The organism is Actinophytocola gossypii (assembly GCF_025165815.1).
Classification (GTDB): Bacteria; Actinomycetota; Actinomycetes; order Mycobacteriales; family Pseudonocardiaceae; genus Actinophytocola; species Actinophytocola gossypii.
This window is the reverse complement of the sequence record NZ_JAFFZE010000012.1, coordinates 455,986-513,656: the sequence shown is the minus strand read 5'-3', so window position 1 is coordinate 513,656 and position 57,671 is coordinate 455,986. Positions and strand designations below refer to the sequence as shown.

Here is a 57,671-nt window from a genome sequence, read left to right as displayed (position 1 = left end):
CGAAAAGGTGGTGTCACCAGGCTCCGGAGGCATCGGCAGACCGCTGATTAGGGGCATGACCGCCGACGCGTCGTGGGTTGGCAGGCTCTTCGTAACGTGGATGCCGGCACGCTGATGCCGCAGGTGAGGCCGGGAAGGCTGCGTTCCAGGAGATGATGCGTGACCGATACCGGTGGAATCGGCGTCTTCCTCGGTCTGGACGTCGGCAAAGGTGAGCACCACGCCACCGCTGTCACTCCGGCTGGGAAGAAGGCATTCGATAAGCGAATGCCCAACACCGAACCGAAGCTGCGGGAGGTGTTCACCAAGCTTCAGGCCAGGCACGGCACCGTGTTGGTCGTGGTCGATCAGCCGGCCTCCATCGGCGCCTTGCCCATTGCCGTCGCTCGCGACACCGGCTGTCGCGTCGCTTATCTGCCCGGCCTGACAATGCGACGCATCGCCGACCTCTATCCCGGGGAGGCCAAGACCGACGCCCGCGACGCGTTCATCATCGCCGACGCGGCCCGCACCATGCCGCACACGCTGCGCGATCTCGCTCCTGATGACGAGACCGTCGCCGAATTGCAGATGCTCGTCGGGTTCGACGACGACCTCGCTCAAGAATCCACCCGGATCACCAACCGGCTGCGTGGCCTGCTCACCCAGATCCACCCGTCGCTGGAACGAGTCTTGGGACCCCGCCTGGACCACCCGGCCGGCCGCGCGGCGCTGGAACGCTTCGGCTCCCCTGCACAGATCAGCAAGGCGGGACGTCGCCAGCTGCTACTCCTGCTGCAGCCCAAGGCACCACGTATGGCCCTACGCCTGGTCGACGACATCTTCGCCGCCCTCGACGAACAGACGGTGACAGTGCCCGGCACCGACGCCGCCACACTGATCATCCCCAGCCTCGCCAGCTCTCTGAGCGCGGTTCATGACCAGCGAAGACTTCTCGCCACACGCATCGAGGAACTGCTGGAGGCCCACCCTCTTGCCAAGGTCCTGACCTCACTGCCCGGCATCGGGGTCAGGACCGCAGCCCGCATCCTCATCGATGTCGGTGACGCCAGCGGATTCCCCACCGCAGGACACCTCGCCGCCTACTCCGGGCTCGCGCCCGCCACCCGCTCATCGGGCTCCTCCATCCGCGGTGAACATCCCTCCCAACGCGGCAACAAGCAGCTCAAACGCGCCTTCTACCTTTCCGCGTTCGCGTCACTACGAGAACCCGCCTCTCGGACCTACTACAAGCGCAAACGCGCCGAAGGCAAACACCACGTCGCCGCCATCACCTGCCTGGCCAGACGCCGGATCGACGTGCTCTACGCCATGCTCCGCGACCGCACCCTCTACCAGGCCCAACCCCTTCCACCGGCTTGACGAATCACATAGGGGCACCTTTTCGCCCGCACGTGCGAGGCACCCACGCAGGCCCGGGACCAGTCGATCCGACCGGCGGCGTTCAGCTCGGCCAGCAACGCCTGGTGGAGCTGGTCGAACACCCCGGCCTCGGTCCAGTCCCGTAGCCGCCGCCAGCAGGTCATCCCGGAACCGAACCCGAGCTCCTGAGGTAGGTCCTCCCACCCGATCCCGGTGTAGAGCACGAACAGGATCCCTTGCAGCACCTGCCGATCCGGCAACGGCTTCGGTCCCGTCCGGCTCGCCGGCCGAGCCGGCAGCAGCGGCTCGATCCGAGACCACAACTCGTCCGACACGACCCAGGGCGCAGCCACCACAAGATCATCTCAAACCAAGATCATCAATGTGTTAGGGGCTCTTAGACCAACCGCGCCAGAGTATCCGGAGCGCGTGGTCAATAGCGGGGTGTTGGACGACGATCCGGAAACACGTAGAACCCGTCTAAAGCCTTACCTGATCGATGCTGCTGGCACGAACAGAAAAGACGATGACTACGGTCAGATTCGTGCCGCCTTCTGCCACGAGTTCCCCGACGACCCGCTCTGTATCCCTTATGAACCCCCGTCGGGAAGTGGTGTGGAACATTTCCTGCTCGATCTATGTGGAATCGTTCTAGACTATTGCGATGCAGCCAACGCTGGTCTGTATCTGAACGAGGGAGACTACGTTAACGCGGCCATATCTGGTGCCGCCACGCCGCCGGTGCTGGGAGTGTTCGCCACTATAGGAAAATGGATCGGCAAAGCTGGCAAAGCGTGCAGCTTCACGGGCGACACACACGTTCTAATGGCTGATGGCAGCACCAAGCCGATCAAAGACGTCGAGGTTGGCGACCAAGTCCAGGCCACCGACCCCGAAACCGGTAAGAGTGGAGCCCGCACCGTCACCGCTGTGTGGCACCACCTCGACACCGTCCTCGACTTGGTCACCGAAGACGGTGCTACCGTCACCACCACCGAAGACCACCCCTACTGGAACGCCACCGACCACCAATGGCAACAAGCCCAACACCTCGACCCCGGCGACCACCTCCTCACCGCCGATGGCACTACCGTCCGAGTGGGAGGTCTACGGCTCGCCACCACCCGCAGCGAAGCCACTTACAATCTTACTGTCAGTGACATCCACACCTACTATGTAGTTGCGGATGAAGAACTTTTGCTTGTTCATAACTCATGTCCGCCAATTTTAGACAGCACTTTTCAGTTCCCGGGCGCGGGTAGGGGTGGTAAGAATGTTAAGAACTTTGTTGGCCCCCCCGAATTCGATCGTGCGGGGTGCGAGCGCCAATGAGAAGCGAATATTTGTAACAAACGAAAAAGGTCAAGTGGTACTTGATATCACCCCGGGAAGAGTTAAGACGGTCATACCGGGACGCGGGTTCAAAAAGCAGAGCAAGGTAACGCCGAATGCTGATCAGCTCGGCTGGATAAAGCATCTTTGGGGCGATAGCTGATGGAAGACGAGGACGATGTCTATACTGCCAGTATCGACGAGCTAATTAGCAATTTTCGATCGGCACTGATTGCTCTTGTGCCAGTCGCTGAGCGCGCCAGAATGGTCTGGGCGGATGCAATGGAGCAGCATTACGAATGGGAGAAATTGCAGCAGGCCGTATTTAATGCTTTTGTTGCGCAACCCATTGCGATGGATCGGGGGCGGGATGACGCACAGCTACCGTTATCGACCTATGATATTGATGTTGCGGACTACTCACCTATGAGTTGGATATCGTGCCAGTCATCTTTGGAAGAAGATTTAGCACTTGTGCGTCTCGTTACACATGAGCACCCCTTCGATATAGTTCAGGCAGCAAAGGTGGACTCAGAAAATTTTCAGCGTAGCTCGGTGGTCGAGATTCCTTACGAACGTTCGAGTTTCTGTTACATACGTCGTATGCGAGATGGAAAAGCAGTTCGCATATCCAACATCGAGGCCGTGGAGTAAGGGCCCCTTACGTAGGTCATCTTGATTTGCGCCGATCTAATTGATAAGGCGCGAAGCGCCATGGCGAGCATGAACGCCAGCGAGTGGGGAATGCACAAGAATCGCGCATCAGAGATGCATTTTTTGATGAAGGCATTAGAGCGTGCGTGATGAGCGACTTAGGTCGACCACTAACGAGATCGAGGCGGCTCTTGGCAAGAACTACATTGATGATGTGCGGCCCAAGAGTTGGATGCGGCGCGATTACGGACTGATCGAGTTTTATTTCAATTTTTCGGAGGAAGATTGGATCTGTTTCGGATTCTCGGTCCAACTTCACCGTCTCTCGCATGATACCGCGCTGGTACCTCCGCTGCTTGTCGATCGCTATGGACAATTTCGACCAATAGTGAATCTAAGGCAATTGGGTCATCTGAACGCCCATTATGCTTCGCTGAAAGCTAGTACTGGGAAATCTTTTCTCCGATTTTGGTTCTTTTAATGTAGAAAGTAAATGCGTATCCGTCACAGCAGTCAGGGAGCAAGATATTTCTGAGCCGAGTTTGTTTCGTGGGTTTGGAAACGTCTGGTCAATCGATGTAAAGTCCTCATGTTCCAGACGAGGTGGAGCACATTGAGTATTGGCTATTGATTGAATCCGCCTGCAGCACTTTCTGCGCTGTCGGGACTCGCGGCGATCCGCAGGTGCCAGGACACCCCGCCGGGCCGAAGGTCCGGCGAGATGGACACTGTGAGTGATTCCCACTGATGTTGTCAAGCTGCGGTGCGGCGGGGTGGGGTCGATATCGCGTGCTATCGCGCAGCATGGCCTAGAGGACGTTGAGTCGTCGGCGCGCGAGCGCCATGACGGCCTGGGGGTGTCGTTTCCCCTCGTCTCGCTTGCGGTCGTAGTAGGCATTTTGCCGAAGTTTACGGAGCGTACCGGCTGTGCCGCGTCGTGCCACGCACTGTTCGACGGCCTGCTCCGCAAACGCCAGGTGCAGGCACCCGCGGTGGGCGGCGGCCGCCTGCTGACCGACATCCGCTACGACTCCCACGGCTGCGTCCACAAGGAAACCCAGCCGTACTACAACAACGCGCCGATAGACACTGATCTCTGGGTCGCCTCCGACATTGAAATCCCCGGGCTGACCCGCACCGAGTACGACGGCGCCGACCGTGTCGTAGCCCAGGTCTTCCAGGACGGCGCGGTCGACAAGTGGCGCACCACCACCATCACCAACGCCCGCGGCCACACCACCGAACTACGCCAATACCAAGCAGACACCCCCACTGGGGACTACGACGCACCCGCTACACCCATACAACCTCACCATTCGTGACATACACACGTACTATGTGCTGGCGGGCGAGACGCCGGTTCTCGTTCACAACTCCGGTGTGGGATGCAAGGAAGTTGTCCTGCATAGCTTCGGCAGCTGCGAACAAGCCCGGAACAAGGCGCTCGATCTGCTAGGTGAGATCGATTCAGCTACTCGGCAGCCGTACGTCGGACGCCGCGAATCGTCGCCGACGACCTACGGCAAGGTAGTCGGATTCACCACTCGGGTAAACGGTGAATTCAAGAGGTTTAGGATGGGCTATGATCAGGTGAAGGGCCCTCATATCAACGTGGACACTTCGAATAGTGGGCTGAATAGAAATGAAAAGCGCTTTCTTGGCAGCAAACGACGATGAGATTTTTGCCAAGGTTCGACAATTTCTGATTGATGAGGGAGGTGAAGCGTCCCTAGATCTCACAGGACCTAACGCCGTTGTTCAGATATTGGACGACGACGGTCGTATGTTCACAGTGTTCGCGAACGAAGATGGCGTCTTAGATATTGATGATGACGAGCTGGCTGTCGCGAGTGAGAAGGCCTCCCTGCCGCAAGGCCTGGCCGATATGGCCACGTGCTACGTCGAGTGCCGATGGGCGGATCTATTCGCGCGTACGGTGCGAAGGCTGGAGGAGGCACTCGCCGAACCGATCTGGGTGATCGATAGTGACGGCGTGGTTTGGCCGGCCGCCAGCGTAGATCCAACCAGAGTAATGCTGTAGGAGGGGCAATTGAATGGCAGACGTCCTGCAGCACTCTCCTCGGTCAGTTCGTCCCCGGCTTCCGCAAATACGTCTGGGTCAGTCCTTCTGTACTGGGTGCTACATCCAGTGGAGCCTAGGTTCGCCAAATGCACTTTGGTGACGCCCCCTACTGGAAGGTGTCGAACGGCCCTCGGAACGGTAAGGTTCCCCCAATGACCCAAGTCTCAGGTGCCTACCTAGCGCGGTTCATGAGGTCAACGGCTCTTCTGGCCCTTCCATCGGAAACCCAGGCGACCTGTGCTCGCCATGCTAAAACTTCCGAACCGACCAAACTCTCCAGTTCCGAGACGCATACTGCGCCGAATATACTGACGATGACATATGCTCAGACCTTCCCGTCTCAGTACGCGGCGCAACCCTCGGCGAACTTGCCGCCATTGGAAGTCTATTCTTCCCCTGGGCGCGTGTGGCTCGTGGTATCGGGACGCTTAGAGCTCCTAACGCATTGTGTTGGGGAGTCTGCGCCAGCAGATGATGCTGGTGGCGAGGGTGAGGAAGCCGTGGTGGATGTCGGTGCGGCGTTCCCAGCGTTCGGCGAGGCGGCGGAACTGGGGAGCAGGGCGAGGGTCTGTTCGACGACTCTCATCGGACGGGTTGGTTGTTGTCTCTGGTGCCGCGCCGGCTGATCAGTGGTCGGATTCCGCGCTGGCGTAACAGGGTGCGGTATTTGTCGTGGTCGTAGCCGCGCGGTCGGCCACGATCACGTCGGGCTTGCGACGCGGTCGGCCTCGGCGGCCGCGGACCGGCGGTAGGGCGTCCAGGAGTGGAACCAGTTGGGTGATGTCGTTGCGGTTGCCGCCGGTCAGCGTCACCGCGAGCGGGATCCCGCCGCCATTTGCAGATCAGGTGGTGTTTGGAGCCGGTCTTGCCTCGGTCGACCGGGCTCGGGCCGGTCGCGGCACCCCCTTGTTCGCCCGCACGTGGGAGGCGTCCACGCACGCGCGTGACCAGTCGATCCGGCCCGCTGCGTTCAGCTCCGCGAGCAGCGCCTGGTGGAGCTGGTCGAACACCCCAGCGGTCTGCCAGTCCCGCAGCCGGCGCCAGCAGGTCATTCCGGAGCCGAACCCGAGTTCCTGAGGGAGATCCTCCCAGCCGATGCCGGTGTAGAGCACGAACAGGATCCCTTGCAGCACCTGCCGATCCGGCAACGGCTTCGGCCCGGTCCGACTCACCGGCCGAACCGGCAGTAACGGCTCGATCCGAGACCACAACTCGTCCGACACAATCCAGGGCGCAGCCACCACAAGATCATCCCAAACCAAGATTCCCAATGTGTTAGGGGCTCTACGTGAGGGTGTGACGGCGACCACACTCTTGGGGTGAGGCGGGCAACTATTCCAGGACTGCCCGGCCGCCGTTGGTGCCATTGGAAATGTTTTCGACGTGGGTGAGGTCGGGCAGGGGGAGTGGTGTGGCCGTGGAGAAGCCGACGTTCGTGCCGGGGAGTTCGCGGTGCGTGTTGGAGCCCCAGCCGTGGACCTGTCCGGTGGAGTCCAGTGCGATGACGGCGTCGCCGAGGCCGGCGAGGTCGACGATGTCGCTGAGGCCGGGTACCTGCCTGGGCGTCGTGGCCGCGCAGTCCGGTAGCACCTGGCAGGCGTTCTCGATGCCGAGTACTCCCCAGCCACCCTGACCCCAGGCCCACACCGTGCCGTCGGACTTCGCGGCGAAGCCGTTCCCAAGGTCGCCGGAGATGGCGACGACGTCGGTGAGGCCGGAGACCTGGACCGGGCTGGGCACCATCGTGCCGGTGCTGCCGTTGCCCATCTCGCCGTTGAGGTTGTAGCCCCACGCGAGCACGGTGCCGTTTCCGCGCAGGGCGTAGGTCTGGTCTCCGCTTGTGGCGACCGCGGTGATGTCCGTGACGTCGGGTACGGGTGCCGGCTGGGGCTGGGGCAGGTTGTTGACCACGCCGCGTCCGAGTTGGCCGTGGGAGTTGGCTCCCCAGGCCCACACCGATCCGTCGGCGCGGACGGCGTAGGCGGTGCCATTCGCGGCCGCGATCGCGGTGACGTCGTTCAGCCCGGGCACCCGGACCGGTACGGCCGAGGCGGTCGAGCCGGTGCGGCCGAGGAGGCCGTTGTCGTTGGTGCCCCAGGCCCACACCGTGCCGTCGGAGCGCAGCGCGAGGTTCGCCCGTTCGGCGCTTGCCACCGCGACGCCGTCGGCCAGGCCGGTGACGCGCAACGGAATCGTGGAGTCGCCGCCGCGCCAGCCGGTGCCGAGCTGGCCGTCGGAGTTGCCGCCCCACGTCCATACCGTGCCGTCGTCGCGGACCGCCGCATGGTCGGCGATGGCGATGACGCCGTCGAGCCCGGTCGGGGACGCGGGTCGGGTCACGTGGTCGGTGGTGGTGCCGGTGCCGGTGGTGCCGCGGTTGTGACCCCAGACCACGGCGCAGTCGGTCGTACAGTCCGTCGGCGGCACCCAGAAGTAGCCGGTGAGATCGGCGATCGTGTGCGTCGCTCCATTGTGGTTGTAGACGAACGTGCGTGTCCACGGTGGGTTCGACTCGACTCGTGCCACGGTCAGGTTAGACGTGATCTGTCCACGTGCGACCTCGACGCTCGAGGTGCTCGGGAGGCTGCCGATGCGCGACTGGTACACGGTGAGGTAGGTGTCGGCCGTGGGTGCGACACCGGTGAGGTTGAGTACGGCCGACACGGCGGTGCCGGGCAGCGGGTTGCCGGGCAGCATGTGTGTGTACGAGCGGGCAGGAATCGCCTGGGGTGTGGACAGTCCCGTGCCGAGGGCGTTGCGGGTGTCGAACACCCGGGTCGGGGTGACCGGGGCGAAGACCGCGCCGAACTCCGGGGTGTAGAAGCCGACCAGGTCGGCGAAGGTGTCGATGGTGCCGGCGTTGTTGTAGAGGCTCACGCCGCGGTCCGCGCCAAGGGGCACTGTCACCAGGTTTGCGCTCGTCCGGCCGGCGGCCAGGTTGAGTGCCGAGACACCGGGGCGTGGCGCGTCGGTGGGCCACGCGGTGACGTAGGTGTTCGCGGTCGCGCGGGTGCCGGTCACGTTGAGCACCACCGCGACCGCCGATGACGGCACGAACGGCGCCAGGTCCAGGTCGCCTGTCCCACGGGCCGGCAGGCGGATGGCGGCGACCCGTTCGGCGTCCCGGCCGGTGTACCGGGCGCCCGCGCCGGTGGAGTAGTAGCCGCTGAGGTCGGCGAGTAGATGGGTGCTGCCGGCGTTGTTGTAGAGGGAGACCGTACGGCTGGTGCCGAGCGCCACGGTCACCATGTTGGGGCGGGTCTCGCCGGGGGCCAGGTTGAGGTTCGAGACATCGGGGCGGGGCGTGCCGGCGGGCCAGGCGGTGATGTAGGTCGAGGCCGTGGGCGCCACCGCGGTCACGTTGAGGACCACGGCCGTCGCGGTCGCGGGGAGCCGTTCGGAGAGGTCGACGGTCAACGACCCGCGGGGTCCGACCGGCGTCGTGGTGGGGCTCCCGACGGCGTGCCGAGTATCGAGCACGCGCACCGGTGTCGTCGCGGTGTACGTCGCGGCCATGGGCTCCTCGGGCTGCGCGACAGCCGGAGAGCTAGCGGACACCGTGAGGCCACCTGCGGCGAGCGTGGTGACCAGGACAGCAGACAGCAGAGACCGCACGCGTACCCCAGATACGTCAGGCCCCGACACCGATGATCACAGCGAGACTATCGCAAACGCTCACCGGCGTCGACGAACTCAACGCGAACCGGCTGGACCGATCGACCACGTTCTCACCGACGACGGCCTGCCGGCGGCCGAGCCACGCCGGCGCGGCCCTGAACGTAATCCTTGGGATTGATGAGCGTCGGGCATCCGCTGCCAGCACCCGCATCGAGCGAACGAACGGCTACGACCTGCTGGGAGCCGACCGGCGCCGGCGCTGCCACGAGACTGTCAGAGCATGCCCAGCCGAGCCGGGTACACGCCGGCCTGGAAGCGGCTGTGCGCCGACATGTCGCTCATCGTCGTCGCGACGTCCTTGCGGACCGTGCGGACGCTGACGCCGAGCTTCCGTGCCACGGCCTCGTCGGTCAGGCTCTCGGCCAGCAGCCGCAGGATCGTCTCGCTGCGTGGTGTCGGCAGGCTCGCGACCGCCGAGGGCACCGGTGTCGCTCGCTCCCAGAGCAGGTCGGTGAACTCGTTCAGCGAACGCACCGCCGAGCGTGGTGGTTCAGCGAGCCCTGTGGGCGGAGGCGAACGGGTGTCGAGGTGGTCGCGGTCGATGAGACTCGGTCGGCGATGATGAGTACCGTGTCGTCGTCATCGATCCAGGACGTTCCGGTCGCAGAGTTGCCGATCCGACTTGGCCAGTTCCTCAAGCTGGGTGGCCTCGCCGAGGACGGGGCGCATGCTCGTGAGCTCATCGAGACTGGCCAGGTGCGGGTGAACGGGCAGGTGGAGTTCCGTAGGGGAGCGCAGCTGCACTCTGGCGACGTGGTCGCGGTCGTCGGACGGCGAGCTCGTCCGGTGACGTGAGTTGGGTCAGATCCCCTCCTGCGGGCCCTCGTGGATGCAGCGAAGGATCGGGCGGCCGCTCGTGGGCGGCGTCGGGCCGGACGGGCGGCATGCGGTCGGCCTGGGACAAGGCTTTCGACTGGAGGATAAGGAGAATATCGGGAGAGTTCGGTGTCCTGATAATGGTGAAAACTGGTTTCTTCGTTTTCCGCAGGTCTAGAAATTGCGATAGCTCCGCTGGGGCTCCGCGCGCTTTGGCTGTTTCCCTGATCATGCCTGAACGCCATGTCGATCGCGTCCGGGCTGCTGACGGGCAGATACCCGCTGTTGAGTAGTGCTTGGGAGCGGACTGTGGGAGCAGGTTGGGAGCCGGATAGCGCATCGACCGGCCGTGTACTGCGCTCTGCTGCTCCGAACGGACGTACGCCGACCTGCGGGAGTCGTGTCTCTGCAGGTCAGCGTACTTGTTGATCTACGTTGACACGGTAGGGGTCACTGGTTCAATCCCAGTATCGCCCACCCTGAATATGCGCAGGTCAGACGGCCCGCTGGTGATCATCACCGGTGGGCTGTTTGGCGTCTGTGGGAGCATTTTGGGAGCAGTTGATCTTGACCACACTTGTTGTTTGGTAGTGGTCACCCCGATTCGTGCTCCCATGTTGCTCCCACCGCGTCTGGAGTGCGGTGAGCATGTGGTGGATCATCGTGGGGGTGACGTGGGAGTAGACGCCGCGGATGCCGTCGAGTCGGTGGCCGAGTCGTTGGTGTTGGAGGACTTCGGGCACACGGTCTTCGATGAGCCAGGTTTTGTGGGTGTGGCGGAGGTCGTGGAAGTGCAGTCCGGGTGCGAGGGGTGTCCGGCCGCGCGCCTGGTTGCCGTTGACGGCGGGTAGCCAGACTCGTCTGCGGAAGTTGGAGCGTCGGGCAGGTGCGAGTCGTAACTTGGCCCATGTCCCCGCACCCACGCCCCGACGATGACTGGCGTCCGCGATCGGTGCCCGGATTCGCGAACTGCCGGGGCGACCCCGATGTACTTGACCGGCAGGTTCACGTTGTTCTCCACCCCGTACAGCTCGGTGGTCGTGATGCCGCCGCAGTCCTTTGTGGTGCACACCCTCGACGCCGTAGTTCACGAGCTCGTACTCGGTTGTGCCGAACGGTGCACTGAGGTAGTCGCCGATGCGCAGCATCCTGAGCCGGTCCTGGTCAGTCTTCCGGAAGGTGACGTAGCCGAACTTGCCGTAGCTGCTCCACGGAGTCGGGTCGGGCCCGTACGGCAGGCCGAGGTCGAGTTCGAACTGTCCGCGAGGTGTTCGCGAGGGCGGGCGACCTCACCTGATCACGGCCACCGCATCCTGGTCCACCGTCGGCGCTGGCACGGCATGCCGGCCGGGGAGGAACGCCGCGATCGCCAGCGCGGCCAGTGCTGCGGTGCTGCCGATGGCCATGATCAGGCGGAAACCGTCCTGCGACGGCACCTCGACCGGTCCCAGCGATACCGTCAGGTTCGCGAGGAGCACGCCGGCCACCGCGCTCGACATCGACGTGCCGATCGCACGCATCAGTGTGTTGAGGCTGTTCGCCGCCGCGGTCTCGGACACCGGCACCGCGCTCATGATCAACGCGGGCATCGATCCGTACGCTAGGCCGATTCCGCCGCCGATCAACGCGGACACCAGCACCAGCTGCCACACCGCCGACATCAGCACGACGCCGAGCCCGTACCCGGCGGCGACCACGACCGCACCGCACATCAGCGTCACCTTCGGCCCACGCAGGCGGGAGATCCTGGCGGAGACCGGTGCGGTCGCCATCATCACCAGCCCGGACGGCACCAGCACGAGACCTGTCACCAGCATGCTCTGCCCGAGGCCGTATCCGGTGGCGGTCGGCAGCTGCAGCAGCTGTGGCAGCACCAGTGACTGCGCGAACATGGCGAACGCGAACACGACCGACGCGAGGTTGGTGAGCAGCACCGGCCGGCGGGCGGTGGTGCGAAGGTCCACGAGCGGCTCACGCGTGCGCAGCTCGAACCAGCTCCACACCAGCAGCACGACCACGGCCACCGCGAACAGCCCCAGTGTGAGCCCGTCATTCCAGCCCCAGTCCGCGCCCTTCGAGATCGCCAGCAGCAGGCACACGAGCGCGACCGACAGGCCGGCGGCGCCGACCAGGTCGAACCGGCCGCCGGTCCGCACATTCGACTCCGGCACGAACGCCAGCACCAGCGCGGTGACGACGACGCCGAGGGCCGCGGAGGTCCAGAACAGCACGTGCCAGTCCAGGTTCTCCGCCAGCACGGCGGCCGACGGCAGGCCAAGCGCACCGCCGACCCCCAGCGACGTGCTCATCAGCGCGGTCGCGGAACCGAGCCGCTCGGCGGGCAGCTCGTCGCGCATGATGCTGATGCCGAGCGGGATCACGCCCGCCGCCAACCCCTGCAGTGCACGGCCGGCGACCATCGGCACGACGGTGTTCGACAGCGCGGCCACGACCGAGCCGGTGACCAGCAGCACCAGGCTGATCAGCAGCATCCGCCGCTTGCCGTACATGTCGCCGAGGCGCCCGACGACCGGCGTCGCGACCGCGCTGGCCAGCAGCGTCGCCGTGACCACCCACGCGGTGTCAGCCGGGTCGGCGTCCAGCAGGCCGGGTAGCTCGGGGATCAGCGGGATCACGAGGGTCTGCATCAGCGAGACCACGATGCCGCCCGCCGCCAACACCACCACGACGAGATTCGGCCGCGGCGGCGCGGCGGAGAGTTCACTCATGCCCACACCGTAAGTCAATCAGTTGACTTATTTCAAAGTTGTGGGCAGGCTGTGAGCGACGGACACACGCCGCGTCGAAGGAGCAGCCGGTGACCCAGGAACTGTTGCGGTACCCGATCCCGAGCGAGGCCGCGCTGGAGCCGCCCGCCGAGTGGGCGCGGTTGCGCGAGCAGTGCCCGGTCGCCCGGGTCGTGCTGCCGAGCGGTGACGAGGCCGCGCTGGTCACCCGGTACGCCGACGTGCGCGCCGTGCTGTCCGACCAGCGGTTCACGCGGCCGGTCGGGCAGGGCGCGCGGGTCGCCGACGTCGAGTCGGGCGGGGTGTTCAACAGCGACATGGCGACGGTGCTGCCGCAGTCGGGCGAAGGGCACCTGCGGTGGCGGCGGATGATCGGCAAGTGGTTCACCGCCAAGCGGATGACCGCGCTGCGGCCCGCCATCGAGGCGATGGCCGAGGAGCTGGTCGACGAGATGGTGAAGCACGGCGCGCCCGCGGACCTCAAGGCAGGCCTGGGTTTCCCGCTGCCGGTGTGGGTCATCTGCGACCTGCTCGGCGTCCCGGACACCGACCGCGACCGGTTCGCCCGCTGGTCGGACATGCTGCTGTCGATGACCCGGTTCTCCCAGGACGACATGACCGCGGCCCAGGCCGAGTTCGGCGCGTACATGGCCGACCACATCGCGGCCAAGCGCGCGGCACCCGGCGACGACCTGCTCAGCGCGCTCATCGGGGAGACGGACGCGGACGGCAACCCGCTGTCCGACCGGATCCTGGTCGCCACCGGCATCGGCCTGCTCGTCGCGGGGCACGAGACGACGGCCAACATGATCGCCAAGATGGTCGCGATGCTGCTCGCCGACCGCGGCCGCTGGGAGGCGCTGCTCGCGGACGGGTCGCTGGTGCGCACCGCGGTCGAGGAAGCGCTGCGGATGGACGCGAACGCCGGGTTCGGCATGCTGCGGTACTTCACCGAGGACGTCGAGATCGCCGGGACGGTCCTGCCCGCGGGCACTACCGCCGTGTGCAGCATGGCCGCGGCCAACCGCGATGAGGGCACGTTCGAGCACGCGTCCGAGATGGACCTGCGGCGCAGTCCCAACCCGCACCTCGCGTTCGGCGCCGGCGCGCACGCCTGCATCGGTCAGCCGCTCGCCCGCACCGAGCTGCAGGCGGTGCTCGACGTGCTGCTCCGCAAGCTGCCCTCGCTGGCACTGGCGGTACCCGTGGATGATCTACGGCGAGTCGAGGGGCTCGTCGTCGGCGGGCTCCGGGAATTACCAGTGCGGTGGTGATGGCGTTGATGAACAAGGCGGCGGGCAAGGCGGCGCGGGCGCACGCGACGCGAGAGGCGATCCTGACGGTGGCGGAGCGGATGTTCGCCGAGCACGGTGTGTTCGCGGTGTCCAACCGGCAGGTCAGCGAGGCGGCCGGGCAGGGTAACAACACGGCCGTCGGCTACCACTTCGGCACGAAGGCCGACCTGGTGCGGGCGATCGCGCGACGGCACTCGGCGCCGATCGAGGAGCTCCGGCAGCGCAGGGTTGCCAAGATCGCCGACAGCACCGACGTGCGGGACTGGCTGTCCTGCCTGGTGCGGCCGGTCGCCGACCACCTCGACGCGGTGGGCAGCCCCACCTGGTTCGCCCGCTTCGGCGCGCAGGTCATGACCGACCCCGCGCTGCGGCCGATCATGGTCGAGGAGTCGCAGTCGTCGCCGTCGCTGGTGCGGATCGTCGACGGGTTGCGCCGCTGCCTGCCGGATCTGCCCGCCGAGATCCGCGCCGAGCGGAACGACATGGCGCGGCAGTTGCTGGTGCACGTCATGGCCGAGCGTGAACGGGCGCTGGCCGAGGGGACGCCGACGCCGAGGGCCTCGTGGCGCGAGGCGGCGGACGGGTTGATCGACGCGCTCGTCGGGCTGTGGCTGGCGCCGATCACGAATCGACAGGGAGAAGGAGAACGGGAACCGTGAACGTGAGCGTGGACCAGGACAAGTGCTGTGGTGCGGGCACGTGCGTGCTGCTCGCACCGGACGTGTTCGACCAGCGCGACGAGGACGGCATCGTGGTGCTGCTCGACGAGCGGCCACCCGGGGACCTGCACGAGACGGTGCGCGAGGCCGCGAGCGTCTGCCCGGGCGTCGCGATCACGGTCGGCTCGTGACCGCACCCGGCCACGTGCTGGTCGTGGGTGCCTCGGCCGCCGGGCTCGCCACCGCGGAAACGTTGCGCCGCAAGGGCCACACCGGCAGGCTGACCGTGCTGGGTGCCGAGCCGCACCTGCCCTACGACCGGCCACCACTGTCCAAACAGGTCCTCTCGGGAGCGTGGGAGCCCGCCAGGGCCCGGCTCCGCCCACCCGCTCATCTGTCCACTCTGGAAGTCGAGTTCGTGCTCGGCGACCCGGCCGTCGGGCTCGACGTCACCGCCCGTGCGGTGGCGACCGCGTCCGGCCGCGTGGTTGCCGCCGACGCCGTGGTGCTCGCCACCGGCTTGCGACCCCGCACCCTGCCGGGCCAGGAAACCCTTGCCGGGGTGCACGTCCTACGCACCCTCGACGACTCGCTCGCGCTGCGGGCCGACCTGCTCGCCCGTCCCCGCGTGGTCGTGGTGGGCGACGGGGTGCTCGGCGCCGAGATCGCCGCCACCGCGCGGACCATGGGCTGCGCGGTCACCATGGCAGGCCCGCAACCCGCGCCGCTCGCCCTGCAGCTGGGACCCTTCGCTGCGGACCTGCTCGCCGGGCTCCACACGGCGAACGGCGTCGAGCTGCGGCTCGGTGCCGCGGTGACCGGGCTGGCGGGGGAGCGCGGCACGGTCACCGGAGTCCGGATCGAGACCGGCGACGTGCTGCCCGCCGACGTCGTCGTGGTCGCTTTCGGTGCTGTCCCGGCCACGGAGTGGCTGGCGGACAGCGGGCTGACGTGCGACAACGGCGTCGTGTGCGACAGCAGGTGCCGCGCGGCGGACGGCGTGTACGCCGCGGGTGACGTGGCCCGCTGGCACCACGAGGGGCTGGACACGTCGCTGCGCCTGGAGAACCGGACCAACGCGACCGAACAGGCCGTGCGCGTCGCCGACAACGTCCTCGGTGCCGACCGGCCGTACACCCCCGTGCCGTACTTCTGGACCGACCAGTTCGACGTGAAGCTCCACGTGCACGGGACCACGGCACCGGACGCGGACGTGGTGGACGGCGATCCCTCGGCGGGCCGGTTCGTCCTGACCTACCGCCGGGACGGCGTGGTGACCGGTGTCCTCGGCTGGAACATGCCCAAACAGGCCCGGCTGCGCAGGCAGGAGTTTCTCGGTACCGCTCTCGTGGGAGGGAAGCCATGACCATCGAAACAGCGGAGTACCCGGCGCCGCGCGCCGACAGGTGCCCGTTCGACCCGCCGCCCGCCATGCAGGAGCTGCGCGAGCGGACACCGCTGGCGCGGGTGCGGCTGTGGGACGGCAGCACGCCGTGGCTCGTGACCCGCTTCGCCGACCAGAAGGCGCTGCTGAGCGACCCCAGGGTCAGCGCGGACGTCACCCGGCCCGGCTACCCGTCCCCGGCGCCGGTGCGGGGTGGGTCCATCAGCTTCATCCTCATGGACGACCCCGAGCACGCGCGACTGCGCCGGATGGTCACCGCGCCGTTTGCCATCAAGAAGGTGGCGGCCATGCAGCCCGGCGTGCAGAAGATCGTCGATGACCTCATCGACGAGATGCTCGCCGGCCCGAACCCGGTCGACTTGGTCGAAGCGTTCGCGCTGCCGGTGCCGTCCCTGGTGATCTGTCAGCTGCTGGGGGTGCCGTACGCGGATCACGACTTCTTCCAGAAGAACAGCAAGGTCATCATCAACCGGAACGCGACACCCGAGGACCGTGAACAGGCGCTCGGCAGGTTGTTCGCCTACCTGGACGGGTTGATCGGCGAGAAGATCGCTTCTCCCGGCGACGACCTGTTGTCCGGTCTGACGTCGCGGATCGCCGCCGGCGAGCTGACTCGCGCGGACGCGGCCCAGATGGGGGTGCTGATGCTGATCGCGGGGCACGAGACGACCGCGAACATGATCGCGCTCGGCACGGCCACGTTGCTGGAGCACCCGGACCAGCTGGCACTGCTGCGGGACGCCGACGAGACGCTCGTCGCGTCGGCGGTCGAGGAGTTGTTGCGGTACCTGCACATCACGCACAACGGGCGCCGGCGCGTCGCGCTCGAGGACATCGAGATCGCCGACGAGGTGATCCGCGCGGGGGAGGGCATCATCCTCGCCAACGACATCGCCAACCGTGACCCGGCCGCGTTCACCGACCCCGACCGGCTCGATCTGCGTCGTTCCGCCCGGCACCACGTGGCGTTCGGGTTCGGGGTGCACCAGTGCCTGGGGCAGCCGTTGGCGCGGATGGAGCTGCAGGTCGTGTACGGCACTTTGTACCGGCGGATCCCGACGTTGCGCCTCGCGACCACGATCGACGAGATTCCGTTCAAGCATGACGGGTCCGTGTATGGGGTTTACGAGCTACCGGTTACCTGGTGATGGCTGTCCGTGAGGTTCCCCCCGAGGGGCCTCGCCGGACGGCAGGTCTCTGGGATGGCAGGAGTCCCCTTGTTCGGGGCTGTCAGTGATCAAATGGAGATCAAATGGAGATCGCCCTGGTGGCGGGCTCCAGTGATCGTTGATCCAGGGTGGCCCGCAGGTGTGGGGTACCAGGACATCAGTTCGGCCCGTTCGGCCGCGGTGATGGCGCCCGCCGCGCCCAACTAGGCCAGAAGATGAAAGGCATCGCCCGCGTCTACGACCACGTGACCCCGCTCATGCGCCAGCAGATCCTCGACGCACTCGAAACCCGCTGGCTCGGATCCCTGGCCATCTAAATCAACTCGTGGGGACTGCTCAGCGCGCACTTCGAGCAGGTCGGCGTCAAGGACAGCGGCTACGGCCCCCTATGCGTTCCAGTTCCTCAAGGTGTAGCCGAGGTAGAAACAGGCGCGTCCCGAGCCGTTGCTGCTGATCGGCGCGAGCATGGGCGGCACGGCCAACCGACCACGCCGGTCGCCTGACCAGTACGGTTCGACGGTGGCTACTGAGGGAAGCACGAAGGCCGTTGTCACCGCGATGTTCGCCAACCTGGGGATCGCGGTGACCAAGTTCGTCGCGTTCCTGCTGACCGCGTCCTCGTCGATGCTCGCGGAGTCGGTGCACTCGGTCGCCGACACCAGCAACCAGGCGCTGCTGCTGCTGGGGAGTAAACGCGCGAAGCGGGCGGCGACCCCGGAGCACCCGTTCGGTTACGGGCGCGAACGATATGTCTACGCGTTCATCGTGTCGATCGTGTTGTTCAGTGTCGGTGGCCTGTTCGCACTGTACGAGGCGTGGCACAAGTGGAGCGACCCGCACCCGATCGACTCGTGGGCGTGGGTGCCGATCGTGGTCCTGCTGGTGGCCATGGCGATGGAGGGCTACGCCCTGCGCACCGCCGTCATCGAATCGAACAGGATTCGTGGGCGCCGGTCCTGGGCGCGGTTCGTCCGTACCGCCAAGGCACCGGAACTGCCGGTGATCCTGCTCGAGGACTTGGGCGCGCTGCTCGGCCTGACCTTCGCCCTGTTCGGCGTGTCGATGACCCTGCTCACCGGCCAGGGCCGGTGGGACGCCGCCGGCACCGCGATGATCGGCCTGCTGCTCGTCGTCATCGCCGCGATCCTCGCCGTGGAGATGAAGTCGCTGCTCGTGGGTGAGAGCGCCAGCCGCGAGCACCAAACCGCGATCGCCGCGGCGCTGCCCGGCGACGGAGTGGACTCGATCATCCACATGCGTACGCTGCACCTGGGCCCCGACGAGCTGCTGGTCGCCGTGAAGATCGCCGTGCCGGCGACCTTCACGGCCGGAGAGATCGCGCAGGCCATCGACGCCGCCGAACACCGGGTTCGCGCCGCCGTGCCGATCGCCCGCCTCATCTACCTCGAACCCGACCTGCGCCGCCCCGACACGCACCGAGCCGACACCGCCACGACCGAGAACGTCGAGACGCCACCCGAACCCGGCTGACCGGCACATCCCGCCGTCAGCTCGTCAGGGACTGGGGCATAGGTACTGGCGCACCACTGCCAGTATCCGCGCCGACTTGTCCGGATCGAACCCCTCGGGATGATCGGGCGAGATGAACCGCCGCTGCACCAAGCCGACCAGCTTGGCCTGATCATCGGGCCACTCTGCCACGCTGGAGCACTGATCTCGGCCTCGGCTCACGGCCTTGTCCGGCTTGCCGTGCACGATGTCCGGGTCGATCGCCTCGAGATCGGCCACATACGCCACAGCCGTCGCCTCGTCGGGCTTCGCCGGCACTCCCAGCACCCCAGGCTGGGCGCTGGATGGTGTGGTCGGCGCGCTGTCCGACGTGGTGCCCTGCTCGCCAGTGCTGCCGCAGCCGGCAAGCAGCACGAGCACGCCGAACACGACAGCTGCGATGTGTCTGGTCACGCCAGCAGCATCGTCGCGGGGCCGCCGAGCGCTACTTCCCGCGGGAACCGTCCGTGCTGCGCACTTACCGCGGTCGCGAAACACTGGACATCCATGAACCAGACTGAGTGCGGCGACTCGCGTACCGTCCGGCGCGACGGTGGCTGGCCTGCATGAGTTCGATACTGACTGGGCCGTGGCCGGTGGGCTGGTCTGTCGTGGTCTTCGCCGTGGCCGGTGTGCTCACGGTGGTGTGCAGTGTTCGGCTGGTCGGTCTTGGGGACACGCTGGCGGATCGGACCGGCTGGGGCGAGGCGTTCTTCGGCGCGGTGTTCTTCGGCCTGGCCACGTCACTGTCCGGCATCGTGATGACCGGGGTCAGCGCGGCGGCCGGGCAACCCGAGTTGGCCTACAGCAACGCCGTGGGCGGGATCGCGGTGCAGACGCTGGCGATCGTGGCCGCCGACGCCGCCTACCGGCGCGTCAACCTCGAACACGCCGCCGCCTCGGAGCAGAACCTCCTGTTCGGGTGCCTGCTGATCGTGCTGCTCGCCACCGCGTTGCTCGGCTCGTTCAGCCCGCCGGTCACCGTCGTCGGTGTCCATCCGGTCTCCCTGGTCATGGTGGGGCTCTACGTCGGTGGGCTCAGACTCATCCGCGACCAGCCCCAGCCGATGTGGCGGGCGGTCACCACCCGCGAGTCCCGACCGGACCAGCCCGCCCAGCACGACCCGTTCGACACTCGCACGAACACCTCGCTGTGGGCCGAGTTCGCGGGCATCGCCGCGGTGGTCGTCGTGGGCGGCTGGGCGGTCGCCCGCGCCGCCGAAAGCCTCGTCGCGGCCACCGGCCTGAGCGCCGGTTTCGTCGGTGGGGTGTTCATGGGCCTGATCAACGCCCTGCCGGAGACCGTCACCGCGATCGCCGCGGTCCGCCGAGGAGCCCTCACCCTCGCCATCGCCGCCGTGATCGGCGGGAACAGCCTCGACGCACTCAACCTCGTCGTCGGCGACGCGGCCTTCCGCGGTGGGTCACTGTTCCACGCCGCGGGAGGCGACCAGCTGTTCCTCACGACCGCCGCACTGCTGATGACCGCCGTCCTGCTCGGTGGGCTGCTGGTCCGGCAACGCCGCGGCTGGTGGCGCCTCGGCTTCGATGGGGTCCTGCTGACCGCCATCTACGCCGGTACCGTCGCCACGCTCGCTCTCTGACCCGCGGCATCTCTGCGGCACCGTGATCTCGCACCTGCTCGCCTACAGGCTCTCGCGATGTTGTTGAACCAACCGGGCGAGGGCTCCGCGGCCCGGGGGCGGCCAGTGGCCCGGTGACCGCGAGGATGAGGACGTAGGTGGCGGCGAGCGGCCCTGCCCGGCGACGGCGTGGACTCGATCGTCCACCTGCGCCTGGGCCCCGCCGAGCTACTGGTCGCCGCTCAAATCGCCGTGCCACTGACCTCCGCCGCCGACATCGCGCGGGCCATCGACGCCGCCGATCCACCACTGATGGCCCACGCGGTCGCTGGTCGGTCGGGCGCCGAGTTCGGCCAGGCGCGTGACCACGCGTCCGGCGCGTCGCCCCAGATGCCGTGGAGGAACCCGAGGTAGACCACTGTCCGGGAGGATGATCTCGCGGGCGTCCACTACGCGGGCCGCCGCGATCAGGTCCGCGGCCGGCAGGGCGTGGCCGAGATCGAAGACCCCGTTGTCGACAATGATCTCCGCACCCCGCTGTGCCTCGCGGTGGAAAAACGCGCGATAGGCAGCGTCGGTCAGAACACGCTGGGCCGCCACGTGGTGGACGCTGGCGGGCTCCTGCGCGACGAAGGCGTCCAAGTAGTCGGGCGGGGCGATCGCGAAGAAGGCGATGCTCTTGGCCATCAGGCGACCCTCCACCTGTCCGTGGCGAGGGCGAGCATCAGTCGGCGCCGACTCCGGCATTGGCGAGGCCGTCGCGGTCACCCTGGCCAGCGGTGCAATCGAAGCCGACATCACCTGTCACCAGGCCGGACAGGGCGCCGAACACCGCCCAGCAAGCCCACGACCCATCCACCGACGGCGGCATTTGCGGTTGAAGGTGCGGTGCCGCCATCCGGCCCGCACGCGTTCGGCAGCCGCTGACCGGAGCAGCGCGATCTTCCGTGTCCGTGCCCACCCCCCAGCGCCAGCTCCTGGACAGCACCGCGCGTCCGCTCGGGTGAGGATCCGCCACCGTTGGTGACGGGCTGTGGTCGGCTCAACCGGGTTCGACGGTCAGCGCGACGGCCGCTCGACTCCGCCCGGGGAACGAGCCTCGTCGGCAACCGCAGGTCGCCAATGGCCGCCGCGGCCGGGAACGCTTCGGTCGGGTTCAGCCGGCGCGGGGTGGGTAGGCCCAGGTGCACGGGGTGTCCGCAGCTGAGGAGGTGGCCCATGCCATTGGACGTGGTGCACGAGTTCACCGGCGCGATGCCGACCGGGGTGAGTGTCTCACGCACCGGCCGGGTCTTCGTGAACTTCCCGAAGTGGGGTGACGAGGTGCCCGCCACGGTGGTGGAGCTGCGGGACGGTCGGGAGGTGCCGTTCCCGGACGAGGACTGGAACTCGCCGTCCTCGGACGCGGACAGCGGGGCGTTCGTGTCGGTGCAGAGCATCGTGGTCGATCCGGCGGACCGGTTGTGGGTGCTGGACACCGGCAGTCCGATTTTCCAGCCCACCAAGCCGGGCGGCCCGAAACTGGTGTGCGTGGAGCTGGCCACCGACGGGGTCGGTCAGGTCATCACGTTTCCGCCGCAGGTGGCATTGGAGACGACCTACCTCAACGACGTGCGGTTCGACCTGCGCCGCGGTGCGGCAGGCGTCGCCTACATCACCGACTCGTCGGACCAGGGACCGAACGGGATCATCGTGGTCGACCTGGCGTCGGGGGAGTCGTGGCGGCGGCTGCACGACCACCCGTCCACCAAGGCCGAGCCCCTCACGGCGTTCCGGCCGGTCGTGGAGGGCCAACCGTTCCTCGAACGTCCCGCCGACGGCGAGCCCAAGCCGGTCGCGATGGGCGCGGACGGCATCGCCATCTCCGCGGACGGTGCCCGGCTGTACTACTGCCCGCTGGCCTCCCGCCGCTGGTACAGCGTCCCGACCGATGCCCTGCTGGACCGCTCCCTGCCCGACGACCAGGTGGGGGAGCGGGTGATGGACGAGGGCGACAAGGGCGGGGGAGCCGACGGGTTGGAGACCGACGACGCCGGCCGGCTGTACTTGACCAACTACGAGCACAACGCCGTGCTGCGCAGACTGCCCGACGGCACGTTCGAGACCGTCGCCCACGACCGGCAACTGCTCTGGCCGGACACGCTGTCGGTCGCCGACGGCTACCTCTACGTGACCGCCAACCAGCTGCACCGGCAAGCGACGTACCAGGGCGGCAGGGACCTGCGCGACAAGCCGTACCACCTGTTCCGCGTGCCCATCGACGCCGGACCCGTCCGGCTCCAGTGACCCGAGGCAACACCGACCGAGGAGAACCATGACCAGCACGACCATGCCGATGCTCGAGACCTACCCGGCGGAGATCAACCTGGACCGCGGGAAGCTCGCGGCCGCGATCGACGCCCTGATCGCCTGCGCCGAGGCGTGCACCGCCTGCGCGGACGCCTGCCTGAGTGAGGAGTCGGTCGTCGACCTGACCAAGTGCATCCGGACCAACCTGGACTGCGCCGACGTGTGCGCCACGACCGCGAGGGTGCTGTCCCGGCACACCGGCTACGACGCCAACATCAGCCGCGCCCTTCTGGACGCGTGCGCCATGGTCTGCAAGTCCTGCGGCGACGAGTGCGGATCGCACGCCGAGATGCACGAGCACTGCCGGATCTGCGCCGACGCCTGCCGGGCCTGCGAGCAGACCTGTCGCGACCTGCACTCCACCATCAGCTGAGAAGGGACAGACGCCCATGCCCGCGCATGCCGGTGAGAAGGCACAGAAGACCGGGGTGTTCCACTGCGCGAAGTGCAGCGAGAAGATCTCGGTGAAGGAAGGCGAGAAGATCCCCAAGTGCCCGAACGGCCACACCGAGTTCGACAGCCGCACCCAGGAACCCGGCAACAAGTGACCGCGGGAAGACGAGCAGCAGCGCAGCGACACGCTGAAGGAGTCCGAGGAGACGGCGAACCCACCGCTCCGGCAGTGACTCGACCTGAACCCGTCACGGCCGACCGACGCGCAAGGCCGGGGCTTCGCCGCACGCTGACTACGAGCACATACAGGTGCTGCTTTTCCTTCGCCCCGGAGATGACGATCGCGACGTGGGAGCGAGCAGCCACCCGACGTGTTCCGATCGGGCGGTGAAGGCGTTTGATCCGGTGGAGTAGATGCCGAGAGCGCCAATGTTTCCGGTCTCGTCGTCGGTATACAGCAGGAAGCCCATCATGCTGGCGATGCTGAGTGCGCAGGCGCACGGACGTGGCGCGCCCAACGCTCGGTCTAAAGCAGATCTGGAGCACGGATGCGGTCTGGACTGCGTTGAACGGCACTCGCTGGGGCAGAACGGCGTAGGATTTCCTGCGGGTTCTCTGTTCGTACTGGTCAGAGGCATGACCGGGCCACGCTGGCAGTGTGGGGTCAGGGGTTCGAACCCCCTCAGCCCCACCATCACGCAGCGCGTAAGATCGCCCGCTGACCTGCGAAACAGGGTTGGCGGGCGATCTTGTTTCTCCGTCCCTTGCGGACTGTGACACGTAAGCCCGGAGCAAAACTGGAGCACGGCCCATGACCCCTTTCAAACGGGGTCATCGCCTGCTCCAGTGTGCGGCGTCCTGACCGATTTCAGAACGGTCGCTGTGACCGCCCGCGTTCGCCTGCGGTCACTAACCCCAGACCACGCTGTTCTCCTGCGTCCGGGGACCCGGGGACACCGGCGCCTGCTGAGTTGTGACAGCCGGATACGCTGGGAATTCTAACCTCTGCCCGGCTGGTCAAGAGCCAGATGGTTGCCGTGCCAACGGGTGACGAGAGGTTTCGGTGAATGCCGTTCCCGCAGATAATCGCCCCTGCAGGGTGCTGCCCCGTGTCACGGGATGCCGGCTCGGTTAGCCGCTGCGGGAGCACCCACGGAGCACCCATCCGTACCGCGATCGTCCGTCATCGTTGTCGTTCCGGGCAGCGCCATCGACGTATTGCTGACGCCTACGGCATCGTTGAGGACGTCCTGATCGAGGTAGCGAGGAGCAGCAGCGGCAACTCGTGGATGATCGAGAACTGGGGGTTGACCGACCGAATGATGCTGACGCATCGTCGCGGCCTGCGTGGGAACGGAGGGGGAGCAGTTCCTCTCGGACCGATTCGCCCGCTTGCAGGAGCGCTGGGAACTCTCCGTGGGTCATTGCCCGATGTCGCACAGCACCGCGAGGACCAGTGCCTCCAGGCTTTCCGGGAAGGACTCACGGCGAGAGACCCGGGAGTTCCGGTAGAGGTCGGCGATGAGGAACAGGCCGAGTTGCACGCGCAGCCGTGTCACTCGCGCATCGAGGTGCGGCACGCTGCGCGCCACCAGAGCGCTCCATTCGCCCACGTACTCCCGCTGCGCCCCGAGCGCCGCGTCCGCGAGTCCCGACTCGACGGTGGGATCGTCCAGGATCGCCGACCACGTCCTCGCGATGCCCACGAATGACCGCACTACGGCCGTGAGCGCTTCACTGGGGGAGGCGGCCGTCATCAGTGCCTCGTCAAGGCTCAGCCACAAGGCATGGGTGCCCCGTTCGTACACCGCCTGCAGGAGATCGGCCTTGCTGGCGAAGTAGCCGTAGAGGTTCGGCCCGGTGACGTCGGCGGCGGCACCGATACTGGCCATCGACGTGTCGTGATATCCGTTGCGGCCGAACTGTTCGATGGCGGCGAGCAGCAGCCGTTCCCGGCGCGACACCGGCAGCACTCCCGTCTGGGTGGCCACCGTCTCCGCTCCCGTCGGTGGCAGTTCGACTCGGGTTAGGGCGTGGATCCCGGCACGGACCACGGGAAGCCGGACGGACCGGGGTGCGCGGATCGCGCGTCGGCCGACGCAGGACATCAGTGACAGGCACGCCCAAGTGAGCAGTTCCCCCTGGCCCTCGTCGAGCCCGGGACGCTCTTGGCGCAGCGGTGGCACCAGTTCCCGATGCCACCGCCGCATCCGGCGCCGTAGAGTCCGGGCCTGCGCATCCGGCAGATAGCGCAGCTCGTGGATCCACAGGTCCGAGAGGTAGGGCCGGTCGATCACCCGTGCCAGAACGTCGTCGACGGCTTCCCCGAAGCTGGTCGCACTCAGGGGTTCGTCGAGCCAGGCGAAGTTGTCCACCATGACCGACTCGAGCAATGCCGCCTTGGTGTCGAAATGCCGGTAGAGCGCGCCAGCCGTGATGCCGACCTTCTCCGCGACGGCGGTCATGGCCACGTTGGGGTAGCCGTGCTCGACGAAGAGGTCCCGCGCGGCCACGAGGATCTGCTGCTTCCGATCTCGTGGACGGCGTCGAGGCTCGTCGGCCTGGTGTGCGGTTGCTGTCGGCATGACGGCTCAGCGTAGTGCGATCACGACCGGCAACGATGACCGCGGTTGCCTCTAAGTAAATCTGAAGTAAGCTGATGTCTAAATCAGATGGCAGGAGTTGGCTCTTGACGCGGGGTAAGCGGCTATTCGTTCAGTCCAAGGAGGGTGAAGGATATGGTCGAACCAGTGGTCGTCTCCGGTCGTCGTGTCGTGCCCGTGGCGAGGATGAAGGAACGCGCGACCCGGCTCGCGTCGGGCCTGCGCCGGATGGGTGTCGAGCCCGGCGACAGGTACGCCGTCGTGATGCGGAACGAGACGGGCATGCTCGAGGCCACGTTCGCCGCGCCGCTCATCGGGGCGGTTCCCGTGCCGGTGAACTGGCACTGGACCGGCGTGGACCTGCGGCACCTGCTCAGCGACAGCCAGTCGGTGGTGGCGTTGGTGCACTCCGACCTCGTGCCGGTCGTCGAGGCACAGAAACCGGAGCACCTGCGGATCGTGGAGGTCGGGGTACCCGAGGAGGTGGCCGAGGAGTACGCGCTGGGGACGGTGCCGTCCACCGGCCGGTACCCGACGGCCGAGGAGCTGATCGAGGACAACGAGCCGCCGACGGAGCAGGTGCTCGCCCCGCCCATGTCGGTGATCTACACCTCTGGCACCACGGGGCTGGCGAAAGGCGTCGTGCGCGACCCGATCCCACCCGAGAAGATCGGTGAGATCGCCGGCATCATGCGCCACGTTGTGGGTTTCCGTCCCGGCGGCACCGCGGTGGTCCCCGCGCCGCTCTACCACACCGCGCCGAACGTGGCCGCGACTTTCGCGCTGGCCATGGGGATGAACCTGGTGATCATGGCGCGGTTCGACGCCGAGCAGTTCCTCCGGATCGTCGAGGAGCACCAGGTCACCGCGGCGCAGATGGTGCCGACCATGTTCCTGCGGCTGCTGCGGTTGCCGAGGGAGATCCGGGCGAAGTACGACCTGTCGTCGCTGGAGACCGTGTCGCACTCCGCCGCGCCCTGCCCGCCGGACGTGAAGCGGGCGATGATCGAGTGGCTGGGCCCGGTCGTCACCGAGTACTACGGCGGGTCCGAGGGTGGCGCCTGGACCGTGTGCACGAGCGAGCAGTGGCTGGCCCACCCCGGTACGGTCGGCGTGCCGGTCGCGGACGCGGCGATCAGGGTCCTCGGTCCTGACATGACGGAGGTCCCGGCCGGCGAGACGGGGGTCGTCTACGGCCGGTCGCCGTCGGCGTGGCCGGACTTCACCTATCTGGGCGATGACGCCAAGAGACGTGCCATCGACGGCGGCGACGGGTTCTACACCCTCGGCGACGTCGGCCGGGTCGACGAGGACGGTTACCTCCACCTCAGCGACCGGCTCAACGACATGGTGATCTCGGGCGGCGTGAACATCTATCCCGCCGAGATCGAGGCCACGTTGCTGGGGCTGGCGGGGGTCGCGGACGTGGCGGTGTTCGGCATCCCGGACGCGGAGTTCGGCGAGGCGCTGGCGGCGCACGTGGAACTGCTTCCCGATGCGACGGTGACAGAAGACGACGTGCGGGCGCACGTCGGGCGGAACCTGGCCAGGTACAAGGTGCCCAAGGTCGTCGTGTTCGAGCAACGCCTGCCGCGTGAGGACTCCGGCAAGCTGTTCAAACGCCGCCTGCGCGAGAAGTACTGGCCCGCCAAGGCAGGGAGCTGACATGACCGACAAGGTGGTCGTCGCGGGCGTCGGGATGATTCCCTTCGCCAAGCCCGGTAGGAGCGAGACCTACGACGTGATGGGAGCGCAGGCGGCTCGCCGTGCCCTCGCGGACGCGAGTGTCGACTACGCGGCCGTGGCGCAGTCCTACGTCGGGTACGTCTACGGTGACTCCACTTCCGGCCAGCGGGCGCTCTACCGCCTCGGCCACAGTGGAGCTCCGGTCGTCAACGTCAACAACAACTGTTCGACCGGGTCGTCCGCGCTGTGGCTCGCGCGTCGGGCAGTGGCGAGCGGGCAGGCGGACGTGGCCCTCGCGCTGGGTTTCGAGCAGATGACCCCCGGCGCCCCCGGCTCGGTGTGGACCGACCGGCCCGACGTGCTCGGCGCCTTCGCGGAGGTCCGGGACCGGGTCGCGGGGGTGCCCGATCCCGGTACGCCCATGGCGGCGACCTACTTCGGCGCCGCCGGGCAGTCCTATGTGGAGGAGAATGGCATCGACCCGGCGACATTCGCCCACATCACCGTGAAGTCCCGCAAGCACGCGGCAGCCAACCCGTACGCGGTGTTCCGCGCTCCGCTCTCGGTCGAGGAAGTGCTCGCCTCGCCGCACGTCTACGGGCCACTCACCCGTTTCCAGTGCTGCCCGCCCACCTGTGGGGCGGCGGCCGCGGTGCTGGTGTCACCGGAGTACGCCCGCAAGCACGGGCTGCGCGCCGACGTGGTGATCGAGGCGCAGTCACTGGTCACCGACGGGCCCACGACGTTCGAGGGTGACCTGCGCAGGCTGGTCGGCTACGACATGACCGCCGTAGCGTCTCGCCGAGTCTACGAGGAGTCCGGTGTCGGCCCGGAGGACATCCGGGTCGCGGAGCTGCACGACTGCTTCACCACCAACGAGTTCCTCACCTACGAGGCGCTCGGCCTGACCCCGGAGGGCACCGCCGAGAAGTTCGTGCTCGAGGGCGCCAACACCTACGGCGGCCAGGTCGTCACCAACCCTTCCGGTGGGCTGATCTCCAAGGGGCACCCGCTCGGCGCGACGGGACTGGCCCAGGCGGCCGAGCTGGTGTGGCAGCTGCGCGGACAGGCGGAGGGCAGGCAGGTGAACGGTGTGCGTGTCGCGCTGCAGCACAACCTGGGGCTGGGCGGCGCCTGCGTCGTCACGCTGTACAAGAAGGTGGACGGCTGATGGGGCTGGACCGGTCACTGGTCGGGGAGGAATGGGCGGGCGGCACGCTCCTGGTCACCCGCGACCGGCTGCGGCTGTTCGCGAAGGCCACCGGGCAGACCGACCCGGTGTTCGTCGACCCGCACCTGAAGGCACCGTTCGACATCCTGCACGCCGCCCAGCCGGTGATCAGCGCCGCGATGAAGAAGGAACGGGAAGAAGGGCGCACCGTGCACCGCAAGGTGGTCAGCATCTCCTCGGTCGCGGGCCTGTTCGGCAACGCCGGACAGGCGAACTGCTCGGCGGCGAAAGCCGGGCTCGTGGGGCTGGCCAAGACACTCGCCAAGGAGTGGGGCCGGTACCACGTCAACGTCAACCGCGTCGCGTTCGGCTTCATCCAGACCTGGCTCACCGAAGCGACCGCCGACGGCGACTCGCACACCGACGTCGAAGGACGCCAGATCAAGGTCGGCGTCAACCCGCAGCTACCCGGCGCACTCACCCGGATGATCCCCTTGGGACGCCCCGGAACCCCCGACGAGGCCGCAGGCTCCGTCGTGATGTTCACCTACCCGGAGGCCGACTACGTCAGCGGCCAGGTCATCGTCGCCGGCGGCGGCCTCGAGGGCTGATCGAGATGGCCAACGGGCACCCGTACGCGCGTGAGCTCGGCGACTTCCTGCGGGCCCGGCGAAGTCGACTGCGTCCGCAGGACGTCGGGCTGGAACCGGGGGGCCGGCGCAAGGTGCCCGGCCTGCGCCGCGAGGAGCTCGCTCTGCTGGCCGGGCTCAGCACCGACTACTACCAACGCATGGAGCAAGGCCGTGAGGTCAGGCCCTCCGACGACCTCCTCGACGCCCTCGCCACCGCACTGAACCTCGACGACGGCGAACGTCGGCACCTGTTCGGCCTCGCCCACGCGATACGGCGGTCGGCGCCGGTTCACCCGCCCCGCGGCCCGGAACGCGTTCCGGACAGCACGCGGCATCTGCTGCACGCCATGAACACCCCGGGGCTGGTGCTTGGCCGGCACCTCGACGTGCTCGCCTGGAACCCGCTCGCTGCGGCACTGCTCGGTGACCCGGCCACCCTGCCCCCAGCACAGCGGAACCTGCTCATCGGGCTGTTCCTGGACCCCGAGGCCCGGCAGCGCTGTCTGGACTGGGAAGGCTTCGCCGTGCAGTACATCGGCATGCTGCGGGCCGCCGTCGCCACCGACCCGACCCACCCCCGCGCCACGACGATCATAGAAGAACTGAGCGTCCGCAGTGCGGCCTTCCGGCGCCTCTGGGCCCAGTACGACGTGCGCGACTGGGTCCACGGGACCAAGCTGTTCCGGCACCTGGAGGTCGGCGAGATCACCCTCACCTGGGACACCTACCCGCTGCCCGGCAGTCCCGGCCCGACCCTCCTCGTCTACACCGCGGAGCCCGGCACCGCGGACGCCGAGCGCCTCCAACTCCTCGCGAAGATCAGCCACTGACCGTCCCTAACGGTGGTGGGGCCGGGAGAATCGCTGGTTCAGGAAGGCGATCGCTCCATCGAGGCCGTGCGTCTGCTCGCTGCCATGGGTCTGCCCCTCGTGCTCGACCCACACGACGTCGGCGCCCCGCATTCGGTACTGCGTTGCCAGTTGCCGGGCGCCCGCGATCGGGAGCAGTTCGTCGGCGGTGCCGTGGTACATGTACACGGGGGCGGTCGGCGTGCCGCCGAAGCCGATCGGGCTGATGCGGTGGGCGAAGGCGTAGAACGGTCCCGAGGTGAGCGAGCCCGGCCACGCCTCGAACCGTTCCAGCGTCGCGTAGTGAGGCCCGGCGACGATCGCCGCACCGGCGCACCCCTGCGCGACCGCGTCGGCGTACGCGCGCGCGGGCGCGTTCAGGTACTGGTAGACGCCTGCTTGCGGGTACGCGTTGCGCAGCGCGGCGAACCCGAACGGGATCCAGCCGGAGAACACCTGACCGCTGAACGCCCGCAGGCTCGCGTTGAGATCCGCGGGAACGCCGCCTTGGGCGATGGCGCTGATTTCGAGTTCCGGGGCGTAGCGTGCCTGTTTCTGAGCGGCCGCGGCGGTGGCGAAGCCTCCGCCGGAGTAGCCCCACAGGCCGATGGGGGCGTCGCGGTGCACGTGCGCGGGGTTGAAGGACCGGGCCGCGCGGATGCCGTCGAGGACTCCGTGCGCGGACGCGGCCGCACCGAAGAACTCCGAGTTGGGCCCCTCGTAGTCCGGGACCATCACCGTCCAGCCACGGCGCACGGCAGCCGCGACCTGCGCCCGGTCGAACCGGGCCTGGCCATCGGACGGGCCGGACACCACCGAGCCGGCGCGCAGCAGGTAGGACGGTGCGCAGAAGGTGGCCAAGCCGTCCTCAGGCGTCTGGTAGGACAACATCGGCCGTGGCCCGCGGCCCGCCCAGCGAGCCGTCGGCACCAGCAACGTGCCGACCGTCGCCGTCGCCCGCCCGGCGTTGTCCCGGGTCTTGTACAGCAACTGCCACACTCGCGCGGGTGCCGGGACGGCCATGGCGTCGGCCGGCAGGCGCCGCGACCGCAACACGGTGCCGTCGCGCTGCCACTCCAGGCGAGGCGGGACGTCGTAGAACGGGTCGTCGTCCGGAAGCGGGACCGTGGCGGTGGGCGAGGCGGTGGAGGAGGACGACAGCGCGGGGGTAGTCGCGGATGCGGTGGGCACCGCGGCCACGGTCGTGAGCGTCGCACCGGCTAGCGCCGCCACGAGCCCCACTCGTACGCATCTCCGGAGGCGAACGATCATTCAGATTCCTTCCCTGGTACGAGGTAGGTGACGCCGGTCAGGCTCTCGGCCGCGGTCCACATTCGACGGCCCACAACCGGGTCCGTGGCGTCCGCGCTGGGCTGGACCTCGCCGACGCGCCCACGCCTTTCCCCGCGGCCGGCGGGACCGAAGAACTGGCCGCCTCGCACTCCGGGAGCGGTCGCGGCGTAGAGCTGGGGTAGGACTCCGCGCTCGACCGGTTGCTTGTTCAGCAGGTAGAGCCGGGCGATGAGCTGTCCGACGCGGCCGCGGTCCTGCCACGCCTGCGGGGCGAGGTTGGTGGCGGTCAGTCCGGGGTGGGCGAGGGCGCTGACGACAGGCGAACCGGCGGTGCGCAGCCGCCGGTCGAGTTCGATCCCGAAGACGGTGCTGGCGAGTTTCGAACGGCCGTACGCGCGGCTGGCGTCGAAGTCGCGCCGGGACATCAAGTCGTCGAAGTCGAGGTGGACGCCTCTATGGGTGATCGAGCTGAGGCCGACCACCCTCGGGGCGTCTCCCCGGCCCAGTGCGTCGAGCAGCAGTCCGGTGAGCGCGAAGTGGCCCAGCATGTTGGTGCCGAGCTGTAGCTCGAATCCGTCGACGGTCGTGCGGGCCGCCCCGAGAACCACCACACCGGCGTTGTTGACCAGCAGATCGATCGCAGCGAAGTCGGCAACCAGCTTGCCCGCGAACACCCGGACCGACGCGAGCGACGCCAGGTCCAGCTCGCGCACTTCGAGATCGGCTCGGGGGACAGACCGCTGGATCGCCCCAGCCGCCCGCTCGCCGGCGATCATGTCGCGCACCGCGAGCACGACTCGTGCCCCGTGGTGGGCGAGTTCGGTCGCGGTGGCGAGCCCCAGACCCGAGTTCGCGCCGGTCACCACGGCGACCCGGCCAGTCTGGTCGGGGATGTGGCTGGCGTTCCAATCGATCACGGCCATGCTCCCTGAATCGAGTTCTATCCCGAACCTATGGCCGCACAGCCGCACTTCGGTCGTACACACCTGCCTGGGAATGCCAGACCTACCTTCACGCTGTCGGCTACTGACGCGGGTCGTCGGGTGCGGGTCGTCGGCGCCGTCGCGACCGCCCGGCGCACCCGCGGGTCACGCAACTGTGGGCCACGCACGCGCGCCCGCAAAACGCCGCAACGCCTGGGACTGTTCCAAGATCGGTGTTTTCCGGCCCGACACGCCGGACCCTGCGAGGGGAGGTGCCTGAGGAGTCGTATCCCCTTCATGCATGTCCTGCACGAAGGGGATACGGAACAGGTCTTAGGTGTCAGGTGTTGGTTTTGGCCGCGTAGGCGGCGAGGAAGATCCGCACTGCTTCGTCTGCATAGCGGTTCAGTTCGGGGCGGGGGGGATTTGTGGTCGGGGTGGAACATGGCCTTGTTGAGTGGGATGGAGAGAACCAGCCAGTTGAAGTACTGCGCGGCGAGCACGGGGTCGGGCACGGTGAGCAGGCCGCGGCGTTCGAGTTCCTGGAACTGTGTCGCCAGGGTGGCGTGTGCGCGCTCGGGTCCGTTGGTGAACCAGGTCTTGGCCAGGTTGGGGAAGCGGTCCGCCTCGGCGATGATGATGCGGCGGAGTTGGATCAGGTGGGGCTGGGTGACCTCGTCGATGTGCCTGCGGGCGAACTGGCGGAGGTCGTGCTCCAGGTCGTCGGTCATGGATAGCGAGGCGAGCATGTCGTGGGTCAGCGATTCGGTTGCGCTGATGTCTCCGGTGGTGATCGCCTCGAACAACCGGCGTTTGTCCGCGAAGTGTTTGTAGATGTAGAAAGTGGATCTTCATTGTGTGTTTGTGCGTGTTGGTCAGTGGATGGCGGACCCGTGCTGGTACTCCGTGGCAGGACGTGCCCGAACGGTATGGGTCGTGGCAGTCGGTTATGGCCTGTTTCGGGTTTGGCAACGTGGCGGCGTGTGGTCCCGGATCGTGGAGCGCCTGCGGCAACTCGGCGACGAGGCGGGCCTGATCTGCTGTCCGCTCCCGCCACTCGCGTGCCTCCCCACAGCCGGTTCCACGACCTCCTTGTGCGATCACCACTTGTTCGAGTAGTAAGTGAGTGACTCACCACGATCCGAGGGAGTGCCGTGGCCCGCCGAGATGCCCGCCGGTTCGTGCTGCCGATCGTCGCCTGCCTGGTGCTCGGCGGCCTGTCACCGCAGGTCGCGGGGGCGGAGGGCAGACCGGAGGTCACCGACGTCGCGCACCGCGGCGCGTCGGCGTACGCGCCGGAGAACACCCTCGCCGCGGTCGTCGCGGCGGCGGACCTGGGCGCGAGCGTGGTGGAGATCGACGTGCAGCGCACCGCCGACGGTGAGCTGGTGCTGATGCACGACACGGACCTGGTGCGCACCACGGACGCCGAGGAGGTCTTCCCCGGGCGGGACTCCTACGACGTCGTCGACTTCACCTCGGCGGAGGTGGACCGGCTGGACGCGGGCTCGTGGTTCGACCCGTCCTTCGCCGGCGAGCCGGTGCCGACGCTGGCCGAGGCTCTGGACCTGATGCGCAAGCGGAAGGTCGCGCTGCTGCTGGAGGTCAAGGCCCCGGCCCGGTACCCGGGCATCGAGCTGGACATCGCCGACGAACTGGCCCGGCACCCCTGGTGGCTGAAGCCGAGCCCACCCGGGAAGGTGCACCGCCTGGTGGTGCAGAGCTTCGACTGGGAGTCGATGCGGCGCTCGCAGGATCTGCTGCCGGACGTCCCGCACGGCCTGCTCGGCCGGGTGGACGAGGCGGACATCCCGACCTACGCCACCTGGGCCGACCAGATCAACCCGAGCCACACCACGGCCGACGCGGCGTACGTGTCGGCGGTGCAGGAGGCCGGGCTGGAGGTGTTCGTCTACACGGTCAACGACGCCGACGACATGCGCGCGCAGATCGAGAACGGCGTGGACGGCATCATCACCAACTACCCGGACGTCCTCCTGGACGTCATCGCCGAGGGCTCGGTCAAAGCCGCGGCGTAGACGGCGCGGCCGGGCCGAGGGGCGCGGGGGCGCTCGGCCAGCGCCCCGAGTGGTTCCGGGGCCAGTGGTCAACGCCGCCTGGGTGACTCGGGGGCGGGGACGCGTTCCAGCGGTGCGAGAGTGCCAAACGTCAACCAGCACCACCGACCGCGCGAGCGCAAGCGAACAGCGCTGTGACGAGGGTCGACCGGGTTTCGGAGGGCCGGAGTTTGCACTCTTGGTCCGAGAGTGCTATTCGAGTTGGTGTTGGCACTCCTACGGCACGAGCGCCAGTCGGAGCACGGTTTCGGCGCGGGCTGCCGGGGTCGGTGAGATCGCTCGGCGGGGACCGAGGCGGTCCTTCCGTCGCGGGCATCGATCCTGCGGCCTGGGCGGCCGCGGGACCCCCACCGACCGTGCGGGCGTCTCTCCTGGTGCCCTGCCGCCGCGCAGGTCGGTGGGTACGCTGAGCCTGATGTCTCAGCACGGAGGGTCGAGGTGCGGATGACAGGTGCCGGTGAACGCGCCGCCAACGGCACATCCGCGGGCGGCGAGAGCACGCCGCTCCGCGCGCGGCGGGCCGAGCGCGGCGTGGTGCTGGAGGCGCGTGGGGACTTCGACCTCGCCAACGCCAAGCACATCCGCAACACGCTGGCGGAGGTCCTGCGTGAGGACCCGGAATTGCTCGTCGTGGACATGGCCGGGGTGACGTTCATCAGCTCGGTCGGCCTCAGCCTGCTCGTGGAGGCGAACGCGCTCGCCGGGCCGAACGTCTTCCGGGTGGTCGCCGGAGGCAGCCCCGTGCTGCGCGTGATCGCGCTCAGCGGCCTGGACGCGATTCTCTCGATGTACGACACCGTTGACTCCGCGCTCGCGACTCCCTGACTGGCGAAGCCCCGGTGGCCTCCGACGGCGAGCCCTTATCGTTGGTCGAAGCGGCTCGACCAGGGAGGCGGCATGGCGGTCAGGGACAGCGGGCTCAAACCGGCCGTTCGGTGGGGGATCAACCACGCCGTGCCGCGCCTGGCGCTGCGGGTCGCGGCCCGCCGCGGCGACCCGCAGGCGCGTCTGTTTGTCGCGGCGGGCGCCGCGCCGACAGCCGGTCTCGGCGGCTTGTTCGACGAGCTGCGCGAGCGGGCGCCGCTGCTGCGGGGCGCCTTCTCCCACGTCACCACCAGCCACGCGGCCGTACGGGAGGTACTGAGCAGCAACGACTTCCGCAGCGGGGTGACGCCGGCGGAAGGCGGGCTGGCGCGGCGGCTGGTCGAGTGGTCGGCAAGCGGGCTCCTGCACCCGATGGCGCCGCCGTCACTGCTGGTGAGCGAGCCTCCCGAGCACCAGCGCTACCGCAAGCTGGTCACCCGCGTGTTCACCATGCGCGCCGTCGAGAACCTGCGCGGGCGCACCGAACAGATCGCCAACGAGCTGCTCGACACCATCGATCCGGCCGAGCCGACCGACCTCGTCCAGACGTACTGCGGTCTGCTGCCGGTCACCGTGATCGCCGAGATCCTCGGCGTGCCGGCCGCGCAGCGGGAGCGGGTGCTGGCCCTGGGCACGGCCGCGGCGCCGAGTCTGGACATGGCACTGCCGTGGCGGCGGTTCCGCGCCGTCGAGGCCGCGCTGGCCGCCTTCGACACCTGGCTGGGCGACCACCTGGACCGGGTGCGCGCGAACCCCGGCGACGACCTGCTCAGTCAACTTGTCGCCGCGCGCGAGGACGGGGTCGGCCTCACCGACCTCGAACTGCGGGCCACCGCCGGCCTGGTCCTGGCGGCCGGTTTCGAGACGACGGTGAACCTGTTGGGCAACGGGGTGGCCCTGCTGCACGCCAACCCCGACCAGCTGACCGTGCTCCGGGACGACCCGGCGTACTGGCCCAACGCGGTGGAGGAGGTCCTGCGAGTGGACCCGCCGGTCCTGCTGACAGGCCGGACCTGCTTGCGCGACACCGAGATCGCCGGTGTCCCGGTGCCCGAGGGCGGTCTGGTGACCACGGTGCTGGCCGCCGCCAACCGCGATCCGTCGGTGTTCGCCGACCCCGCCCGGTTCGACGTGCGGCGGCCCAACGCGCGCGAGCACATCTCGTTCTCGGCGGGGCGCCACTACTGCCTGGGCGCCGCGCTGGCCCGCATGGAAGGCGAGGTCGGCCTGCGCGTGCTGTTCGACCGCTTCCCCGACCTGCGGCTGCTCCCCGGCGCGCGCCACCGCGACACCCGCATCCTCCGCGGCTACGCGCACCTGCCAGCCCGGCTCAACGGCTGACCGGCGCCCGCATCCGCGGTGGTCGGGAAGAAGCGGTGGTGCTGCGTCAGTCGTCGAACGAAATCCACCGAACCGCGGTGTTCCCGGACTCCACCTCGGTCGCCGGCGTCCGCAGCGAGAGAGGTGCTTCCTCGGCCCGTAGACGCCGTAGTTGTCCTCATCTCGACAGATTCCCCGCCGCGATCGCGGACGACGTGACCGTGCACCAGCTGCTGACGCACACCTCCGGAATGGGGGAACCAATGGACAGCGAGGAATACCGGACGGAATTTCGCACGTGGTCCAGCGCCGAGGAGGTCATGCGCCGGCGGAGATCATCCGCAGGGTGCCGCTGAAGTTCACACCGGGCACGAGGTTCGGCTACAGCAATGCTGGTCATCACGTGCTCACCGCCATCATCTCGGAGGTCTCCGGGCAGCTCTACTACGACGGCGTCCTCGGGGTGTTCCGCGGCCTGGGCGTCGTGTCGTTCCCCCTGCCGCAGAACGCGCGGCAGGTGCCGCAGGAGGCGCTGCGGCGGAACGTGGCCCGCGGGGCGCTGCGGTTCGGGTTCGAGATGGGGACCGGGATGCGCGCGTACGTGTCGGCCACCGTCCCGTACGTGCTGGTGGTCGCGCTGCTGCTGACCGCGCCCGGCATCGTGACCGTGCTCGCGGCCGGTGTCGGTTTTCGGGCTCGGCAGGGCGATCACGCCCACCGCGCGCTACACCAGCCGCGACGGTGAGACGTGGGACGCGGTGCTGCACTCCCGCGTCCGGGCGTCACGGTCGCGGCCGGCGTGGCGGTCGCCGCGTCGCTCGCGCCCCTGCTGTTCGGCACTCGGACCGGGCGGCCACGGCCCGGAAGCGGCAACCTGGACCGGGGACCGGCGGTCAGCGCGTGGAGTAGGTCAGGCAGTTGGCGGCGTGGTCACCCTCACCGGGCCCCACCCGGATGTCGGGTGCGGAGCACTCGAGGTCGGCGTTGTGGACGCAGTCGGTGCGGCTGCACGCGCCGACCTGCGGGACGACCTTCGGCAGGCCCCCCTTCGCGGTCAGCGGGACGAAGGTGCCGCAGTCGGCGGCCCCGTCGCTCCCACCGACCGTGATGGCGAAGGCGTGGCACCCGTCGTGGGCGTTGTACGAACACCTGCTCACCGTGCACTCGCTGACGGCGGGCATCTCCATGGTGGTCACGGTGGATCCTCTCGCGACAGTCGGTTCGTACCCCAACCGTCCCACCGCCGCCACCGGCCCGCAACACAGAGGACCCTTAGGCGAACCTAACCTGACCTGCGGAAACGCCGCCCGCTGGCGGCTCACCGGCGCGTCGCCAGGTACCCCGCGAGGTGGTCGACGACATCACGGGCGTCGTCCTCGGCGCCGTGGATGAAGGTGGACTTGCGCCGCCGCAGCACGGGCAGCCCCAGCGCGTACAGCCCCGGGCTGTCGACTACGCCGCCGTCGTGGACCAGGCGGCCCTTCCCGTCGACCACGGGGACGTCGAGCCACGAGTAGTCGGGCCGGAACCCCGTCGCCCAGACGACGGTGCGGACCTCGCCGCCGCGCAGGTCCAGCCGCAGCCGCGGCGAGCCGGGCACGCGCGTGGGCTCGAACCGCTCCGGCGGCTTGACGTCACTGTCCACTCCGGTCTCCTGGGCCCACGCGTCGAAGGTGCCCAGCAGCCGCTCCATCTTGAGGTCGGCGAGCGACACCACGTTGCGCAGGCCGCCGGAGAACAGCAGCTGGCCGTCCCGCACGGCGGTCGCGCGGCCGACCAGCTCGACGCCGTCGGCGGTGAGCGCGTTGAGGTCGAGCGTCGTCCGCCCGGGAGTCCCGGCGAGCTGCGGCGAGGCGAGCCGCCGGGCGCGGGTGAGGTCGGGCACCTCGTCGTAGCGGGTGTCCCACACGCCAGAGGCGTCCATCCACCACAGCACGTCCCGGCCGCGGTAGGTGCGCGGCAGCCGGACGTGCTCGCCCGTGGACAGGGTGACCGGGCGCCCCGACCGCCGCAGCTCGGCGGCCAGCTGCACGCCGGTCGCCGACGCGCCGACGACGAGCACGCCGCCGTCGGGCAGTTGGTCGGGGCCGCGGTAGGTGAACGGCGTGACCTGCTCGACGCCGGCGGGCACCGCCTCGCTGAGCGTCGCCGGCACGGCCGGCAGGTTGCAGGCACCGCTGGCGAGGACGACCGCCCGGCAGGCGAGCTCGCCCTGGTCGGTCGTCACGTGGTAGCCGTCGTCGGTGCGCCGCAACGAGGTCACGGTCGTGCCGGTGCGGACGGGGGCGCGGGTGCGGGCGGCGAAGCCGTCGATGAAGCCGACCACCTCGCCCATCGTCATGTAGCCGTCGGGGTCCGGGCCGTCGTAGGCGTGCCCGGGCAGCCGGCTCTGCCAGTTGGGCGTGAGCAGGCGCAGCGAGTCCCAGCGCTCCCGGCGCCAGGAGTTCGCCACCTCGCCGCGCTCGAGCACGACGTGGTCGATGCCCCGCTCGGACAGGAAGTGGCTCGCGGCCAGGCCGGCGTGGCCCCCGCCGACGACGACCGTCGTGATGCGATTCTCCAACGAGCTCAAGCGACCTCGACCGTGACGTCCGTGGGGTTGGTGAGCGCGTCGAACACGGCCGAGCGCTTCTGCGACTGGGCCACCAGCGCCTCGATGTCCTCCCTGGACGCGTCGGCGTCGATGGAGAAGGTCACCTTGATGCCGTCGTAGCCGTTGCGGACGTCGCTGTCGGCGCCGAGGATGCCGCGGATGTCGTGCGCGCCCTCCAGGGTCGCCTCGACCGAGCGGAGCTGGATGCCCCGGTTCTGCGCGACGGACGCGACGCCGGCGGTCAGGCAGCTCCCCAGGCCGACGAGCAGGTACTCGATCGGCGTGATGCCGTGGTCCTCGGCCGCGAAGACCTCCGGGTGGTCGGCGGTGAACGACGACTCGGTCTTGTGGCTGTGCTCGGCGCCGAGCCCGAAGTAGTCCTTGACCGTGGAGGTCGTGTGGACGCCGTTCTCCCACCGGGTGGTCGAGCGCCAGGTGAACCGGGCGGCCTCGGGGGCGCCCTTGAGGGTCTCGCGTGCGTCGAGCAACGCCTGGACGTTGACTCCGTTGTCGATGCTGTCGATCGTCGTCATCCGACGGTCCTCCCGCGGCTCTCGTCTCCAGGAATCACTGCCGTCAGTGGACGTTACACCCGCTCTGACCTGTGTCTCAGAGTTCGGGACGCGGGTTCCGAGCCGGTCGCGGCGGGTGGGAACGTGGCTATGATGCGCCCATGGTGCCCGCGTCGACGCTCGTCTCCGGATCGGTCGGGACGGTCGAGACGCGGTACCTCGACCTGCCGGACCCGGTGCGCCTCGACTGCGGGCGGGACCTGCACCCGGTCCGCGTCGCGTACGAGACGTACGGCACGCTCTCCCCCCGGCGCGACAACGTCGTCCTGGTGTGCCACGCGCTCAGCGGCGACGCCCACGCGGCCGGCGTCTCGACCGTCCGGCCCGAGACCGGCACCAGGGACGGGTTCGGGGCCGAGGACCGCGACGGCGCGTCCGGGCAGGCGCTGGGCTGGTGGGACGGGATGATCGGGCCCGGCAAGGCGTTCGACACCGACCGCTTCTTCGTGGTGTCGACGAACCTGCTCGGCGGCTGTCGCGGCACGACGGGGCCGTCGTCGACCGATCCCGCGACCGGCCGGCCGTACGGCTCGGACTTCCCGGTGGTCACGGTGGCGGACATGGTCCGCACCCAGCGCGCGTTCCTCGACGTGCTGGGCATCGAGCGGCTCGCGGCCGTGGCGGGCGGCTCGCTCGGCGGGATGCAGGCACTGGAGTGGGCGATCCTGTACCCCGACCAGGTGGACTCGATCGTGGTCATCGCCAGCACGCCGGCGCTGCACCCGCAGGGCATGGCGTGGAACGCGATCGCCCGCGAGTCGATCATGCGCGACCCGGACTGGCAGGGCGGCCACTACTACGGCACGGGTCGCACCCCGGACGCCGGCATGGGCGTGGCGCGGATGGTCGGCCACGTCACCTACCTGTCGGCACCCGCGCTGCACGAGAAGTTCGGCCGCCGGCTGCAGTTCGCCGACGACATCCGGTACACCATCACCGAGCCCGAGTTCGAGGTGGAGAGCTACCTGCGCCACCAGGCCGACTCGTTCGTCAGGCGCTTCGACGCCAACACATACCTGACGATGTCGCGGGCGCTGACGTACTTCGACCTCGCCCGCCAGTACGGCGACGGGTCCCTCACCCGGGCGCTCGACGGGGTGGCGGCACGGACGCTGCTGATCACGTTCAGCTCCGACTGGCTCTACCCGCCGTCGGGGTCCGAGGAGATCGACGCCGCGCTGCGCGCGCTCGGCAAGCCGTCCGAGCTGCACCTCATCGACGCGCCGTACGGCCACGACTGCTTCCTGCTGGAGGAGCAGCGGCAGACACCGATCGTCCGCCGCTTCCTCGCGGCCGGATGAGAAAGAGGTTCTGTTGACCGACGACTCCCCCCGCGTGGAACCCCGTGTCGAGCCCCGTTTCGAGCCGGAGCACGCGTTCGGGTTCGAGACCCGGCAGCTGCACGCCGGGCAGCGGCCCGACCCGAACACGGGCGCCCGCGCGGTGCCGATCTTCCAGACGACCAGCTACGTGTTCGAGGACCCGGAGTCCGCCGCGGCGTACTTCAACCTGCAGGAGTACGGGAACACGTACTCGCGCATCATGAACCCGACGGTGGCGGTGTTCGAGGAGCGCGTGGCGAACCTGGAGGGCGCGGCCGGCGCGGTGGCGTTCGCCAGCGGGATCGCCGCGCAGGCGGCCGCGCTGTTCACGCTGCTGGAGCCGGGTGACCACGTCGTCTCGTCCTCGGCGCTCTACGGCGGGACGGTGAACCAGCTCAAGCACCTGCTGCGCAAGATGAACGTCGAGCTGACCTGGGTCGACCCGGACGACCTCGACGCGTGGCGCGGCGCGGTGCGCCCGGGGACGAAGGCGTTCTTCGCCGAGACGATCGGCAACCCGGCCGGCAACGTGCTCGACATCGAGGCGGTGGCGGCGGTCGCGCACGAGCACGACGTGCCGCTGGTCGTCGACAACACGTTCGCCACGCCCTACCTGTGCCGCCCGATCGAGTGGGGCGCGGACATCGTGGTCCACTCGGCCACCAAGTTCCTCGGCGGGCACGGCACGAGCATCGGGGGAGTGGTCGCCGAGGCCGGGACCTTCGACTGGTCCAACGGGCGGTTCCCAGTGGTCGCGGACCCGTCCCCGGCCTACCACGGGCTGCGGTTCCACGAGACGTTCGGGACCTACGGGTACCTGATGAAGCTGCGCGCGGAGACCCTGCGCGACCTCGGCGGCGCGCTGTCGCCGTTCAACGCCTTCCTGTTCCTGCAAGGGATGGAGACACTGTCGCTGCGGATGGAGCGGCACGTCGACAACGCGCGGCGGATCGCCGGGTTCCTCTCCGGGCACGATCTGGCCTCGCGGGTGACCTACCCCGGCCTGCCGGCGAGCCCCTACCGGCCGCTGGTCGAGAAGTACCTGCCGCGCGGTGCCGGCGCGGTGTTCTCGTTCGACGTCGCCGGCGGCCGGGCCGGCGGGCAGGCGCTCATCCGGGGTATGTCGCTGTGGTCGCACCTGGCGAACGTCGGCGACGCCAAGAGTCTGGTCATCCACCCCGCCAGCACCACCCACCGCCAGCTGTCCGACGACGAGCTGCGCGCGGCCGGCGTCGGCCCCGGCACCGTGCGGCTGTCGGTGGGCACGGAGTCGGTCGAGGACCTGGTCTGGGACCTCGAGCAGGGGTTCGCCCACGTCGCCGCCACCGTGGACGTGGCGGCGCGGGAGGAGGTCGCGACCGCATGACCGACCTGGCGCGCTACCAGGACCCGCTGGCGATCCAGCGGGTGCTCAACGCGGCGAGGACGATCGCCGTCGTGGGACTGTCGAACAACGAGCTGCGGGCGAGCTACTTCGTCGGCTACTACCTCAAGCGGCACGGCTACCGCGTCGTCCCGGTGAACCCCCGTGCGGCGGAGATCCTGGGCGAGCGCAGCTACGCGAGCCTGGAGGAGGTGCCGGACCGGGTGGACATCGTCAACGTCTTCCGCGCCCCGGACGCGCTCCCCGAGATCGCCGAGCAGGCGGTCCGCATCGGCGCCGGCGCCCTGTGGTGCCAGTTCGGCGTGGTCAACGAGGCCGGCGCGCGGACCGCCGAGGACGGCGGGGTCACCGTGGTCATGGACCGCTGCATCAAGGTGGAGCACGCCCGCTACGTCGGCCGCATGCACTGGCTGGGCTTCAACACCGAACGCATCACGTCGGTCCGGGCTGGCCTGCAGTAGCCCGGGCGGGCGCCCCGGAAGTGCGCAGGGGTCAGCGGGGTCCTCTCGGGTCCAGGAGCAGGACGCAGAACTCGTTGTCCTCTGAGGAGGCACCACATGAGCCAGTCTGTTCCCGCACGCCCAGAGGTCCGGGTCCCCACGATCCCGCTCGGCCAGACCGCCCCGTGGGCGGTCAGCATCCCCGCCGGCGACGCCGTCCACGAATGGGTCCACGACGGCCGGCATCTGCTCGGCTTCCCGTGCCACTGAGCACGGTCATGACCGCACGCGACTTCCTCCTGAGGCGGGAGGCGAGTCGTGGAAGAAGACCCTGGGCACCGACTTCTCGATGACCTCGTCGCCGTCGTGCGGGGAGATGTCCTCGACGATTGGCGTCGTCCGCGGGGCACCGGCCCAGCCTGCCGTGCTTGCGCCGCCACACGCCGGCACCGGCCGAGTCGCCGGAGGGGTCGCGCGAGTAGATCACCGGGTGGCCCGAGTAGCGGTCCGACGAACAGACCGAACCAAGCTCCGGAGGCCGCCCCGCTGCCCAGGACCCGGCCCCAGGTCAACGGGGCGGTGACCCGTTCGACCATCATCGGCTGGACGCCGACGATCGTGACATCGTGCACGGGGAAGTTGGCGTCCGCGAGGTAGTCCACGGCACGCTGAGCTTCGCCGTAGGTGGCGTAGGAGCCGATGGGCTACCCCGTGGGCTGGGCCGGTGCACCGGTTGGTTCAGCACGCAGGAGCGGACTTGTGGTGGTGGTCACGAGAAGTCACCTCCATCGGACGGTTGTCACCGGCAACGGTGAGGGCCGGGTGCAGAGCTGTTTCCTCAGGTGTCGTTTCCTCGGGCAGAGGGTGAAGCATTGGCTCGGCGTCGGTGAGCAGCTGCTGGGCGGTGCGTAGTCCGTCGGCGAGGCGGTCGCGGTGCGCGCGGAGGACGTCGAGGTGGTGTCGGGCGTCGGCAACGATGCGGTGTGCGTGCTCGGTCGCCTCGCGGATCAGCCGATCGGCGCGGGCCTGGGCGGCACGGTCCTGCTCGGCCATCACTCGCATGGCCTCGGCGCGGCGGGCGGCCATGGCCACCTCGAAGTCGGTCTCGACCTGCCGCCGCAGCCGAGCGGCTTGCTCGTCCAGCTCGCGTCGGCGGTGCTCGGCCTGCCGGGTCATCTTCTCGACCTGTTCGCGCGCCCGGCTCATGAGCTCGCGGTGTTCGGTCTCCATCTCCTGGCGGCGGCGGTCCAGCTCGGCGACCAGATGTTCGGCACGGCGCCGCAGCCGGTCGGTGGCCTGGCTGGCAGTCGCCCAACTGTGCTCGGCGGCGGTCCGGGCCCGCGTGGTGATGTCCGCCGCTTCTTCGTGGGCGAGTTCGGTCATCCGCCGCAGGCGTTCGGTCAACCCATCCGGTTCGATCGGTGTGCGGCTGATCCGGTCGATTCGCTGACGCAACGCCCTGTTTTCCGTGCGCGCGGCTTCCAGCTGCCGAATGAGGTCCTCGGTACGGGCCACCGCGGCGTCCCGGTCGATCGCGACCAGCCGCATGTCGGCTTCCATACCGTGCACGTACTGCTGGACCTGGTCGCGGTCATAACCGCGCCAGACCACGTCGAAATCGGTTCGTAGCGGCACCAGGTCATCGCGCGTGTCCGTGGCCGTCACCAACCTCACCATCCCTTCCGACCACTGCTGCGGACCTGCCCGGTACCCCAGTGGGCGAGCCCGCGTGCCGGGCTCGCCTGGGGTTTCCTGCTGTTTCCGCTGACAGGTGTTCACTTGCCGCTGATGGCGATGCGCCGTGGCTTGGCCGCCTCGTTCTTGGGCACCCGCACGGCGAGCACGCCTTCGGCCAGGCTGGCTTCGACTTTGTCGGCGTTCACGTCACGCGGCAGCGTGACCTGGTAAGAGAACTGGCCGGTGCGGCGGGTGCGGTGCCGGAACAGGCCCTGCCGCTCCTTTTCCTTGAGCTCACCGCTGATGGCCAACTCGCTGCCGACCAGGTCGATGGTGATGTCCTCACGCTTGACACCGGGCAGCTCGACCTCCACCAGGTAGGCCTCATCGTTCTCGGTCACGTCGGCCGACGGCGACCATGCCCGGACGCTGTCATCCAGGCGACGGTTCACTGAGTCCATCCAGCGGCCCATCTGGCGGTAGATGTCCTCGAATTCCTGGAAGGAGTCCCAACGGCCCAGGGGACCGAACGATCGCACGGCTGGCAGTGCCATGGGAATCCACCTCCTCGAAAGATCAACATCCGGCGGGGCGTCTGAGTCGTGCTCCGGATACACACTCACCCCGTATGACGAACTTGAGTCCGCCGGTGTTCCCGTAGTTGAGTACCTCACGCTCAGGTTCGATGCGGCAGCAGCGCATCGACGGACGGAAGACGACATCGGCCCTGCTCGCGCTCCGCACTTCGATCGGCCCAGCGGAGGCCATCCACCGCCCTCCTCGTCCGCGACGCCGAGGACGAACCCCACGTTCCTCCCGGTGCGCGGCTGAGGGTCGGCATCCCGAAGCGGGCAGCGTCGGAACCGCGAGGAACCGCCCAGCCCCGGTGACACCCTTCTCCTCTACACCGACGGTCCCATCGCTTCGCCGCCGCCGGACAGCATCATCCCCACTGAGCAGACGCCATGGCCGCTGACATCGTTCAACAGATGCGACATCGTCCACGCCGCGACGGCACACCGCTCCTCGCGGTCCGCTATCTCCGCCCGGCTGGCGCGTTCGCCATCACCGCGCCCACGTCACAGACCTGACACCAGCACCGCGTCCCGGAGGCCGCCGCGACCGATCCGTGCGACACCCGTCGACGGGCAACAACTTCGGCCCCCCGGCCGACCGGCGGTAGCAGAGCCGCCAGCGGCACCGCGCATTGAGGATCACAGGCCACGTCAGTGCTCCTCACGTGCGGTCCAGTGTCCTCCTGCGCCGTCCGCCGACCCGCGGGGAGAAAATCTATGCCGACGGGAGTAGACATTCGGCGGGGTCTGGGTGTACTGTTCTTCTCGTACGAGAGAGATAACGTCAAGCAGGCGCGGGAGATGACGTAACTACCCGCGAGGTGAGACAAGGCGGTCAGACAGGACGGAGCCGATCAAGGAACAGGTTCCATCCTGTGACCGGAGCAGTGCTCCGGGGCCGGGTGTAAGAGGTTCGACCAGGTAGTGCCGGTCCCGGAGAGGTAGTGCACGACGCGGGCGGAGCAGGTGCGCCGGCGAAGATCAGCAGTTGCAGTTTGTTGTGTGAAGTGCGTTTGCAGGACCGGTCAGGTGGCCGAAGCCGATCAGTGAACGGGGCTTCGGGCGGTGACCAGCGGCGTCAGCGTGCTGGGACCGATCAGTGGAAGGGTTCCCGCCGGTGGCGTTCGCGGCAGGTGAAGTAGCAGTACCCAGTAAGAGGAAAACGCAGGAGAGAAGGGATCGGGACCATCATTGGATCGCCCGCAGCGGCCCGGTAACGGCGCGCGGGTACCGCAGTCCCATCGAGTTCGGAGGTGGTGCTCGGTTACGAATGAGCGATCCCCGCGGGATCCGGCTGCGCGCCGCCCGTGGGTGCAGGAAGCCGGCGGTCGCGCCGGTTGGCAATGGTGAACCCCAACCCTTGAGGACCCCGGGTGCCGCGTGCGGCGCCCGGGGTCCTTTTGTGATTCGGAGGTGGAATGATTCCTGACCAAGAAGGTCCGGCCACACCCAGCGCGGCCGACAAGTTCGACGACGAGCACTACCCTGCCTACACCATGGGCCGGGCCGCCGACATGCTCGGCACCACCCAGAACTTCCTACGCAGCCTCGACGAGGCCGGCCTGATCACCCCGCAACGCTCCGCCGGCGGGCACCGCCGCTACTCCCGGCACCAGTTGCGTCTGGCCGCCCGAGCGCGGGAACTGGTAGACGAGGGCACCCCCGTCGACGCCGCCTGCCGGATCATCAGGCTCGAAGACCAGCTTCACGAAGCCCAGCGCCTCAACTCCGAACTCCACGCTGACGACTGAATCCGTCGACCTACGCCTCGGCGAGGCGGTCGAGGTGATCGCCCGGTTCGACGGCTACCGCGGCCGGTACATGTTCCACTGCCACAACCTCGAACACGAGGACATGGGCAAGATGGCCAACTTCGAGACGATCTGACCGGTGGGCCACCGGCGCGGCCGGCGGCCCACCGAGGAGATGCCTCACCAGCCTCCGGCGTGACCGTCCTTTCTCGGGTCCGATCCCGCTCGGTAGACGCCGTTCACGGGGCGCTCGTAGGCCTCACCGTGCCGCGGGCCCTTGCCATTGTCGCGCGGCAGGATCGGCTTGGGCATTCTGGGATCCGGTTCGAACAGGATGCCCTGGTAGCCGCCGGCGTGGCCGTACGCCCGATCCAGGTCGTGGCCCATTTCCGTCAGCGTCGGACCGACCAGGTCGTACAGGTGGGTATCCAGGCTGGTCACGTCATTCTCCTGGCTGTGGTCGAATCGGGCGACGTCCGTGGTTGCCTGGACGTTCATCCCGAGGTCGATCATGTTGATGACGTGTTGGGCGTGTGCCTGCGGTTGCGTGCCGCCGCCCATGTTGCCGAACGCCATCACCGGCCGGCCGTTCTTCGTGATGAAGCTGGCGATGATCGTGATAAACGGGCGCTTGCGGGGCTCCACCACGTTGGGATGATCCTCGTCGAGGGTGAAGCCGGAGCCCCGGTTGGCCAACACGAACCCGTAACCGGGGATCGTCACCTTGCTGCCGAAGCTGGAGTAGTTGCTGTTCACCAGCGACACCATGTTGCCCCAGCGGTCGGCGGTCGCGAAGTAGACGGTGCTGCCCGCGTCGACCCCGTTGACCTCGAGTGGGGTCGCGTGGTCCGGGTCGATCCGGTCACACAGTTGGGCGGCGTAGTCCTTGGACAGCAACCGGTTCAGCGGCGGCGGGTCGAACTTCGGGTCGGCGTTGTAGCGGTGCAGGTCCGAGTACGCGAGCTTCTTCGCCTCGATCAGCAGGTGCCAGTACCGCGGGCCGCGTGGTCCCAGCTCGGCGAGGTCGAACCCGAGTCGCGGGGTGCACACCTCCAGGATGTTCAGCATCTCCAGCGCCGCGAAACCCTGGCCGGGTGGCGGCAGCTGGTGTACCCGGTAGCCGTGATAGTCCGTCGACAGTGGGGTCACCCACTCCGACCGGTACTTCGCCAGGTCGTCCCGGCTGATCACGCCACCCGCGGACGCGGACTTCTCGACGATCGCCTTCGCGATGTCGCCCTTGTAGAAGGCGTCTCGGCCGTGCCGCTGGATCGACCGCAGCGTCCGCGCCATCTCGGGGTTGCGGAAGATGGAGTACAGCTCCGGGGCCTCGCCGTCCGGCAACCAGGTGTTGGCGGAGTCGGGATCCCTGGCGAGCGAGTTCTCCGAGCCCACCCACTGGCCGTGCATCCGTTCGTGGATCGGGAAACCGTCGCTCGCGTAGTCGGCGGCCGGCTCCAGTACTTCGCGGAAACCCATGCTGCCGAAGCGTTTCAGCAACGCGTCCCACCCGGAGACGGTGCCGGGGATGACCGCGGAGTTGATCCCGCTGCTCGGCACCTCGTCGACGCCGAGCGTCTCGGTGAAGTAGTCGACGGTCCAGCGCTTGGGTGCCCACCCGCTCGACGCCAGCGAGTACAGCTTCTGGTCCTTCGCCGACCAGACGATCGCGAACAGGTCACCGCCCATACCGGTGCTCATGGGCTCGACGGTGCCCAGCGCGGCGGAGGCGGCGACGGCCGCGTCGACCGCGTTCCCGCCCTGGAGCAGAATCCGCTCGGCCGCGGCGGTCGCCAGTGGGTTGCTGGTGGCGGCGACACCGTTGCGCGCGAGCACCTCGGAGCGCGTCTGGTCGCGGTAACCGACCGGGCGGGACGCGCGGACCGCCTCGTTGAGCTCGCCCGGGTTGGGGACCTCGGCGCTTGGCTTGCCGAACGGGTGGTCTGAGCCCGGCTGCGGCTGCGCCAGACCGACGCCGGGAACAAGGGCGAGTAATGCGACGGACAGAACGGCCAATGACAATCGGCCATGGGACCTCATGGGGTCTCCCTCTCTGCCAGGCCTCATCGCCTCAGAAACAGCTGCTCAGCCCGGCTGGAACCGTGTGAACTGCCGACAGATAAGTGTATACGCAATACTGCATACACCGTCAAGCAGTCGTTCTAGGATGGACACGGCCTCTGCTCTGGTCAGTCTGTCCACTTACCTGGTCGGTTTGTCCACTTGGCTGGGACGCTGTGCTCAGGAGGTAGCGGGGACGACCCTTGGCCCACCTGAGCGAGCACGGTCAACCCGAGGACCAGCGCTGGGAGTACGAACCAGACCCCGTACCCGAGCGCGAGGAGCAGACCCCAGCCCAGCATCACCACCAGCGGCGACCGTCGTGACGGTGGCGACGGCGCGGTCGGCGACGTCGGTCGCCCCGACCGCGGACCGAGGCCGGTGGGCGCGCGGTGGGCGGCGGGGAGGATGGGCGTCGCAGGCCGAGCGTGTCCTGCGCCTGGTGGACTGCCCGCGCTGGAGCCGACTCCGCGCACCAATGTGCTAGGGGCTCTTAACCCAGACCAACGAGTGAGCAATATGAAGGGATCGTCTTTGACGGGCGTTCTTCTTGACTTTACTCAATAGAGGGTACGGGCGAGATAGAGCCCAATCTCACCCGCGTCCGGCGTGCCGTGGTAAAGGGTGGTATCCAGGCCGCACAATTCGAAGCCCATCCTCCGGTATGCAGTCACAGCCGGGACATTGATATTGCTCGTCTCCAACCACGCGACCTCGGCTCCGACCGAGCGTCCCCAGTCAAAGGACGCCTCGATAAGCGCCCGTCCGATACCTCTGCCGCGTAGCGGGATGTCGACGTACAGGTGCCAGATCACTAACCGGCGGTTCCACAGCTGGTGGTTGGCACCGAGGAAGCCCCTCACCTCGTCACCGTCCACTGCGACCGCCGCGAACTCCCATGGCGGGTTCTCATCGGCGAGGTCGTCGAGCGGGAACTGTTTGGTCACCGACGGGTAGACCGGCGTGTGCATGAGAGTGAAGCGATCCTGCTCGTACGCCACCTCGTAGACGGCATCGGTGGTGAACTCGCGGTCGATCGCGACGATTCCCGGCTGGTCGTCGGGCAGGCGCGCCGCGCGGATTGAGATCGTCACAGGGCAAGCATGGCACGGTGAGCAACGCGTCGGAAACTCATCCTGTGGACCGAGCGAGCCAGTCGCGCACGAACCGGTATGGCTCGGGGACCGCCGACCCCACCATGCCGACCAGCTGCGGTTGGAAGGAGAACAACCTCGATTCAGAGGCCCTCGGTTGCGCCGGTGGAATCGACCTGGAATTCGGTAGGTACTCGACATCTATCTCACCTTCAGTGTCGACCTTGGCGCGAGGAAGGGCGAGGAGCCTCAGTTCAGGTTCACCAATGACGAGTTGTATCGGTGGCTTTCCGAGACGTACCTGCCCGAGGTCAATCAGGCTGTCGGCGACCGAACCCACCGAGCGGGTTCATCGCGCCCGTCCACAAGCGCCTGGCAGATTCCAAAGGAACGCCTGCGCGGCGATTGGATCGGTCACACCGACCTGCTGCTCTCCGAGGAGACTGGTGCCTTGTCGAATGATCCGATTCGCTGTGGCCGGGCGTGGTCGGGGTGCCTTCGGTCAGGGTTGAGGTCGAAGGGAGGCATTGTGATCTCGGCAACTCAACGAGCTGTCGTTGGACGAGCGCACAGCCCCGCCGACGCAGCGCCGTCGCGGGAGAGGTCGACGACCTCGGCGACGCGCAGCGGACCTTGCCCTAATTCGCCGGGAGGGTGGGATCCGGGTGGAGAGCTCCCGGGGGAGGGTGGCGTCATGCATTCGTAATTTCGGTGGCGCGTTCGATTCTCGTTCTTATCCGGCCAACCTCTATTTCAGGGGTATTCGTGCTGCGCACGGTTCTCAACGAAAAATTCACCCCGCCACCGTCATCCAGGCCGAACTCCATTGTGTCGGCTCCCTGCCGATCGACGCGAATCTGATGGCGGCGGCGGGTGGACTCGGGAAGCGGGGTGAACGGGGCCGCCGCACATCTGGTCCATCCCGGCGATCTCGTGATCGTCATCACCTATGTCGGCATTGCCGACGATGTTCTGGAAGAGCACCGGCCGCGCATCGTCCACGTCGACCACCGGAACCGGATCGTGGAGTTGGGGGAGGACCCGGCCGGGCCGGTGCCGGAGGCGGACGGGCAGCGGTCCCGCAGGGACGTCGCCACCGTCGGCGGCTGAGACAGGAGGTTCGGCATGAGCAACCCGTTCGACGACCAGGACGGCGTGTTCCTCGTGCTCGTCACTGACGAGAACCAGCACTCGCTTCGGCCGCGGTTCGCCGAGGTCCCCAGCGGTTGGCGCATCGTGCGCGGCCCGGCTACCCGCCAGGAATGCCTGGACTACGTGGAGGAGCACTGGTCCGACCTGCGCCCGCCGAGCCTGATCGACGCCATGCGGGACGGCTGACCACTCACCCACGACGAGCGAGAGGGCAGTAGTGAACGCCGGTGAGATCCTGTCGTCGACCACGGCACAACAGGGCGTCTGGCTCGGCCAGCGACTGGACCCGGACAGTCCCACCCACAACGTCGGCGGGTACGTCGACCTCCGCGGCGACCTCGACGAGGACCTGCTCGGCCGGGCCTGCGAGCTGCCGCTCGGCAAGCGGGACCAGTCGATGTCCGGCCTAGCCCCTCGGCGGAGCCCCCGATCCGGCATGTCGGCCGCCGCCATTCCCGTATCGCGGGACCAGGTCTGTGCCATGAAACCCCGCGCACCGCCAGATGCTCAGTGCCGAAGGTCCGCGCCGAGGTCCGGACGAAGTCGGGGAACCGAAGACCGCTGGAGGAGCCTTTGGACTCCACCGTCGTGGCTCGTTCTGCCCTGCCGACACGGGCCTGCGCGAGTAGGAATGGAAGGGGAAAGTCGGCACAGAGGGAGAAAGCCAATGACCGAGGTGACCGCGACGGTGGACGGGCCTGTGTTGCGGCTGGTGGACGCGTACTGGCGGGCGGCGAACTACCTCTCGGTGGGGCAGATCTACCTGCTGGACAACCCGTTGCTGCGCGAGCCGCTGGGGGTGGAGCACGTCAAGCCTCGGTTGCTCGGGCACTGGGGCACCACGCCGGGGCTGAACTTCGTGTACGCCCACCTGAACCGGGTGATCCGGGAGCGGGACCTGAACGTGCTGTACGTGACCGGTCCGGGCCACGGCGGGCCGGGTCTGCTGGCGAACACCTGGCTGGAGGGCAGCTACTCGCGGGCCTACCCGGAGGTGAGCCGGGACGAGGAGGGGATGCGGGAGCTGTTCCGCCAGTTCTCCTTCCCCGGCGGGGTGCCGAGCCACGTGGCCCCCGAGGTGCCGGGGTCGATCCACGAGGGCGGTGAGCTGGGCTACTCGCTCGCCCACGCCTACGGCGCCGCGTTCGACAACCCGGACCTGGTGGTGGCCTGCGTGGTCGGGGACGGGGAGGCCGAGACCGGGCCGCTGGCGACGAGCTGGCACGCGAACAAGTTCCTCGACCCGGTGCACGACGGCGCGGTGCTGCCGATCCTGCACCTGAACGGGTACAAGATCGCCAACCCGACGGTGCTGGCCCGGATCCCGCACGAGGAGTTGGACGCGTTGCTGCGCGGCTTCGGCTACGCCCCGCGCTACGTCAGCGGCGCGGACCCGGAGCGGATGCACCGCGACATGGCGTCCGCGCTGGACGGCGTGCTGGACGAGATCGCGGAGATCCAGCGCGTGGCGCGGTCCGGCGGGATCGGTGCCCGGCCGCGGTGGCCGATGATCGTGTTGCGTTCCCCGAAGGGGTGGACCGGCCCGTCCGAGGTGGACGGTGTGCCGGTGGCCGACACCTGGCGCTCGCACCAGGTGCCGCTGTCCGCGGTGCGGGAGAACGCGGAGCACCTGGCGGCGCTGGAGGCGTGGCTGCGTTCCTACCGGCCGGAGGAGCTGTTCGACGAGGCCGGGCGGCCGGTCCCGGAGCTGGTCGGCCAGGCGCCGGATGGAGATCGGCGGATGGGCGCCAACCCCCACGCCAACGGTGGCGTCCTGCTGAAGCCGCTGCGGTTGCCGGACTTCCGTGAGTTCGCCGTGGACGTGGCCCAGCACGGTGCGTCCACGTCGGAACCGACCCGGGTGTTGGGCCGGTTCCTGCGGGAGGTGGTGCGGCGCAACGCCGAGGAGCGCAACTTCCGGATCTTCGGCCCGGACGAGACCGCGTCGAACCGGCTGGACGCCGTCTACGACGTCACCGCCAAGCAGTGGCAGGCCGAGCAGCTGCCGGTCGACGAGCACCTGGCCCGGGACGGCCGGGTGGTCGAGGTGCTCTCGGAGCACCTGTGCCAGGGCTGGCTGGAGGGCTACCTGCTCACCGGCCGGCACGGGTTGTTCTCCTGCTACGAGGCGTTCATCCACATCGTGGACTCGATGTTCAACCAGCACGCGAAGTGGCTCAAGACCAGCAAGAAGCTGCCGTGGCGGCGGCCGGTCGCGTCGCTGAACTACCTGCTGACCTCGCACGTGTGGCGCCAGGACCACAACGGCTTCTCCCACCAGGACCCGGGGTTCATCGACCACGTGATGAACAAGAAGGCCGAGGTGATCCGGGTCTACCTGCCGGCCGACACGAACACCCTGCTGTCGGTCGCCGACCACTGCCTGCGCAGCAGGGACTACGTCAACGTCGTGGTCGCCGGCAAGAACCAGACCCCGGACTGGCTGCCCATGGACGAGGCCGTGCTGCACGCGACCCGGGGCGCCGGGATCTGGGAGTGGGCCGGCAGTGAGATCGGTGGCGAGCAGGACGGCCAGCCCGACGTCGTGCTCGCCTGCGCGGGTGACGCGCCCACCCTGGAGGTCATGGCCGCCACGTCGCTGCTGCGCGAGCACCTGCCCCGGCTGCGGGTGCGAGTGGTCAACGTCGTCGACCTGATGCGCCTGCAACCGGACACCGAGCACCCGCACGGCATGACCGACCGCGAGTTCGACGCCCTGTTCACCACCGATCGGCCGGTGATCTTCGCCTACCACGGCTACCCGTGGCTGATCCACCGCCTGACCTACCGGCGCACCAACCACCACAACATCCACGTGCGCGGGTACAAGGAGGAGGGCACCACGACCACGCCGTTCGACATGCTCGTGATGAACGACATGGACCGGTTCCAGCTGGTCATCGACGTCCTCGACCGGGTGCCCGACCTCGGCGCGACCACGGCGCTGCTGCGGCAGCGGATGCAGGACCTGCGCGCCCGGCACCACCAGTGGACCCGCACCCGCGGCGAGGACCTGCCCGAGGTCCGCGACTGGACCTGGCGGTTCTGATGCACGTCCTGGTGGTCAACGCCGGCTCGTCCAGCCTGAAGGTCCGCCTGCTCGACCCAGCCGACGAGGTCGTGGACAGCCTGGACCTGGGGGAGTGGGCGGGCAGCGACGAGACCGAGGAGCTGGAACGGTTCGGGTCCGCGTTGGAGCGGGTGGACGCGGTCGGGCACCGGATCGTCCACGGCGGCGCGGACTTCACCGGCGCGGTCCTGGTGGCCGGCGACGTGCGGGACCGGATCGCCGCGCTGGCCGAGCTGGCGCCGCTGCACCAACCCCGCGGCGTCGCCGGCATCGACGCGGTCGCCGAGATGCTGCCCGAGGTGCCCGCGGTCGCCTGCTTCGACACCGCCTTCCACCACGACCTGCCCGCTGCCGCCGCGACCTACGCCCTGCCCCGCGAGTGGCGCCGGCGGTGGGGCCTGCGGCGGTACGGCTTCCACGGTCTGTCCCACGCCCACGCCGCCCGCCGGGCGGGAGAGATCCTCCGCCGGACCGACCTGCGCGTCGTGTCCTGCCACCTCGGTGCCGGTGCCTCGCTGGCGGCCGTCCACGACGGGCGGTCGGTGGACACGACCATGGGCTTCACCCCGCTGGAGGGCCTGGTCATGGCCACCCGCTCGGGCAGCGTCGACCCGGGCCTGGTGCTGTGGTTGCTGCGACACGGAGGCGTGGACGCCGAGACGCTCGGTGACGTGCTCGAGCACCGCTCCGGCCTGGCCGGGCTCACCGGTGGTTCGGGCGACCTGCGGGAGGTCGTCGGAGATGACGACCCGGACGCGGTGCTCGCCTTCGACGTCTACCTCCACCGGCTACGCCGCGAGATCGCCGCCATGGCCGCCGCCATGAACGGCCTCGACGCCCTCGTCTTCACCGGCGGCGTCGGCGAGCACCAGCCACCAGTCCGTGCCGCCACGGCCGAAGGCCTCGCCTTCCTCGGGGTGCGCCTCGACGCGGACGCCAACCGGCACGCCACCGGGGACACCGACGTCAGCGCCCGGGACGCCGAGGTACGCACCCTGGTCATCACCGCCAGGGAGGACGTCGAGATCGCCCGCCTCACCCGGGCCACCCTCCACCGGTGAGCACGGCGCTCGTGCGCGCACTAGCGCAGGGCGACCGTGAGCAGGACGACGGCGTCGGTGAGCGCGGTCAGCCCGTGCCGCTGGGGTGGGATGGCGGTCAGCTCGCCGCTGTCGAGGACCCGTTCCCGGGCACGGGTGTGCAGCCGCACCCGCCCGGTCACGACCTGGAGCGTGGCCGCCGGCGGCGCGTCGTGCTCGGCCAGCTCGGCGCCCTCGGCCATGGCGATCAGCGTGGCCCGCTGGGCGCGGCCGGAGACCAGCGTCCTGGCGGTTCGCCGGGCGTCGCGCCTCTTGGCCTCGTCGAGCAGCGTCGCGGCCAGGGCACCGAGCTGGACGACCTCGGGGTGATCGGTCACTGCACACGCTCCCATCCACGGCGAGGAGCCCGGCTCCCCAGTGCGGTGTCCCGGCTCCGGTACACCCGCTCTACCCATGACATCCTGCCGCGAACGCGGCGCGACAGGTCGGGCGGGACGTTCGCGGCACCGATGGCAGACGATCCGACCCGGCTCGGCGGTCAGAGTAAGCCCTGTTGGCGCGCGACGAGCACCGCCTCGCGGCGGGTGGCGACCCCCAGCTTGCGGTAGATGCTGCGTAGGTGGGTCTTCACCGTGTTGACCGACACGTACATCTCGTTCGCGATCTCCTCGGTCGTGCTCAGTGACGGCAGCTCCATCAGCAGCTGCGCCTCCCGCGGGCTGAGCTCCGCGCCCGTTCCCGGGCGGGTGGCGGGGGCCGCCGCCAGAACCTCCGCGGCGAACGGGTCGAGCTGGCCCAGCCGGCCGACCTGGTGTGACAGGAGCGCTCGCAGGTTCCGGCCGGTATCGAGAAACGGGCGCATGACCCGGCCGGGTTGGGCCTTCGCCAGCGCGGCGATCAGCTGGGCGCGCGCGGTGTGCGTGTCACCGGAGCGCTCGGCGAGCGACGCGACCAGCAGGTGGGTCTCGATCTCGGTGTTGGTGACCAGGCACCGGACCCGGTCGCTCGTGATCTTGTCGAGCAGGGCTCGTGCGGTGGTGGAATGGCCGTGGTAGGCGTGCACCCGTGCGCGCAGGAACAGCAGCTCGCCGCTGCCGGCGATCCACGCCGACGCCCGCTCGGGGACCTCGGCGGCCCACTCCGCCCGGCCGATTCGCAGTGCGATCTTCTGCTCGGCCACGCCGACGATCGCGACCGCGGCTGGCTGCAGCGGCTCATCCCGGGGCAGCGCTCCCCAGCACTCCCGCAGCCGCAGCACGGCGTCGTGCGGCTGCTCGATGGACCTTGCTATCGCCGCCATCGACCGGGCACACAGTGCGGTGGTCCGGTCGTCGCTCGCGCCGGCCAGGTCGGCGGCGGTCCGCGCCTCCGTCAGCGCGGTCTCGTCGTCGAGCGCCTGGTACGCGGCCCACGCGGCGGCGGCGTGCGCGATGCACGTGCTTGGGCTGACGTCGATGCCGCTCTCGTGCGCGAATCCGACGGCCTCGTGTGCCACCCGGGCCATCGTGTCCAAGTCGCTCCTGGCCCCGGCGACCGCCGCCAGGTGGCTCAGGCAGTGCGTGATCGCGTAGACGTACCCCCGCGCGGTCGCCAGGTCGAGTGCGCGCGACAGGTCGGCGTGGGCACGTTCGAGCCGGCCGAGCCAGAACAGCACCGTGCCGCGGTTGACGAGCGCGAGCATGCGCAGGTCCACGTCCACGATGCCGTCGAGCCGGTTGCTCAGCTCGTCGACCTCCGGGGACAGCTGGCCGGTCAACCGCGCCAACTGGGTCAGCGCCAGGAGGTACAGATCGCACACTCCCGGGTCCTGCATGGTCCGCGAATCGGCGGTGAGCCAGGCCAGACGTTCCTCGGCGGTGTACCGGTCCCCGGTCGACAGCTCGGCGACCGCGAGCATGGCGCAGACCGCGGGCCGTCGTGCCGTCGCGCACGGGAGCATCCTGCCCAGCCGCCGCAGGGTCCACATCTGCCCACCGAGGACGATCGCGGGGCCGAACCGGACGACGAGCTCCGCCATCAGATCGTTGTCGCCCGCGCTCATCGCGTGTGGCAGCGCGGCCAGTGCGTCACCCTGTCGCACGAACCAGCCCGCCGCGACGCGGTGCAACGCGGTCACGGTGGCCAGTGAGCGGGACCGCAGCGCCATCCGGAGGTAGTTCAGGAGTAGCGAGTGGTACCGGAACCACTCGCTGTGCGCGGAGCATCTGGACACCAGCGTGTCGACCCGTTCGAGGTGTTCCAGCAGGACGCCGGCGTCGTCCCGGCCGGTCAGTTCGCTGGCGAGTTCGACGGTGAGTCGTTCGCAGATGCTCGTGCGTAGGAGGAACTCGCGCATGTCGGTGGGGAGGTTCGAGAGCACCTCGCCGACGAGGTAGTCGGCCACCGCGCGGTCGGTCTCGACGAACGAGTCGATCGTGGCGATGTGGTCGTCCGACTCGGACAGCGCCAACGCGGCGAGCCGGACGATGGCGGGCCAGCCTTCCGTACG

51 protein-coding genes and 5 pseudogenes (1 of these 56 running past the window's edge) are annotated in these 57,671 nt (G+C 68.6%); 35 read left to right on the top strand and 21 right to left on the bottom strand.

All coding sequences use genetic code 11. The features are described 5' to 3' along the window. The first annotated feature begins 159 nt into the window (after positions 1–159). Complete coding sequence (locus JT362_RS16210) at positions 160–1,362, top strand: IS110 family RNA-guided transposase (protein WP_260192030.1); 1,203 nt, start codon at positions 160–162, stop codon at positions 1,360–1,362. Between the two features lie 23 nt (positions 1,363–1,385). Here JT362_RS16210 and JT362_RS16205 read toward each other — a convergent pair. Further along, a pseudogene (locus JT362_RS16205) lies at positions 1,386–1,715 on the bottom strand (transposase); the annotation flags it as partial. A 91-nt stretch (positions 1,716–1,806) separates the two neighbouring features. Between JT362_RS16205 and JT362_RS16200 the strand changes: the two are divergent. The 4 genes from JT362_RS16200 (at position 1,807) to JT362_RS16185 (ending at position 5,389) form a co-directional block, all read left to right on the top strand. After that, positions 1,807–2,694, top strand: coding sequence for a polymorphic toxin-type HINT domain-containing protein (locus tag JT362_RS16200; RefSeq protein WP_260192029.1), 888 nt, complete (start codon positions 1,807–1,809; stop codon positions 2,692–2,694). Between the two features lie 162 nt (positions 2,695–2,856). Further along, positions 2,857–3,348 carry a hypothetical protein gene (locus JT362_RS16195; protein WP_260192028.1) on the top strand — a complete coding sequence of 164 codons (492 nt, stop codon included), beginning with the start codon at positions 2,857–2,859 and terminating at the stop codon, positions 3,346–3,348. A gap of 734 nt (positions 3,349–4,082) precedes the next feature. Next, positions 4,083–4,670, top strand: a complete 588-nt coding sequence (locus JT362_RS16190; protein ID WP_260192064.1) for a hypothetical protein — start codon at positions 4,083–4,085, stop codon at positions 4,668–4,670. Positions 4,671–5,005: 335 nt separating this feature from the next. Next, positions 5,006–5,389 (top strand): hypothetical protein, encoded by a 384-nt coding sequence (locus JT362_RS16185; RefSeq protein WP_260192027.1) that lies wholly within the window; start codon positions 5,006–5,008, stop codon positions 5,387–5,389. A 479-nt stretch (positions 5,390–5,868) separates the two neighbouring features. Here JT362_RS16185 and JT362_RS16180 read toward each other — a convergent pair. From JT362_RS16180 to JT362_RS16170, 3 genes and pseudogenes are all read right to left on the bottom strand, one after another. Next, positions 5,869–6,672 (bottom strand): annotated as a pseudogene (locus JT362_RS16180) (IS5 family transposase). Between the two features lie 91 nt (positions 6,673–6,763). Further along, positions 6,764–8,947 (bottom strand): RCC1 domain-containing protein, encoded by a 2,184-nt coding sequence (locus tag JT362_RS16175; RefSeq protein ID WP_260192026.1) that lies wholly within the window; start codon positions 8,945–8,947, stop codon positions 6,764–6,766. A 375-nt stretch (positions 8,948–9,322) separates the two neighbouring features. Then, the gene (locus JT362_RS16170) at positions 9,323–9,583 is read right to left on the bottom strand and encodes a response regulator transcription factor (protein WP_260192025.1); all 261 of its coding nucleotides are present in this window, start codon (positions 9,581–9,583) and stop codon (positions 9,323–9,325) included. An 87-nt stretch (positions 9,584–9,670) separates the two neighbouring features. Between JT362_RS16170 and JT362_RS16165 the strand changes: the two genes are divergently transcribed. Then, positions 9,671–9,904: an RNA-binding S4 domain-containing protein gene (locus tag JT362_RS16165; RefSeq protein ID WP_260192061.1), complete on the top strand. Its 234-nt coding sequence runs from the start codon at positions 9,671–9,673 to the stop codon at positions 9,902–9,904. A gap of 1,310 nt (positions 9,905–11,214) precedes the next feature. Here JT362_RS16165 and JT362_RS16160 read toward each other — a convergent pair. Next, positions 11,215–12,654, bottom strand: coding sequence for an MFS transporter (locus tag JT362_RS16160; RefSeq protein WP_260192024.1), 1,440 nt, complete (start codon positions 12,652–12,654; stop codon positions 11,215–11,217). An 89-nt stretch (positions 12,655–12,743) separates the two neighbouring features. On the opposite strand from JT362_RS16160, the gene JT362_RS16155 reads away from it, so the two are divergent. From JT362_RS16155 to JT362_RS16130, 7 genes and pseudogenes are all read left to right on the top strand, one after another. Further along, positions 12,744–13,946, top strand: a complete 1,203-nt coding sequence (locus JT362_RS16155; RefSeq protein WP_260192023.1) for a cytochrome P450 — start codon at positions 12,744–12,746, stop codon at positions 13,944–13,946. An 8-nt stretch (positions 13,947–13,954) separates the two neighbouring features. Then, on the top strand, positions 13,955–14,626 hold the full coding sequence (locus JT362_RS16150; RefSeq protein WP_260192022.1) for a TetR/AcrR family transcriptional regulator: 672 nt from the start codon (positions 13,955–13,957) through the stop codon (positions 14,624–14,626). Continuing rightward, positions 14,623–14,817 carry a ferredoxin gene (locus JT362_RS16145; RefSeq protein ID WP_260192021.1) on the top strand — a complete coding sequence of 65 codons (195 nt, stop codon included), beginning with the start codon at positions 14,623–14,625 and terminating at the stop codon, positions 14,815–14,817. Before JT362_RS16150 ends, JT362_RS16145 begins: the two co-directional genes overlap by 4 nt. Then, complete coding sequence (locus JT362_RS16140; RefSeq protein ID WP_260192020.1) at positions 14,814–15,992, top strand: NAD(P)/FAD-dependent oxidoreductase; 1,179 nt, start codon at positions 14,814–14,816, stop codon at positions 15,990–15,992. The genes JT362_RS16145 and JT362_RS16140 overlap by 4 nt, the downstream gene beginning before the upstream one ends. Continuing rightward, complete coding sequence (locus JT362_RS16135) at positions 15,989–17,179, top strand: cytochrome P450 (RefSeq protein WP_260192019.1); 1,191 nt, start codon at positions 15,989–15,991, stop codon at positions 17,177–17,179. Before JT362_RS16140 ends, JT362_RS16135 begins: the two co-directional genes overlap by 4 nt. Before the next feature lie 209 nt (positions 17,180–17,388). Next, positions 17,389–17,517, top strand: a pseudogene (locus JT362_RS35610) (tyrosine-type recombinase/integrase); the annotation flags it as partial. Between the two features lie 202 nt (positions 17,518–17,719). Further along, complete coding sequence (locus JT362_RS16130; protein WP_260192018.1) at positions 17,720–18,691, top strand: cation diffusion facilitator family transporter; 972 nt, start codon at positions 17,720–17,722, stop codon at positions 18,689–18,691. Between the two features lie 24 nt (positions 18,692–18,715). Here the strand turns inward: JT362_RS16130 and JT362_RS16125 are convergent, their stop codons facing one another. Next, positions 18,716–19,123: a hypothetical protein gene (locus tag JT362_RS16125; RefSeq protein WP_260192017.1), complete on the bottom strand. Its 408-nt coding sequence runs from the start codon at positions 19,121–19,123 to the stop codon at positions 18,716–18,718. A 152-nt stretch (positions 19,124–19,275) separates the two neighbouring features. Here JT362_RS16125 and JT362_RS16120 point away from each other — a divergent pair, with 152 nt between their 5' ends. Next, positions 19,276–20,313 (top strand): sodium:calcium antiporter, encoded by a 1,038-nt coding sequence (locus JT362_RS16120; RefSeq protein WP_260192016.1) that lies wholly within the window; start codon positions 19,276–19,278, stop codon positions 20,311–20,313. Positions 20,314–20,520: 207 nt separating this feature from the next. Here JT362_RS16120 and JT362_RS16115 read toward each other — a convergent pair whose 3' ends face one another. After that, positions 20,521–20,979, bottom strand: coding sequence for a hypothetical protein (locus tag JT362_RS16115; RefSeq protein WP_260192015.1), 459 nt, complete (start codon positions 20,977–20,979; stop codon positions 20,521–20,523). A gap of 531 nt (positions 20,980–21,510) precedes the next feature. Between JT362_RS16115 and JT362_RS16110 the strand changes: the two genes are divergently transcribed. The 3 genes from JT362_RS16110 to JT362_RS16100 are packed head-to-tail and all read left to right on the top strand — an operon-like array spanning position 21,511 to position 23,189. Then, complete coding sequence (locus JT362_RS16110; RefSeq protein ID WP_260192014.1) at positions 21,511–22,578, top strand: L-dopachrome tautomerase-related protein; 1,068 nt, start codon at positions 21,511–21,513, stop codon at positions 22,576–22,578. A 28-nt stretch (positions 22,579–22,606) separates the two neighbouring features. Then, entirely contained in the window at positions 22,607–23,014 is a 408-nt protein-coding gene (locus JT362_RS16105) for a four-helix bundle copper-binding protein (RefSeq protein ID WP_260192013.1), read from the top strand. A 16-nt stretch (positions 23,015–23,030) separates the two neighbouring features. Next, positions 23,031–23,189, top strand: a complete 159-nt coding sequence (locus JT362_RS16100; protein ID WP_260192012.1) for a zinc ribbon-containing protein — start codon at positions 23,031–23,033, stop codon at positions 23,187–23,189. 1,266 nt (positions 23,190–24,455) lie between these two features. Here JT362_RS16100 and JT362_RS16095 read toward each other — a convergent pair. Continuing rightward, on the bottom strand, positions 24,456–25,619 hold the full coding sequence (locus JT362_RS16095) for a TetR/AcrR family transcriptional regulator (RefSeq protein ID WP_260192011.1): 1,164 nt from the start codon (positions 25,617–25,619) through the stop codon (positions 24,456–24,458). Between the two features lie 153 nt (positions 25,620–25,772). Here JT362_RS16095 and JT362_RS16090 point away from each other — a divergent pair, with 153 nt between their 5' ends. The 4 genes from JT362_RS16090 to JT362_RS16075 are packed head-to-tail and all read left to right on the top strand — an operon-like array spanning position 25,773 to position 29,956. After that, positions 25,773–27,302: an AMP-binding protein gene (locus tag JT362_RS16090; protein WP_260192010.1), complete on the top strand. Its 1,530-nt coding sequence runs from the start codon at positions 25,773–25,775 to the stop codon at positions 27,300–27,302. A gap of 1 nt (position 27,303) precedes the next feature. Further along, complete coding sequence (locus tag JT362_RS16085; protein WP_260192009.1) at positions 27,304–28,494, top strand: lipid-transfer protein; 1,191 nt, start codon at positions 27,304–27,306, stop codon at positions 28,492–28,494. Continuing rightward, positions 28,494–29,105, top strand: a complete 612-nt coding sequence (locus JT362_RS16080) for an SDR family oxidoreductase (protein WP_260192008.1) — start codon at positions 28,494–28,496, stop codon at positions 29,103–29,105. The genes JT362_RS16085 and JT362_RS16080 overlap by 1 nt, the downstream gene beginning before the upstream one ends. Before the next feature lie 5 nt (positions 29,106–29,110). Beyond that, on the top strand, positions 29,111–29,956 hold the full coding sequence (locus tag JT362_RS16075) for a helix-turn-helix transcriptional regulator (protein ID WP_260192007.1): 846 nt from the start codon (positions 29,111–29,113) through the stop codon (positions 29,954–29,956). 6 nt (positions 29,957–29,962) lie between these two features. Here JT362_RS16075 and JT362_RS16070 read toward each other — a convergent pair whose 3' ends face one another. The 3 genes from JT362_RS16070 to JT362_RS35605 form a co-directional block, all read right to left on the bottom strand. Beyond that, complete coding sequence (locus JT362_RS16070) at positions 29,963–31,165, bottom strand: lipase family protein (protein WP_260192006.1); 1,203 nt, start codon at positions 31,163–31,165, stop codon at positions 29,963–29,965. Positions 31,166–31,242: 77 nt separating this feature from the next. After that, positions 31,243–32,190: an oxidoreductase gene (locus JT362_RS16065; RefSeq protein WP_260192005.1), complete on the bottom strand. Its 948-nt coding sequence runs from the start codon at positions 32,188–32,190 to the stop codon at positions 31,243–31,245. 17 nt (positions 32,191–32,207) lie between these two features. Beyond that, on the bottom strand, positions 32,208–32,921 hold the full coding sequence (locus JT362_RS35605) for a TetR/AcrR family transcriptional regulator C-terminal domain-containing protein (protein ID WP_375546510.1): 714 nt from the start codon (positions 32,919–32,921) through the stop codon (positions 32,208–32,210). 423 nt (positions 32,922–33,344) lie between these two features. On the opposite strand from JT362_RS35605, the gene JT362_RS16055 reads away from it, so the two are divergent. From JT362_RS16055 to JT362_RS16040, 4 genes are all read left to right on the top strand, one after another. Next, positions 33,345–34,229: a glycerophosphodiester phosphodiesterase gene (locus JT362_RS16055; RefSeq protein ID WP_260192003.1), complete on the top strand. Its 885-nt coding sequence runs from the start codon at positions 33,345–33,347 to the stop codon at positions 34,227–34,229. 483 nt (positions 34,230–34,712) lie between these two features. Next, positions 34,713–35,093 (top strand): STAS domain-containing protein, encoded by a 381-nt coding sequence (locus JT362_RS16050; RefSeq protein WP_260192002.1) that lies wholly within the window; start codon positions 34,713–34,715, stop codon positions 35,091–35,093. A gap of 72 nt (positions 35,094–35,165) precedes the next feature. Next, a complete protein-coding gene (locus JT362_RS16045) occupies positions 35,166–36,473 on the top strand; it encodes a cytochrome P450 (RefSeq protein WP_260192001.1) in 1,308 nt (435 codons plus the stop codon). Positions 36,474–36,750: 277 nt separating this feature from the next. Continuing rightward, positions 36,751–37,197 carry a serine hydrolase gene (locus JT362_RS16040; RefSeq protein ID WP_260192000.1) on the top strand — a complete coding sequence of 149 codons (447 nt, stop codon included), beginning with the start codon at positions 36,751–36,753 and terminating at the stop codon, positions 37,195–37,197. Between the two features lie 148 nt (positions 37,198–37,345). Here the strand turns inward: JT362_RS16040 and JT362_RS16035 are convergent, their stop codons facing one another. From JT362_RS16035 to JT362_RS16025, 3 genes are all read right to left on the bottom strand, one after another. Next, positions 37,346–37,648, bottom strand: a complete 303-nt coding sequence (locus tag JT362_RS16035) for a DUF1540 domain-containing protein (protein WP_260191999.1) — start codon at positions 37,646–37,648, stop codon at positions 37,346–37,348. A 122-nt stretch (positions 37,649–37,770) separates the two neighbouring features. Then, entirely contained in the window at positions 37,771–39,015 is a 1,245-nt protein-coding gene (locus tag JT362_RS16030; protein ID WP_260191998.1) for an NAD(P)-binding domain-containing protein, read from the bottom strand. Positions 39,016–39,020: 5 nt separating this feature from the next. After that, a complete protein-coding gene (locus JT362_RS16025; RefSeq protein WP_260191997.1) occupies positions 39,021–39,578 on the bottom strand; it encodes an OsmC family protein in 558 nt (185 codons plus the stop codon). A 140-nt stretch (positions 39,579–39,718) separates the two neighbouring features. On the opposite strand from JT362_RS16025, the gene metX reads away from it, so the two are divergent. From metX to JT362_RS16005, 4 genes are all read left to right on the top strand, one after another. Then, positions 39,719–40,918: a homoserine O-acetyltransferase MetX gene (gene metX / locus JT362_RS16020; protein ID WP_260191996.1), complete on the top strand. Its 1,200-nt coding sequence runs from the start codon at positions 39,719–39,721 to the stop codon at positions 40,916–40,918. Positions 40,919–40,931: 13 nt separating this feature from the next. Next, positions 40,932–42,305, top strand: coding sequence for an O-acetylhomoserine aminocarboxypropyltransferase/cysteine synthase family protein (locus JT362_RS16015; RefSeq protein ID WP_311202715.1), 1,374 nt, complete (start codon positions 40,932–40,934; stop codon positions 42,303–42,305). Then, positions 42,302–42,784, top strand: a complete 483-nt coding sequence (locus JT362_RS16010; RefSeq protein WP_260191995.1) for a CoA-binding protein — start codon at positions 42,302–42,304, stop codon at positions 42,782–42,784. The genes JT362_RS16015 and JT362_RS16010 overlap by 4 nt, the downstream gene beginning before the upstream one ends. Before the next feature lie 96 nt (positions 42,785–42,880). Further along, complete coding sequence (locus JT362_RS16005; RefSeq protein WP_260191994.1) at positions 42,881–43,033, top strand: CbtB domain-containing protein; 153 nt, start codon at positions 42,881–42,883, stop codon at positions 43,031–43,033. A 182-nt stretch (positions 43,034–43,215) separates the two neighbouring features. On the opposite strand, the pseudogene JT362_RS16000 reads toward JT362_RS16005, so the two are convergent. From JT362_RS16000 to JT362_RS15990, 3 genes and pseudogenes are all read right to left on the bottom strand, one after another. Next, positions 43,216–43,512: pseudogene (locus JT362_RS16000) on the bottom strand (YflT domain-containing protein); the annotation flags it as partial. Further along, the gene (locus tag JT362_RS15995; protein WP_260191993.1) at positions 43,502–44,428 is read right to left on the bottom strand and encodes a coiled-coil domain-containing protein; all 927 of its coding nucleotides are present in this window, start codon (positions 44,426–44,428) and stop codon (positions 43,502–43,504) included. The pseudogene JT362_RS16000 and the gene JT362_RS15995, both read right to left, overlap by 11 nt. A 110-nt stretch (positions 44,429–44,538) precedes the next feature. Further along, positions 44,539–44,994 carry an Hsp20/alpha crystallin family protein gene (locus JT362_RS15990; protein ID WP_260191992.1) on the bottom strand — a complete coding sequence of 152 codons (456 nt, stop codon included), beginning with the start codon at positions 44,992–44,994 and terminating at the stop codon, positions 44,539–44,541. Between the two features lie 1,439 nt (positions 44,995–46,433). Between JT362_RS15990 and JT362_RS15985 the strand changes: the two genes are divergently transcribed. Then, positions 46,434–46,766 (top strand): MerR family transcriptional regulator, encoded by a 333-nt coding sequence (locus tag JT362_RS15985; protein ID WP_260191991.1) that lies wholly within the window; start codon positions 46,434–46,436, stop codon positions 46,764–46,766. After that, positions 46,765–46,902 (top strand): annotated as a pseudogene (locus JT362_RS15980) (multicopper oxidase domain-containing protein); the annotation flags it as partial. The gene JT362_RS15985 and the pseudogene JT362_RS15980, both read left to right, overlap by 2 nt. Positions 46,903–46,946: 44 nt before the next feature. On the opposite strand, the gene ggt reads toward JT362_RS15980, so the two are convergent. Beyond that, the gene (ggt, locus tag JT362_RS15975; protein WP_260191990.1) at positions 46,947–48,788 is read right to left on the bottom strand and encodes a gamma-glutamyltransferase; all 1,842 of its coding nucleotides are present in this window, start codon (positions 48,786–48,788) and stop codon (positions 46,947–46,949) included. A 599-nt stretch (positions 48,789–49,387) separates the two neighbouring features. Then, complete coding sequence (locus JT362_RS15970) at positions 49,388–49,921, bottom strand: GNAT family N-acetyltransferase (protein ID WP_260191989.1); 534 nt, start codon at positions 49,919–49,921, stop codon at positions 49,388–49,390. 891 nt (positions 49,922–50,812) lie between these two features. Here JT362_RS15970 and JT362_RS35600 point away from each other — a divergent pair. The 4 genes from JT362_RS35600 (at position 50,813) to JT362_RS15950 (ending at position 55,204) form a co-directional block, all read left to right on the top strand. Further along, a complete protein-coding gene (locus tag JT362_RS35600; protein WP_375546502.1) occupies positions 50,813–51,031 on the top strand; it encodes an aspartate 1-decarboxylase in 219 nt (72 codons plus the stop codon). Positions 51,032–51,046: 15 nt separating this feature from the next. Further along, positions 51,047–51,259, top strand: a complete 213-nt coding sequence (locus tag JT362_RS15960) for an MbtH family protein (protein ID WP_260191988.1) — start codon at positions 51,047–51,049, stop codon at positions 51,257–51,259. Between the two features lie 481 nt (positions 51,260–51,740). After that, positions 51,741–54,122: a phosphoketolase family protein gene (locus tag JT362_RS15955; protein WP_260191987.1), complete on the top strand. Its 2,382-nt coding sequence runs from the start codon at positions 51,741–51,743 to the stop codon at positions 54,120–54,122. Then, a complete protein-coding gene (locus JT362_RS15950) occupies positions 54,122–55,204 on the top strand; it encodes an acetate/propionate family kinase (protein ID WP_260191986.1) in 1,083 nt (360 codons plus the stop codon). Before JT362_RS15955 ends, JT362_RS15950 begins: the two co-directional genes overlap by 1 nt. 20 nt (positions 55,205–55,224) lie before the next feature. Here the strand turns inward: JT362_RS15950 and JT362_RS15945 are convergent, their stop codons facing one another. Both JT362_RS15945 and JT362_RS15940 read right to left on the bottom strand, forming a co-directional pair. Continuing rightward, complete coding sequence (locus JT362_RS15945; RefSeq protein WP_260191985.1) at positions 55,225–55,560, bottom strand: cupin domain-containing protein; 336 nt, start codon at positions 55,558–55,560, stop codon at positions 55,225–55,227. Between the two features lie 161 nt (positions 55,561–55,721). Further along, a protein-coding gene (locus tag JT362_RS15940) for a winged helix-turn-helix domain-containing protein (RefSeq protein ID WP_260191984.1) crosses the window boundary here: on the bottom strand, positions 55,722–57,671 show its 3' portion. It continues 747 nt past the right edge of the window; only the last 1,950 of its 2,697 coding nucleotides appear in the window; the start codon falls outside the window, past its right edge; it ends in the stop codon at positions 55,722–55,724.

Bases quoted from the DNA above. Each gene is read 5' to 3' on its own strand.
- JT362_RS16195 (WP_260192028.1), top strand. From the start codon at position 2,857: ATGGAAGACGAGGACGATGTCTATACTGCCAGTATCGACGAGCTAATT.
- JT362_RS16175 (WP_260192026.1), bottom strand. From the start codon at position 8,947: ATGGCCGCGACGTACACCGCGACGACACCGGTGCGCGTGCTCGATACT.
- JT362_RS16165 (WP_260192061.1), top strand. From the start codon at position 9,671: ATGAGTACCGTGTCGTCGTCATCGATCCAGGACGTTCCGGTCGCAGAG.
- JT362_RS16160 (WP_260192024.1), bottom strand. From the start codon at position 12,654: ATGAGTGAACTCTCCGCCGCGCCGCCGCGGCCGAATCTCGTCGTGGTG.
- JT362_RS16150 (WP_260192022.1), top strand. From the start codon at position 13,955: ATGAACAAGGCGGCGGGCAAGGCGGCGCGGGCGCACGCGACGCGAGAG.
- JT362_RS16135 (WP_260192019.1), top strand. From the start codon at position 15,989: ATGACCATCGAAACAGCGGAGTACCCGGCGCCGCGCGCCGACAGGTGC.
- JT362_RS16120 (WP_260192016.1), top strand. From the start codon at position 19,276: ATGAGTTCGATACTGACTGGGCCGTGGCCGGTGGGCTGGTCTGTCGTG.
- JT362_RS16115 (WP_260192015.1), bottom strand. From the start codon at position 20,979: ATGGCCAAGAGCATCGCCTTCTTCGCGATCGCCCCGCCCGACTACTTG.
- JT362_RS16110 (WP_260192014.1), top strand. From the start codon at position 21,511: ATGCCATTGGACGTGGTGCACGAGTTCACCGGCGCGATGCCGACCGGG.
- JT362_RS16105 (WP_260192013.1), top strand. From the start codon at position 22,607: ATGACCAGCACGACCATGCCGATGCTCGAGACCTACCCGGCGGAGATC.
- JT362_RS16100 (WP_260192012.1), top strand. From the start codon at position 23,031: ATGCCCGCGCATGCCGGTGAGAAGGCACAGAAGACCGGGGTGTTCCAC.
- JT362_RS16095 (WP_260192011.1), bottom strand. From the start codon at position 25,619: ATGCCGACAGCAACCGCACACCAGGCCGACGAGCCTCGACGCCGTCCA.
- JT362_RS16090 (WP_260192010.1), top strand. From the start codon at position 25,773: ATGGTCGAACCAGTGGTCGTCTCCGGTCGTCGTGTCGTGCCCGTGGCG.
- JT362_RS16085 (WP_260192009.1), top strand. From the start codon at position 27,304: ATGACCGACAAGGTGGTCGTCGCGGGCGTCGGGATGATTCCCTTCGCC.
- JT362_RS16080 (WP_260192008.1), top strand. From the start codon at position 28,494: ATGGGGCTGGACCGGTCACTGGTCGGGGAGGAATGGGCGGGCGGCACG.
- JT362_RS16075 (WP_260192007.1), top strand. From the start codon at position 29,111: ATGGCCAACGGGCACCCGTACGCGCGTGAGCTCGGCGACTTCCTGCGG.
- JT362_RS16065 (WP_260192005.1), bottom strand. From the start codon at position 32,190: ATGGCCGTGATCGATTGGAACGCCAGCCACATCCCCGACCAGACTGGC.
- JT362_RS35605 (WP_375546510.1), bottom strand. From the start codon at position 32,921: ATGACCGACGACCTGGAGCACGACCTCCGCCAGTTCGCCCGCAGGCAC.
- JT362_RS16050 (WP_260192002.1), top strand. From the start codon at position 34,713: ATGACAGGTGCCGGTGAACGCGCCGCCAACGGCACATCCGCGGGCGGC.
- JT362_RS16045 (WP_260192001.1), top strand. From the start codon at position 35,166: ATGGCGGTCAGGGACAGCGGGCTCAAACCGGCCGTTCGGTGGGGGATC.
- JT362_RS16025 (WP_260191997.1), bottom strand. From the start codon at position 39,578: ATGACGACGATCGACAGCATCGACAACGGAGTCAACGTCCAGGCGTTG.
- metX (WP_260191996.1), top strand. From the start codon at position 39,719: ATGGTGCCCGCGTCGACGCTCGTCTCCGGATCGGTCGGGACGGTCGAG.
- JT362_RS16010 (WP_260191995.1), top strand. From the start codon at position 42,302: ATGACCGACCTGGCGCGCTACCAGGACCCGCTGGCGATCCAGCGGGTG.
- JT362_RS16005 (WP_260191994.1), top strand. From the start codon at position 42,881: ATGAGCCAGTCTGTTCCCGCACGCCCAGAGGTCCGGGTCCCCACGATC.
- JT362_RS15990 (WP_260191992.1), bottom strand. From the start codon at position 44,994: ATGGCACTGCCAGCCGTGCGATCGTTCGGTCCCCTGGGCCGTTGGGAC.
- JT362_RS15985 (WP_260191991.1), top strand. From the start codon at position 46,434: ATGATTCCTGACCAAGAAGGTCCGGCCACACCCAGCGCGGCCGACAAG.
- JT362_RS15960 (WP_260191988.1), top strand. From the start codon at position 51,047: ATGAGCAACCCGTTCGACGACCAGGACGGCGTGTTCCTCGTGCTCGTC.
- JT362_RS15955 (WP_260191987.1), top strand. From the start codon at position 51,741: ATGACCGAGGTGACCGCGACGGTGGACGGGCCTGTGTTGCGGCTGGTG.
- JT362_RS15950 (WP_260191986.1), top strand. From the start codon at position 54,122: ATGCACGTCCTGGTGGTCAACGCCGGCTCGTCCAGCCTGAAGGTCCGC.